The organism is Brachybacterium phenoliresistens (genome assembly GCF_000576425.1).
Taxonomy (GTDB): Bacteria; Actinomycetota; Actinomycetes; order Actinomycetales; family Dermabacteraceae; genus Brachybacterium; species Brachybacterium phenoliresistens.
The window spans coordinates 1-56,144 of the sequence record NZ_KK070006.1; the positions used below are offsets into that span (position 1 = coordinate 1).

Annotated in this window: 49 protein-coding genes and 1 tRNA gene (1 of these 50 running past the window's edge); 32 read left to right on the top strand and 18 right to left on the bottom strand. The window is 74.5% G+C overall.

The window, feature by feature from the left end; translation table 11 throughout:
- Positions 1-174 precede the first annotated feature (174 nt).
- On the bottom strand, positions 175-1,941 hold the full coding sequence (locus BF93_RS16565; protein ID WP_051487118.1) for an alpha/beta hydrolase: 1,767 nt from the start codon (positions 1,939-1,941) through the stop codon (positions 175-177).
- A gap of 65 nt (positions 1,942-2,006) precedes the next feature.
- Between BF93_RS16565 and BF93_RS16570 the strand changes: the two genes are divergently transcribed.
- A complete protein-coding gene (locus BF93_RS16570) occupies positions 2,007-2,945 on the top strand; it encodes a phosphoglycerate dehydrogenase (RefSeq protein ID WP_038374195.1) in 939 nt (312 codons plus the stop codon).
- Between the two features lie 76 nt (positions 2,946-3,021).
- Here the strand turns inward: BF93_RS16570 and mtnN are convergent, their stop codons facing one another.
- Complete coding sequence (mtnN, locus tag BF93_RS16575; RefSeq protein WP_038374196.1) at positions 3,022-3,762, bottom strand: 5'-methylthioadenosine/S-adenosylhomocysteine nucleosidase; 741 nt, start codon at positions 3,760-3,762, stop codon at positions 3,022-3,024.
- 79 nt (positions 3,763-3,841) lie between these two features.
- Here mtnN and BF93_RS16580 point away from each other — a divergent pair, with 79 nt between their 5' ends.
- Positions 3,842-4,735, top strand: a complete 894-nt coding sequence (locus BF93_RS16580; protein WP_038374198.1) for an alpha/beta hydrolase — start codon at positions 3,842-3,844, stop codon at positions 4,733-4,735.
- Positions 4,736-5,059: 324 nt separating this feature from the next.
- Positions 5,060-6,154 carry a hypothetical protein gene (locus tag BF93_RS19145; RefSeq protein ID WP_051487119.1) on the top strand — a complete coding sequence of 365 codons (1,095 nt, stop codon included), beginning with the start codon at positions 5,060-5,062 and terminating at the stop codon, positions 6,152-6,154.
- Between the two features lie 297 nt (positions 6,155-6,451).
- Here BF93_RS19145 and argS read toward each other — a convergent pair whose 3' ends face one another.
- Positions 6,452-8,215, bottom strand: a complete 1,764-nt coding sequence (gene argS / locus BF93_RS16590; protein WP_038374199.1) for an arginine--tRNA ligase — start codon at positions 8,213-8,215, stop codon at positions 6,452-6,454.
- Positions 8,216-8,246: 31 nt separating this feature from the next.
- On the opposite strand from argS, the gene BF93_RS16595 reads away from it, so the two are divergent.
- The 8 genes from BF93_RS16595 to BF93_RS16630 all read left to right on the top strand — a co-directional run bounded on the left by BF93_RS16595 (position 8,247) and on the right by BF93_RS16630 (position 17,113).
- Positions 8,247-8,747 carry a flavin reductase family protein gene (locus BF93_RS16595; RefSeq protein ID WP_038374201.1) on the top strand — a complete coding sequence of 167 codons (501 nt, stop codon included), beginning with the start codon at positions 8,247-8,249 and terminating at the stop codon, positions 8,745-8,747.
- A gap of 101 nt (positions 8,748-8,848) precedes the next feature.
- Complete coding sequence (locus BF93_RS16600; protein ID WP_038374202.1) at positions 8,849-10,582, top strand: DUF7937 domain-containing protein; 1,734 nt, start codon at positions 8,849-8,851, stop codon at positions 10,580-10,582.
- Positions 10,583-10,598: 16 nt separating this feature from the next.
- Positions 10,599-11,882 carry a uracil-xanthine permease family protein gene (locus BF93_RS16605; protein ID WP_038374204.1) on the top strand — a complete coding sequence of 428 codons (1,284 nt, stop codon included), beginning with the start codon at positions 10,599-10,601 and terminating at the stop codon, positions 11,880-11,882.
- Positions 11,879-12,367 carry a GNAT family N-acetyltransferase gene (locus BF93_RS16610; protein WP_051487120.1) on the top strand — a complete coding sequence of 163 codons (489 nt, stop codon included), beginning with the start codon at positions 11,879-11,881 and terminating at the stop codon, positions 12,365-12,367. The genes BF93_RS16605 and BF93_RS16610 overlap by 4 nt, the downstream gene beginning before the upstream one ends.
- Positions 12,368-12,490: 123 nt before the next feature.
- Entirely contained in the window at positions 12,491-13,378 is an 888-nt protein-coding gene (locus tag BF93_RS16615) for an ABC transporter ATP-binding protein (RefSeq protein ID WP_084148651.1), read from the top strand.
- 33 nt (positions 13,379-13,411) lie between these two features.
- Entirely contained in the window at positions 13,412-14,452 is a 1,041-nt protein-coding gene (locus BF93_RS16620) for an iron-siderophore ABC transporter substrate-binding protein (RefSeq protein WP_038374205.1), read from the top strand.
- A complete protein-coding gene (locus BF93_RS16625) occupies positions 14,449-16,524 on the top strand; it encodes an iron ABC transporter permease (RefSeq protein ID WP_051487121.1) in 2,076 nt (691 codons plus the stop codon). The genes BF93_RS16620 and BF93_RS16625 overlap by 4 nt, the downstream gene beginning before the upstream one ends.
- A 25-nt stretch (positions 16,525-16,549) precedes the next feature.
- Entirely contained in the window at positions 16,550-17,113 is a 564-nt protein-coding gene (locus tag BF93_RS16630) for an AAA family ATPase (protein ID WP_038374206.1), read from the top strand.
- On the opposite strand, the gene BF93_RS16635 is transcribed toward BF93_RS16630, so the two are convergent.
- Both BF93_RS16635 and BF93_RS16640 read right to left on the bottom strand, forming a co-directional pair.
- Positions 17,077-18,105 carry an ornithine cyclodeaminase gene (locus BF93_RS16635; RefSeq protein ID WP_038374207.1) on the bottom strand — a complete coding sequence of 343 codons (1,029 nt, stop codon included), beginning with the start codon at positions 18,103-18,105 and terminating at the stop codon, positions 17,077-17,079. The genes BF93_RS16630 and BF93_RS16635 overlap by 37 nt on opposite strands.
- 154 nt (positions 18,106-18,259) lie before the next feature.
- Complete coding sequence (locus tag BF93_RS16640; RefSeq protein ID WP_038374208.1) at positions 18,260-21,049, bottom strand: FAD-binding and (Fe-S)-binding domain-containing protein; 2,790 nt, start codon at positions 21,047-21,049, stop codon at positions 18,260-18,262.
- A gap of 66 nt (positions 21,050-21,115) precedes the next feature.
- On the opposite strand from BF93_RS16640, the gene BF93_RS16645 reads away from it, so the two are divergent.
- Both BF93_RS16645 and BF93_RS19150 read left to right on the top strand, forming a co-directional pair.
- On the top strand, positions 21,116-21,946 hold the full coding sequence (locus BF93_RS16645) for a DUF5926 family protein (RefSeq protein ID WP_038374209.1): 831 nt from the start codon (positions 21,116-21,118) through the stop codon (positions 21,944-21,946).
- The gene (locus BF93_RS19150) at positions 21,943-23,289 is read left to right on the top strand and encodes a glycosyltransferase (protein WP_051487122.1); all 1,347 of its coding nucleotides are present in this window, start codon (positions 21,943-21,945) and stop codon (positions 23,287-23,289) included. Before BF93_RS16645 ends, BF93_RS19150 begins: the two co-directional genes overlap by 4 nt.
- A gap of 76 nt (positions 23,290-23,365) precedes the next feature.
- Here BF93_RS19150 and BF93_RS16655 read toward each other — a convergent pair whose 3' ends face one another.
- The gene (locus BF93_RS16655; protein ID WP_038374210.1) at positions 23,366-23,833 is read right to left on the bottom strand and encodes an Hsp20/alpha crystallin family protein; all 468 of its coding nucleotides are present in this window, start codon (positions 23,831-23,833) and stop codon (positions 23,366-23,368) included.
- A 211-nt stretch (positions 23,834-24,044) separates the two neighbouring features.
- On the opposite strand from BF93_RS16655, the gene BF93_RS16660 reads away from it, so the two are divergent.
- On the top strand, positions 24,045-24,944 hold the full coding sequence (locus BF93_RS16660; protein WP_038374212.1) for a hypothetical protein: 900 nt from the start codon (positions 24,045-24,047) through the stop codon (positions 24,942-24,944).
- Positions 24,941-25,345 (top strand): GntR family transcriptional regulator, encoded by a 405-nt coding sequence (locus BF93_RS16665; protein WP_038374213.1) that lies wholly within the window; start codon positions 24,941-24,943, stop codon positions 25,343-25,345. The genes BF93_RS16660 and BF93_RS16665 overlap by 4 nt, the downstream gene beginning before the upstream one ends.
- Before the next feature lie 45 nt (positions 25,346-25,390).
- Here the strand turns inward: BF93_RS16665 and tyrS are convergent, their stop codons facing one another.
- The 4 genes from tyrS to BF93_RS16685 all read right to left on the bottom strand — a co-directional run bounded on the left by tyrS (position 25,391) and on the right by BF93_RS16685 (position 32,463).
- Entirely contained in the window at positions 25,391-26,674 is a 1,284-nt protein-coding gene (gene tyrS, locus BF93_RS16670; RefSeq protein ID WP_038374215.1) for a tyrosine--tRNA ligase, read from the bottom strand.
- A 438-nt stretch (positions 26,675-27,112) separates the two neighbouring features.
- A complete protein-coding gene (gene adh, locus BF93_RS16675; RefSeq protein WP_038374216.1) occupies positions 27,113-28,636 on the bottom strand; it encodes an aldehyde dehydrogenase in 1,524 nt (507 codons plus the stop codon).
- A gap of 173 nt (positions 28,637-28,809) precedes the next feature.
- Positions 28,810-30,228, bottom strand: coding sequence for a sigma-54-dependent transcriptional regulator family protein (locus BF93_RS16680; RefSeq protein WP_232226477.1), 1,419 nt, complete (start codon positions 30,226-30,228; stop codon positions 28,810-28,812).
- A 132-nt stretch (positions 30,229-30,360) separates the two neighbouring features.
- Positions 30,361-32,463, bottom strand: a complete 2,103-nt coding sequence (locus BF93_RS16685; protein WP_051487123.1) for a hypothetical protein — start codon at positions 32,461-32,463, stop codon at positions 30,361-30,363.
- Between the two features lie 93 nt (positions 32,464-32,556).
- Between BF93_RS16685 and BF93_RS16690 the strand changes: the two genes are divergently transcribed.
- The 4 genes from BF93_RS16690 to pheA all read left to right on the top strand — a co-directional run bounded on the left by BF93_RS16690 (position 32,557) and on the right by pheA (position 36,962).
- On the top strand, positions 32,557-33,468 hold the full coding sequence (locus BF93_RS16690) for a CHAD domain-containing protein (RefSeq protein WP_038374217.1): 912 nt from the start codon (positions 32,557-32,559) through the stop codon (positions 33,466-33,468).
- A complete protein-coding gene (locus BF93_RS16695) occupies positions 33,465-34,976 on the top strand; it encodes an FAD-binding oxidoreductase (RefSeq protein ID WP_084148652.1) in 1,512 nt (503 codons plus the stop codon). The genes BF93_RS16690 and BF93_RS16695 overlap by 4 nt, the downstream gene beginning before the upstream one ends.
- Before the next feature lie 299 nt (positions 34,977-35,275).
- Positions 35,276-35,668 carry a hypothetical protein gene (locus BF93_RS16700; RefSeq protein ID WP_038374218.1) on the top strand — a complete coding sequence of 131 codons (393 nt, stop codon included), beginning with the start codon at positions 35,276-35,278 and terminating at the stop codon, positions 35,666-35,668.
- Positions 35,669-35,996: 328 nt separating this feature from the next.
- Positions 35,997-36,962, top strand: a complete 966-nt coding sequence (gene pheA / locus BF93_RS16705) for a prephenate dehydratase (protein ID WP_038374220.1) — start codon at positions 35,997-35,999, stop codon at positions 36,960-36,962.
- 70 nt (positions 36,963-37,032) lie between these two features.
- Here the strand turns inward: pheA and BF93_RS16710 are convergent, their stop codons facing one another.
- Entirely contained in the window at positions 37,033-38,172 is a 1,140-nt protein-coding gene (locus BF93_RS16710; RefSeq protein WP_038374221.1) for a diacylglycerol/lipid kinase family protein, read from the bottom strand.
- Positions 38,173-38,236: 64 nt separating this feature from the next.
- On the opposite strand from BF93_RS16710, the gene serS reads away from it, so the two are divergent.
- Together serS and BF93_RS16720 are read left to right on the top strand one after the other, a co-directional pair.
- Complete coding sequence (serS, locus tag BF93_RS16715) at positions 38,237-39,499, top strand: serine--tRNA ligase (protein ID WP_038374222.1); 1,263 nt, start codon at positions 38,237-38,239, stop codon at positions 39,497-39,499.
- A 118-nt stretch (positions 39,500-39,617) separates the two neighbouring features.
- Positions 39,618-40,490 carry an HAD family hydrolase gene (locus tag BF93_RS16720; RefSeq protein WP_084148653.1) on the top strand — a complete coding sequence of 291 codons (873 nt, stop codon included), beginning with the start codon at positions 39,618-39,620 and terminating at the stop codon, positions 40,488-40,490.
- Positions 40,491-40,783: 293 nt separating this feature from the next.
- Here the strand turns inward: BF93_RS16720 and BF93_RS16725 are convergent, their stop codons facing one another.
- A complete protein-coding gene (locus BF93_RS16725) occupies positions 40,784-41,722 on the bottom strand; it encodes a zinc-binding dehydrogenase (protein WP_038374258.1) in 939 nt (312 codons plus the stop codon).
- 95 nt (positions 41,723-41,817) lie between these two features.
- The gene (locus BF93_RS16730) at positions 41,818-42,591 is read right to left on the bottom strand and encodes a hypothetical protein (protein WP_038374223.1); all 774 of its coding nucleotides are present in this window, start codon (positions 42,589-42,591) and stop codon (positions 41,818-41,820) included.
- Between the two features lie 197 nt (positions 42,592-42,788).
- Between BF93_RS16730 and BF93_RS16735 the strand changes: the two genes are divergently transcribed.
- From BF93_RS16735 to BF93_RS16745, 3 genes are all read left to right on the top strand, one after another.
- Positions 42,789-43,082 (top strand): hypothetical protein, encoded by a 294-nt coding sequence (locus BF93_RS16735; protein WP_038374225.1) that lies wholly within the window; start codon positions 42,789-42,791, stop codon positions 43,080-43,082.
- Between the two features lie 102 nt (positions 43,083-43,184).
- Positions 43,185-43,272: transfer RNA gene (locus tag BF93_RS16740), tRNA-Ser, on the top strand.
- Between the two features lie 52 nt (positions 43,273-43,324).
- Complete coding sequence (locus tag BF93_RS16745) at positions 43,325-44,131, top strand: ABC transporter ATP-binding protein (RefSeq protein WP_038374226.1); 807 nt, start codon at positions 43,325-43,327, stop codon at positions 44,129-44,131.
- Between the two features lie 19 nt (positions 44,132-44,150).
- On the opposite strand, the gene BF93_RS16750 is transcribed toward BF93_RS16745, so the two are convergent.
- The gene (locus tag BF93_RS16750) at positions 44,151-44,993 is read right to left on the bottom strand and encodes an SDR family NAD(P)-dependent oxidoreductase (protein ID WP_038374227.1); all 843 of its coding nucleotides are present in this window, start codon (positions 44,991-44,993) and stop codon (positions 44,151-44,153) included.
- 49 nt (positions 44,994-45,042) lie between these two features.
- Complete coding sequence (locus BF93_RS16755; RefSeq protein WP_051487124.1) at positions 45,043-45,654, bottom strand: TetR/AcrR family transcriptional regulator; 612 nt, start codon at positions 45,652-45,654, stop codon at positions 45,043-45,045.
- Positions 45,655-45,783: 129 nt separating this feature from the next.
- Between BF93_RS16755 and BF93_RS16760 the strand changes: the two genes are divergently transcribed.
- The gene (locus BF93_RS16760; RefSeq protein ID WP_038374229.1) at positions 45,784-46,617 is read left to right on the top strand and encodes an alpha/beta fold hydrolase; all 834 of its coding nucleotides are present in this window, start codon (positions 45,784-45,786) and stop codon (positions 46,615-46,617) included.
- Between the two features lie 123 nt (positions 46,618-46,740).
- Here the strand turns inward: BF93_RS16760 and BF93_RS16765 are convergent, their stop codons facing one another.
- On the bottom strand, positions 46,741-47,100 hold the full coding sequence (locus BF93_RS16765) for a MazG-like family protein (protein ID WP_051487125.1): 360 nt from the start codon (positions 47,098-47,100) through the stop codon (positions 46,741-46,743).
- A gap of 132 nt (positions 47,101-47,232) precedes the next feature.
- On the opposite strand from BF93_RS16765, the gene BF93_RS16775 reads away from it, so the two are divergent.
- The 4 genes from BF93_RS16775 to BF93_RS16790 all read left to right on the top strand — a co-directional run bounded on the left by BF93_RS16775 (position 47,233) and on the right by BF93_RS16790 (position 51,036).
- Positions 47,233-48,534 carry a M20 metallopeptidase family protein gene (locus tag BF93_RS16775; RefSeq protein ID WP_084148654.1) on the top strand — a complete coding sequence of 434 codons (1,302 nt, stop codon included), beginning with the start codon at positions 47,233-47,235 and terminating at the stop codon, positions 48,532-48,534.
- Between the two features lie 21 nt (positions 48,535-48,555).
- A complete protein-coding gene (locus BF93_RS16780) occupies positions 48,556-49,473 on the top strand; it encodes a PfkB family carbohydrate kinase (RefSeq protein WP_038374230.1) in 918 nt (305 codons plus the stop codon).
- A gap of 82 nt (positions 49,474-49,555) precedes the next feature.
- Positions 49,556-50,440: a Cof-type HAD-IIB family hydrolase gene (locus tag BF93_RS16785; protein WP_232226478.1), complete on the top strand. Its 885-nt coding sequence runs from the start codon at positions 49,556-49,558 to the stop codon at positions 50,438-50,440.
- Positions 50,437-51,036, top strand: a complete 600-nt coding sequence (locus tag BF93_RS16790; protein ID WP_232226479.1) for a GNAT family N-acetyltransferase — start codon at positions 50,437-50,439, stop codon at positions 51,034-51,036. Before BF93_RS16785 ends, BF93_RS16790 begins: the two co-directional genes overlap by 4 nt.
- A 57-nt stretch (positions 51,037-51,093) precedes the next feature.
- On the opposite strand, the gene BF93_RS16795 is transcribed toward BF93_RS16790, so the two are convergent.
- Entirely contained in the window at positions 51,094-51,462 is a 369-nt protein-coding gene (locus tag BF93_RS16795; RefSeq protein ID WP_038374232.1) for a VOC family protein, read from the bottom strand.
- Positions 51,463-51,584: 122 nt separating this feature from the next.
- Between BF93_RS16795 and BF93_RS16800 the strand changes: the two genes are divergently transcribed.
- A complete protein-coding gene (locus BF93_RS16800) occupies positions 51,585-52,295 on the top strand; it encodes a M50 family metallopeptidase (RefSeq protein ID WP_038374233.1) in 711 nt (236 codons plus the stop codon).
- A gap of 180 nt (positions 52,296-52,475) precedes the next feature.
- Here BF93_RS16800 and BF93_RS16805 read toward each other — a convergent pair whose 3' ends face one another.
- Positions 52,476-54,737 (bottom strand): family 78 glycoside hydrolase catalytic domain, encoded by a 2,262-nt coding sequence (locus BF93_RS16805; protein WP_051487126.1) that lies wholly within the window; start codon positions 54,735-54,737, stop codon positions 52,476-52,478.
- Between the two features lie 429 nt (positions 54,738-55,166).
- Here BF93_RS16805 and erm point away from each other — a divergent pair, with 429 nt between their 5' ends.
- Together erm and BF93_RS16815 are read left to right on the top strand one after the other, a co-directional pair.
- On the top strand, positions 55,167-55,937 hold the full coding sequence (gene erm / locus BF93_RS16810; protein ID WP_051487133.1) for a 23S ribosomal RNA methyltransferase Erm: 771 nt from the start codon (positions 55,167-55,169) through the stop codon (positions 55,935-55,937).
- Positions 55,938-56,078: 141 nt separating this feature from the next.
- Positions 56,079-56,144 carry the 5' portion of a biotin transporter BioY gene (locus BF93_RS16815; RefSeq protein WP_038374235.1) on the top strand. The gene runs 552 nt beyond the window's last position, so only the first 66 of its 618 coding nucleotides appear in the window; its start codon is at positions 56,079-56,081; its stop codon lies beyond the right edge, outside the window.

The window sequence follows — 56,144 nt, forward strand, 5'->3', positions numbered from 1 at the left end:
GGTCTCGGGAGATCGAACCGAAGTCGGAGCCCGTCCTAGCAGTACTGGCCTCATCAAACACCTCCATGTCGTGGGGTGTTGCGCTGACCGTTGGAACCCGCCGACGCAGAATGGTACGTCCGCCTGCAATTCCTGGAACGGGCCGGCAGCGTGCCCCCGGGGCCGGCGGTCCGATCAGCCCTGGCCGGCGGTGCCGAGGTCCACGTGCTCGCGGATGGCGGCGATGATCCGCTGATGGTCCACGCCCTCACAGCCCAGGACCCCGGCCCAGATCGGGACCATCTCCTCGTGATAGGCGTGGCCGTGCCCGCCGGGCATCGTGATCGACAGCGGCATATCGGCCGCGACCTGCCAGAACGTGATCCACGGGACCCAGCGCATGGCGGGGGTGACGTCCCGCCCGGCGCGCTCGCGCAGCCACGCGGGCTCCTCCCACAGCAGCGAGGGCTGCCACCACACCACCGGGTCGGAGGCATGCTGGGCGTAGACGATGCGCGGCGACTCCCACGGCACGTAGAGACCGCCGTAGAAGTTGTGCTCGAGCTCGGACGGGGTCGTCACGAAGCGGAAGTGGCGGCCGTGATCGATCACCGGGGCGATCGCCGGGGATCCGGCGCGGCGCGCGGCGGTGAGCTCCCGCCAGATCGGCGTGATGCCGGGAGTGCCCGTCCACACCGCGCCGTCGACGCTGCGCAGCATCTCCGCGGCGTCGCGGAACGCCGCATGGCCCCCGTACGACCCCAGCGACTCCCCGGCCACGTACAGCCGCGGCCGCGCCGCCGGATCCATCCGGTCCAGGCGCTCGCGCACCGCCTGGAACAGCAGGCGGCCCGCCAGCCGCGGGCTGCGACGATCCAGCACATAGCTCAGCGCGCTGGTGTACACCGAGTACTGCAGGGACGCGGTCGCACAGTTGCCGCCGGTGAGGAACTCGATCGCCGAGAGCGACCATTCCTGCAGCCAGCCGGTGCCCGTCCCCGTGAACAGCACCAGCACCTCGCGGTCCCACGCGCCGGTGCGGTCCAGCTCCGCCAGCACGGCCTGGACCGTCTCCGGCAGACCGCGGCTGGAGGACTTGCCCGCGTACACGCGGATCGGCTCGAGCGCCTCGGCGCCCGTGGCATCGGCGATCGCCTCAGGGCGTGCGCCGCCGGCGACGATCTTGCGTCCCGGAGCGCCCAGCGACTCCCACGACTCGAACGAGGCGGGAGAGCCCGAGCGCAGCGCCGAGCGCGGCTGGCGGATCTCGGGGGAGAGCAGGCGGTTGGCCGCCTCCCCGTGCTCGATCGCCTTCTCCAGCAGCTCGCCGCGGATCACCCGGTCGGCCAGCAGCACGACGGTCGCTGCAGCCAGCACCGCCGAGGCCGTGCCCAGGATCCGCGCCGGCAGGTACGGCCTGAGGATCGCCCGGTACATGCGGGCGGTGCCGAGGGCGGCGCGCACGGCCACCAGCGCCCCCAGGGCGAGGGTCAGGCCGCCGACGGCGCCGACCGCCGCGGTGCGCACGTTCTTCGGCTCGCGGCGCACCAGCATGCTGATCTCCCGCTGGCGCAGCACGCCGCGCGTCCAGCTGTAGGCGGTGATGCCCGTCAGCGCCGCCGCCCCGATCAGGCGGGCCCGCCGGTGATGCTCGGGGCCGATGCTGATCTGCAGGCCCAGGGCCTCGGCGATCCGCACCGCCACGCGCTCGGCGACGACGCCGGAGGCATAGCCGTACATCTGCGACAGGCCGATGTTCGCCGACCACATCCACCAGGTGCGCGGCAGCAGGCTGGGGGACGTCGCGATCCAGCTGGCCACGCTCGCGCCGAGGAAGCCGCCGGTGTCCAGGGAGCGGCGGACCTCGTGACGCCGGCTGTACCGGGTCAGGCTGGTGGTGCGGGTCAGGACGGAGGCCATGGAGACCGCGTGGGCGGCCGCGCTGCGCAGGAGCGATCGCATGCTGCGAGGCTATCCGACGTGAGCGCGACCGCACCGGTCAGCAGGGCCCGCGTAGCCTTTCGTCCATGAAGATCATCCTTCCGGACACCATGCCGCTGGCCCCCGAGCTCCCCGAGGGATGGGAGGCGGTCACCGTCGACGCCCGCGCCGAGATCCCCGCCGAGCATCATGACGCCGCCGCCCTCGTGGTCTGGGGCCCCTCGCGACGCCACCTCGCCTCCGCCGCCCGCGACCTGCAGGACCTGCGCCTGATCCAGTCCCTCTCCGCCGGCATCGACGCGATCGAGGCCGCCGGGTTCGGGGACCAGGTGCGCATCGCCACCGGTGCGGGGCTGCACTCCAAGACCGTCTCCGAGCACGCCCTCGCGCTCCTGCTGGCCCTGGTGCGGCGCCTGCCGGAGGCGGCCGATGCCCAGCGCCGCCACACCTGGGACCGTGCGCTGGGCGGCGTGCAGGAGCTGCACCCCGAGGGGCGCGTCACCACGCTGATCGGCGCGCGCGTGCTCGTGTGGGGGTTCGGCCAGATCGGCCAGCACCTCGCGCCGATCCTCGCCGCCCTCGGCGCCGAGGTGCGCGGCGTGGCCCGCAGCGCGGGGGAGCGCGCCGGCTTCCCGGTGATCGCCGAGTCCGCCATCGGCGCGGAGCTGGGCGAGACCGATGTGCTCATCAACATCCTCCCGGCGACCGAGCAGACCCGCCACGCGGTCGATGCGGACGTCCTCGCGGCGCTCCCGGATCGGGCGCTGCTGATCAACGTCGGCCGCGGGGACACCGTCGACCAGGTCGCCCTGAAGGCGGCCCTCGAGTCGGGCGGCATCGGCGGCGCCGGGCTGGACGTGACCAGCCCCGAGCCGCTGCCCGCCGAGGATCCGCTGTGGGACGCGCCGAACCTCATCATCACCCCGCACGGCGCCGGAGGCCGTCCCGTCGGGGCCGATGAGCGGATCGCCCGGAACCTCGCGGCCTTCGTCGCCGGGCAGGAGCTGATCAGCCCCGCCCGCTGAGAGCCGCCCGGGCCGGCTCGCCGGACGGTGAGCCGGGGGCGGGCTCGCCGGACGGTGAGCCGGGGGCGGGCTCCTCTCAGGGACGGGAGGCGATGAGCTCGATCACGGCCCGGGCCGAGGCCTCCGCCACGACGTCCAGCTCCAGGTGGAACTGCTGGCCGGCCGCCGGACCGCACAGGTCGGACACGGCGCGCAGCGCGACGAACGGCGCGCCGAGGACGTCGGCGGTGCGGGCGATCGCCGTGGTCTCCATGTCCGCGGTGAGCGCCCCGGGGAAGCGCTCCCGCATCGGGTCGGCGATGTCGGCGGTGACGAAGGCATCGCCCGAGAGCATGAGCCCGGAGCGCACGGGGGTGTCGCCGGCGGTCCGCTGCGCGGCCTCCAGCGCCGCGGCCACCAGAGCGGGGTCGGCCGCATAGCGCGGCGGGTCGCCGGGCACCTGGCCGGGGGCGTACCCGAAGGCGGTGGCATCGGCCAGGGAGCCGGTGAAGGAGGCGCCGATCACCAGCGAGCCCAGCTCGACATCGGCCCCCAGCCCTCCGCAGGAGCCGCCGTTGACGACCAGGCTCGGGGAGGCCGAGAGGATCGCCCAGGTCGCAGCGGCGCTCGCCGCGGCCATCCCGATGCCGGTGGTGACCACCAGGACCGGCCTGCCGTCGCTCGTGCCGCGTGCCGCGGCGACGCCGCGCGAGAAGGGGACGGGCACGTCCTGGACGTCCTCGAGGAGCGCCAGGACGGGGGCGGCCTCCTCCGGCATGGCGACCAGGACGAGGACGGGTCTCTGGTCGGGGTCGGCGGCGTGGGTGCGGGGACTCATGGCCCCCAGAGTAGGTCCTCAGCGTGCCCCGGGTCGGACCGATAGGCTGGGTGGGCAGTCGAGAGTCGAGGAGCTGGATATGGGTCGGATCCGCGAAGCCGTGATGATCGGTGCGCGCACCGTGCGCCGCCTGCCGATGCCGTCGGGGGTGTACACCACCTCGCTGCGCGAGGCACGGCGCCCGCTGCCGCCCGGCGCGGTCCTCAAGCGGCATGCCGTGGACCCGGAGATGATCGATCGCACCCGGGCCGTGTGGCTGGACCGCCACCGGGCCGACCGCGGGGTCATCGTCCATCTGCACGGCGGCGCCTACGTCTCCGGCCCCTTCGCGGGGGACTGGGAATGGGTCTCCCAGCTGGCCGACGCCCACGAGTGCGCCGCGCTGGTCATCGACTACCGCTTCGCGCCCGACCATGTGCACCCGGTCGCCCTGGACGACGCGGAGGCGGTGATCGCCGCCCTGGGCGGCGACGTCCTCGGCCAGGCCCCGTGGGTTCTGACCGGCCACAACTCCGGCGGCGGCCTGGCGCTGTCGATCGCGCGGCGCCTGCGCGCCCAGGGATCCTCCGTGCTCCCGGCGGGCCTGGTGCTGATGGCGCCGTGGACGGATCTCGAGCTCGCCAACACCGGCGTGACCGAGACCGGAGCCGTCGACCCGGTCCATGAGCGGCGCATGCTGCGCGCCGCCGCCCGCGCCTACGCCGACCGCGCGCCGCTGGACGACCCCGACCTCTCGCCGATCAACGCGGATCTGCACGAGCTGCCGCCGGTGCACCTCTCCGCCGGGACCCGGGACATCTTCCTCACCGACACCCGCATCCTGCGCCTGCAGCTCGAGGAGCTCGACGTCTCCGTGGCCTACCGCGAGGTGGGCGGGCGCATCAGCATGATCCCCTGGCTGCGCCGCAGCGAGGACATGGCCCGCCTGGTCCGCGAGCAGAGCGCCTTCATCGGCCGCGCCCTGACCCGCTGACGCCGGGGCGGGCGGCCCGCCGCCCTCTCGTGGCGCCGCCGAGTGCCGGATGGCGAGCCGAATTCGGCCGGATTTGGCTCGTGATCCGGCACTCGAGCACGGATCACCCGGCACTCGAGCGTCGGTCACCGGTCCTCCGGCACTCGAGCACTGGTCACCGGGCTGCGGGCTGCGGGCTGCGAGCGGTGCGGGTGCGGGCCCGGGGCGGCGGGACGATCCGGTGTCGGTCCCTGCGGGGCACGCGCTGGTCCTCCCCGCGCGGAGATGTCCGCAGCGGGGTCAGGGGCCGTGTGCCCCGGGTCGTCGTCGGCCTAGCGTCGCGGCATGCACCTGGATCTCGACCGGCACGGCGGGGAGCTCAGGTCCCGCCAGGAGTGGCTGGACCTCGGCTTCCACTCCCGTGACCTCGCCGGACCGGACTTCACCGCGCTCCTGAGCGGGTTCCACACGCCCACCGACCGGCCCGCTCCGCTCACCCGCATCGTCCGCACGGTGCAGACGGTCGTGCTGCCGGGCAGCGTGGCGAGCCATGCGACCGCTGCCGTGCTGCTGGGCGTCCCCCTGCCCTGGCGGTACGAGAGAGGCGTCGGGCTCCTCCGTGCCGGGGTCGGCGCACCCCGGCGCATCGGCACGGCCGTGCCCGTCCCCTCCCTCACCCCGGGCGCCTCGCTGCGGGCGGGAGCCCGGCTCCCCGTGGTCCACGTCCGCACCTCCGACGGGAAGGCGCCCCGCTCGCTGACGGGCGTCCGAACCCATCGGATGGAGAAGCGTCCGACCCTGACCATCGGCGGCATCGAGGTGTCCGCCCCTGCCGAGCTGCTGTGCGAGCTCGCGGCGGATCTACCGTGGGGCGATCTCGTCGCGGCGATCGACGCGATCATCGGTCCGCTCGGGGCGAGAGGAGGGGGAGGCCTGCCGGACATCGCCGGGTACGTGGAACGAAGGGGGTCCTTCCGCGGCGCCGCACGGCTGCGCAGAGCGCTCGGCCATGCGCGCGAGATGGTGCGCTCCCCGGGGGAGTCGATCATGCGCCTGCTCGTCGTCGGCGCCGGCTTCCCTCCGCCCGATGCGAACCTGCCGGTCATCGACCCGCAGACGCGGCAGCGGCGCTACCTGGACCTCGCGTGGGAGGCGGCCATGACCGCCCTCGAGTACGACGGCGACGGGCATCGGACCACGAAGCAGCAGTGGCGCCGGGACGAGGCGCGCCGGGACGAGCTCGCCGCCCTGGGCTGGGTGCTCGCCCGGTCCACCGGCGAGGACCTCGCGCATCCACTGCGGATCCTGCTCCGCCTGCGACGCACGCTCGGGGAGCGGGGGCTCGTCGTCCCCTCCGAGCATCAGATCCGGCTGTTCGTCGCGTCATTGCCGAAGGCCGACCTGTCCCTCGCCACCGCTCCGCGGCAGCCGTCGGCCTGAGGGACGGAGCCCGGCCGCCGGGTCGGGGTGCCACCGCCGGGCTGGGCGAGGCCACCGGGCCGGGCGCGCCGGCCGGGTCGGGGTGCCGCCGCCGGGCCGGGCGCGCCCGCCGGGTCGGGGTTCCGCCGCAGGCACTGCCCCGGGCGGCGCCGGCGCGAAGGCCTTCTCGAGTGCCGGTTCACGAGCCAAAAACGGGCTCTCTCGGCTCGTGAACCGGCACTCGCCGCAGGGCCGGGGGCGCCGCGGGGCGGCCCCGTGGGCGCGGCGGACGGGGGCGGCCGCCGCGCCGTGGCGGGGTCACATCTGCTGGGGAGCGTGCACCCCGAGGGCGTCCAGGCCCTCGACGAGGACGGACTCGGTGAGGCGGGCCAGCGCGAGGCGACCGGCGCGGACCTCCTCGTCGTCCTCCTTGAGGATGGGGGAGGCGTCGTAGAAGGCGGTGAACGCCTGCGCCAGGGAGAACAGGTACGCGCACAGGCGGTGCGGCTCGTAGGTCGCGCCGACCTGGGCGAGGACCGGCCCGAAGTCCAGCAGCTGGAGGGCCAGGGCGCGCTCGGCGTCGTTGACCACGTGCGGGACCTCGGCCGGGTGGACGCCCTGGGCCTGCGCCTTGCGGCCGATCGAGCGGATCCGCGCCACCGCGTACTGCAGGTACGGCGCGGTGTTGCCGGTCAGCGCGAGCATGCGGTCCAGGTCGAAGGTGTAGTCGGTGTCGTGCGAGGTCGACAGGTCCGCGTACTTCACGCTGCCGATGCCGATCTGCCAGGCGACCTGCGCCCGCTCGTCCTCGGGCAGGTCCGGGCGCAGCTCGTCGATCACGCCGCGCGCGGAGGTCACGGCCTCCTCGAGCAGGGCCATCAGCCGCAGGGAGGCGCCCGAGCGGGTCCGCAGGATCTTCCCGTCCTCGCCGAGGACGGAGCCGATCTTCACATGCCGCACGTCCACGGCGTCGGTCAGCCAGCCGGCCTCGCGCGCCGCCTCGAACACCATCGCCAGGTGGAGCTCCTGCGAGGTGCCGATGACGTAGGCGATGCGGTCCGCGCGCAGGTCGTCGACCCGGTGGCGGAGCGCCGCGAGGTCGGTGGTCGCGTAGCCGTAGCCGCCTCCCGTCTTGCGGATGATCAGCGGCAGCGGCTTCTCGTCGCGGCCGGTGAAGCCCTCCGGGAAGACGCACAGCGCGCCGTCGGAGATCCGGGCCAGACCATCGGCCTCGAGGTCCTTGCAGACGATCTCGAGGGCCGCGTTGTAGCTGGACTCCCCGGCCAGGTGCTCGTCGGTGAGGGTCACGTCGAGCATGTCGTAGATGCGGTGGAAGTACTGCTTGGACAGGTCCACCAGGCGGGTCCAGATCGCGAGGGTGTCGCCGTCGCCGGACTGCAGGGTGCGCACGCGGGCACGGGCGCGGGAGGCGAAGTCGCTCTCGTCCGCGGCGGGGCCCTCGGCCTCCGCGGCGTCGAACTTCGCGCGCGCCGCCTGGTAGAAGGCGTTGGGGTCGGTCTCCAGCAGGCCGGCCTCGGCGGAGTCCTCGCCCACCTCGAGCAGATGCTCGATGAGCATGCCGAAGGGCGTGCCCCAGTCGCCGATGTGGTTCTGCCGGATCACGGTGTGCCCCAGCTTCTCGAGCGTGCGCACGAGGGCGTCGCCGACGACCGTGGTCCGCAGATGGCCGACGTGCATCTCCTTGGCGACGTTCGGCGCGGAGTAGTCCACGACGACGCGCTCGGCCCGCGCGGGCGCGGGGATGCCGAGGCGGGCATCGGCCGCGAGCTCTGCCGCCTGCGCCGCGACCCAGTCGGTGCGCAGGCGGATGTTCAGGAACCCGGGGCCGGCGATCTCCGGGGTCTCGGCCATGTCCTCGAGATCCACGGCGTCCAGGATCGCCTGGGCGATGTCGCGCGGCTTGCGGCCCAGGCGCTTGGCCAGCCCCATGGCGGCATTGCACTGGAAGTCCGCGAACTGCGAGGGACGGATGATCGGATCCGCGTCGCGGTACTCCTCGCCGAAGGCTGCGGCGAAGGCGGACTGGAACCGATCGGTGAGGGCGATCTCGGGTGCAGGCATGAGGTCAAGCGTAGTCGCCATACTGGAGGACATGAGCACTCCCGTGGGCAGCCCTGTGGACGGCGACGCGTACCGCCGGCTGAGCGATCTGGTCGCCGCCGGTCTCGCCGTGGTCACCACCCGCACCGGCCGCCACGACGTCGCCGCGACCGTCGACTCCTACCTCGACGTCTCCTACGACCCGCCGACGATGCTGGTGGCGCTGTACGCCGGCTCCCGCATCGGCGAGGCCGTCGAGGACGCCGAGCACTTCTGCCTCTCCGTCCTCGCCGAGGAGCAGCACCCGATCGCCGACCGCCTTGGCACCCCCGGCGCCCCCGTGCTGGGCATGCTCGAGGGCATCGCCGTGGATCGCACGGCCGATGGGGACGCGGTGATCCGCGGCGCGCTGGCGCATTTCGCCGTGCGCGTCGAGCACCGCTACGAGGCGGCGACGCATCTGCTGCACGTGGGACCGGTGGTCGAGATGGGCCAGGGCGAGGGCTGGCGCCCCGCCGTCCGGTTCGCCGGGCAGGCCCGCTCCCTGGTGTGAGCCGTCCCGTCCGGCGCGCCGCCCGGGGCAGGGAGGCCCGTCGCTCCTAGACTCGGCATGCATATGCGCACGCGGAGCACAGGAACGGAGGGGAGCCGGCGATGGCGAAGGAGCGGCAGGGCGGGCAGGACGAACGGCGCGGAGGAGACTCCGACTGGCTGTTCGCTCCGGCGGACCCGCACACCCTGCCCACGGATCGACTTCCGGGGCGCGAGGAGTTCGAGCGCTACGCCGCGCCGCTGGTGGCCCGGGAGACCGCCCCCGCCCTGCCGCGACCCGATGCCGAGCGCCGCGGCGCCGACGGCGAAGCGCCGCGCTCCCGCCCCGATGCCGCCGATGCGGCGCGCCGCCGCCCCGACGACGGCCGCGGCCGCGCCGGGGACACCGGCGCCCTGGAGACGGTTGCCGATCCGCAGGCCGCGGCGGCGAGCTACGCCCGCAGCGGCCGCACCCCCAACGCCGCCGACGAGGAGCAGCCGCGGCCCCTGGCCCTGCCGCCCCGCTTCGCCGACCTCGGCATGTTCGACGCCCTGCGGGACATCGTGGCGCTGGTCTGCCTCGTCTCCGCGCTGACGACGGTGTTCACCCTGGGCCGCTTCGCGGTGCTGGACGTGGCCGGCCGCTCCGCGGTGGGCCTCGCCCTCGCGGCGCTGATCGCCGTGCACCTGCTGCGCTGGATCCCGCAGACCCCGCGCCTGCGGCTGATCCGCACCATCCGGGTGGCGGGGCTGGTCCCCGCGCTGCTGGTGGCCCTCGGGGCGATGGTCGCCGACCTGGTCACCTCCCTGCCCGTGCTGTTCGCCCCGCTGCCGGAGGGCCCGCCCGTCGGGATCGGCGTCGGCGTCTCGCTGCTGCTGGTCGGCGTGATCGTGGGCATCGAGCCCCGCGCCCACGAGGGCTACCTGCCGGCGGAGACGGCGCGCGGCCGGGCCCGGGGGCTGCTGCTGGGCATCGGCGGCGCCGCCGCGGCCGGGTTCGTCCTGGCCCTGGTGATGCTGGTGGGCCGGGTGTTCACGACCGGCTGGGCGTTCTCGCTGCTGGAGCTGGCCGACGCCCTCGTCTCCGCCCTGCTGCTGACCATCGTGATCGGCTCGGCGGTGCGGCGCGAACGCTCCTGGTTCGTGTTCTCCGCCGCCGCGGTGGCGGGGATGGTGCTGGGGGCGATCGCCGACAACACGCTGCGCCTCAGCTTCGCCGGGCCGGAGTCCGTGGCCACCGGCTTCGTGTACCTGCCGTTCCTGTTCTGCGCCTTCGCGGTGATGATCTCCCGCTCCTTCGTCCGCACGATGCCGATCTCGTTCCGGCGCGTGGACTGGATCGTCTACGCGGTGCGGGCCTTCGAGTTCAGCGCGATCATGCACGTCGCCGCGGCCGTCTGGAACGTGCTGGCCGCGATCGCCGCGCTGGGCGGGCAGGGCATGGGCGGTCCGGTGCTGCATCTCATGGATGCCGTCATCGCCGCCTGCTTCGTGGTCGTGTCCGTCTTCGCGCGCCGCGCCCTGCTGGAGCGCCCCGCCGACCAGGCGCGGGCGAGCGCCGTGGTCGCCGCGATCGTGCTGGTGGTCGTCGGCTTCCTCGACGTCATCGTGAACTCGCTGGCATCGGGCGCCGGCGCGGGCCTGGCCAGCGGCGGCGTGGCGCTGGCCATCGGGATCGCCGCCGCGCTCATGCTCACGGTGCCCGCCCCGGTGCGCGACGAGTTCGGCGCCCCGGACCTGGCCCGCATGTTCGAGGACTTCCGCCTGCGCGACACCGGCCGCTACACGCTGCTCTCCCGTGTGCCGGACATCGCCGCCGAGCGCGCCCGCAAGAAGACCTTCCCCGCCGGGCGCTGACCCCCCTGGGAGAGACATGTTCCGCTGGAGCCTGCACGGAGACGGACGCACCGTCGCCGCCGATGCGATCGTCGCCCCGGGCGAGCGCCTGACCTGGCCGCGCACCATCGGCATCGGTGCGCAGCACGTGATCGCCATGTTCGGCGCCACCTTCCTGGTGCCGCTGCTGACCGGCTTCCCGACCTCGACCACGCTGCTGTTCAGCGGCATCGGCACGCTGCTGTTCCTGGTGATCACCCGCAACCGGGTCCCCAGCTACCTGGGCTCCTCCTTCGCGTTCATCGCCCCCATCACCGCCGCCACCCAGGCCGACTCGATGGGCGCCGCGCTCGGCGGAGTGCTGGTGACCGGCCTGCTGCTGGCGGCGCTGGGCCTGCTGGTGCAGAAGGTCGGGACCGGGTGGATCGGCCGACTGATGCCGCCGGTGGTGATGGGGTCGATCGTCGCGCTCATCGGCCTGAACCTCGTGCCGACGACCTACCAGAACAACTTCTCGAAGGCGCCGGTCACCGCGACCCTCACCCTCATCGCGATCATCGCCTGCACGGCCCTGTTCCGGGGCATGCTGGGCCGCATCAGCGTGCTCGTCGGCGTGGTCGTCGGGTACCTCATCGCGGTCGCGCGCGGAGAGGTGAGCTTCCAGAAGGTGGCCGACGCCCCGTGGATCGGCCTGCCCGAGTTCCATGCGCCCAGCTTCGACATCGGCCTGATCCCGATCTTCCTGCCCGTGATCGTCGTGCTGCTGGCCGAGAACGTCGGCCACGTGACCAGCGTCGGCACCATGACCGGGAAGAACCTCGACCACATGATCGGCCGCACGCTCACGGCCGACGGCCTGGCCACGGCGCTCTCGGCGACCTTCGGCGGCTCGCCGACGACGACCTACGGCGAGAACATCGGCGTCATGAGCGCCACCCGCGTCTACTCGACCGCCGCCTACTGGGTGGCCGGCATCGTCGCCATCGGCCTGGCGATGTCCCCGAAGATCGGCGAGCTCATCAACACCATCCCGCCGGGCGTGCTCGGCGGGGTGACCTTCGTGCTGTACGGGCTGATCGCGATCGTCGGCTTCCGCATGTGGGTCGACGGCGGGGTCGACTTCTCCCGCCCCAAGAACCAGCTCACCGCCGGCGTCGCGCTGGTCATCGCCATCGCGGATCTGCACTGGCAGCTGGGCGGCTTCTCCTTCACGGGCATCGCGCTGGGCACCGTGGCGGCGCTCGCGATCTACCACGGCATGTCGCAGGTGGGTCGCCTGACCGGCACCGATGCGCGGCCCAGCCCGCTGCAGGGCGCATGAGCGCGGCAGAGGTCGCCCCCGCGGGGCCCGAGCAGCACGGCACCTGGCGCGCGCTGCGCCTGCGAGCCCTGCAGACCGATCCCGAGGCCTTCGGCTCGACCTACGCGCAGGTACTGGCGCGGGACGGGGAGGAGTACTGGCGCGGCGTCCTCGCCTCCCCGGGCCGATGCTTCCTGGCAAGGATCGACGGCGCCGCGATCGGCATGGCGCGGATCCTCCCGGGAGATGCCGAGGACGCTCCCGCCGAGATCATCTCCGTCTGGGTGGACCCGCAGGCCCGCGGAGCCGGCGCCGGGCGGGCCCTGATCGACGCCTGCATCGGCTGGGCGCGCGTGCACCGGGCGGGGACCGCCGTGCGGCTGCACGTGGTCGAGACGAACACCGCGGCCCGGCGGCTGTACGAGGGCTGCGGCTTCACGGTCGTGGGGCGCGAGGGGCACGAGCTCGTGCTCGAGCTGGGACCGCCCCCGCCGTCCGAGGTCTGAGGCCTGCGGCCCGAGGCCCGAGGAGCGTGCCCGGGTGCCCGTCCGCGCGGAGCACCGCGCCCTCCGTCCCATAACGCGCGCACCCGGTTCCGTTATTCGGTGAGGCGAGGCTAAGCTCGCCCCGTGACGACATCACTGATCGGCGAGGACCTGGACCTGCGCTACGGGCGAGCCCCCGTGGTGCACGGCGTCTCGCTGTCCCTGCGTCCGGGCGCCGTGACCGCCCTGCTGGGCCCCAACGGCAGCGGGAAGTCCACGGTGCTGCGGACCCTCGCGCGCCTGCACCCGCTGACCGGCGGCGAGGTGCGGATGGAGGGCGAGGAGGGGCAGCGCAGCACCGCGCTGCTGAGCGCCAAGGAGCTCGCCACCGCGCTGACCCTGTTCTCCCAGTCGCGCACCTGCCCGCAGGGCCTGTCGGTGCGGGAGGTCGTGGCCTTCGGCCGCCACCCGCACCGTCGCCGCTTCGCAGGCCTCGGAGACGCCGACCGCGCCGCCATCGACCGCGCGATGGAGCTGACGGGGATATCCGGCTTCGCCGCTCGCGGGGTGTCCGAGCTGTCCGGCGGCGAGATGCAGCGCGTGTGGCTCGCCTCGTGCCTCGCCCAGGACACCGGGATCGTGCTGCTGGACGAGCCCACCAACCACCTGGACCTGCGCTACCAGATCGAGACCCTCGACCTCGTGCGCGGCCTCGCCGAGGACCACGGCACGGCCATCGGCATCGTCCTGCACGACCTGGACCATGCCGCGCGGATCGCCGATCAGGTGGTTCTGCTGCGCGCCGGCCGCGTGCACGCCGCCGGGTCGGTCCACGAGGTGCTCACCTCGCAGCACCTCAGCGAGGTGTACGAGCTGCCCATCGACGTCGTGCAGGACCCTGTCAGCGGGCGCCTGCGCATCGAGGCGATGGGGCGCCGCACGACCCGCACGGCTCCGCCCGCCGAATCCGTCGCAGCCCTCGCGACCTCCGCGGCTCCGGCCGCGACCCCCGCGGCATCCGCCGCACGCTGACCTCCCCACATCCCTGACCAGGAGAAACCCCCGATGACCCGAACGTCCCGGCGCGCCCTCGCGGCGCTGCTCTCCCTCGCGGCGACCGCCGCCCTCGCCGCCTGCGGCACCACCGAGGTCCCCTCCGCGACGCAGGCGCCCTCCGCGGCCGATGCGATCAGCGCGGACTGCGCCGAGGACACCACCGCCACCTCGACCGACCCGGTGACCCTCACCGATCACGTGGGCCGCACGGTGGCCCTCGACGAGCCGGCCGAGCGCGTGGCCGTCCTCGAATGGCAGCAGACCGAGGACCTCCTGACCCTGTGCATGGCCCCCGTCGCCGTCGCGGACGTCGAGGGCTACAGCACCTGGGTGACCGCCGAGACGCTGCCCGAGGGCACGACCGACGTCGGAACCCGCCAGGAGCCGAACATCGACGCGATCTCCGCCGCGGACCCCGACCTCATCATCGTCGAGGTCAACAGCGCCGACGACGAGATCATCGGCCAGCTCGAGGCGACCGGCATCCCCGTGCTCGCGACCCTCGGCGCCGACGGCACGGACCCCATCGGCCACATGAAGGATCTGTTCCGCCTCATCGGCGAGGCCACCGGCCGCGGCGAGCGGGCCGAGGCCGTCCTCGCCGAGTTCGACGCGCACGTCGAGGAGTCCAAGGCCGAGGTCGCCGGCGCGGACCTGCCCACCACCGACTTCCTCTACTTCGACGGCTGGGTCGAGGGCGGCACCGTGTCGATCCGTCCCTTCGGCTCGGGAGCCCTGTTCACCGCGCTCGGCGAGGAGCTGGGCCTGACCCCCGCATGGACCGAGGAGGTCGACCCGATGTACGGGCTCGGGCAGACCGATATCGAGGGCCTGACCACCGTGGGCGACGCGAACCTCTTCTACACCGCCACCGAGGACCCGGCCGGCGACTACGTCCCCGAGCTCGAGAAGAACGCCCTGTGGACGAACCTGCCCGCGGTGAAGGACGGCCGCGCGCACGCCTTCCCCTCGGGCATCTGGACGTTCGGCGGGCCCCGCTCCTCGGAGCAGGCCATCGACGCCTACACCGAGATCCTCACCGGCTCGTGACCGCGGCGGTCTCCGCCGAGCGCCCCGGTCCGCGCAGCACCCTCGCCGGCCTCGCGGCCCTCGGGGTGCTCGCGGTCGGGGTGCTGCTGGTCGGCGCCTGGCATCTCACCCAGGGCACCTCGGGCATCGGCCTGCGCGACCTGCTGGCCCACCTGGCAGGCGCCCCGGCGCGGGCGGGGGCCGCCGGCGTGGGTGACGTCCTCACGGCCTCCCGGCTGCCGCGCCTGCTCGCGGGGATGGCCGTGGGCCTCGCCCTGGGATGCGCCGGGGCGCTGCTGCAGTCCGTCTCCCGCAACGCCCTCGCCTCCCCGGACACCCTCGCGGTGACCGGCGGCTCCTTCTTCGCCCTCAGCGCCGTCGCGGCCTTCGGGATCGCGGTGCCGCTGTGGGCCTCCGGGGCGGTCGCCTTCCTCGGCGGGCTGCTCGCCGCGGGGCTGGTGCTGGCCCTCGCCGGCGGCGCCGGCTCCTCGACGACCCGGCTGATCCTGGCCGGATCGGCGGTGGCGATGGCCCTGCAGTCCGGCACCTCGATGCTGCTGATCCTCTTCGAGGCGGAGACGACCGGCCTGTACTCCTGGGGCAGCGGCTCCCTCGCCCAGCTGAACCTCACCGCTTCGCTGCGCGCCATGCCGGTGATCGGCCTCGTCGTGATCGGGGCGCTGCTGCTGTCGCGCCGGCTGGACGTGCTGGGCCTGGGCGATGACGCGGCCGCGAGCCTGGGCGTGCCCGTGCGCTCGACCCGGGTCGTCGCGGTGTTCGCCGCCGTGCTGCTGTCCAGCACCGCCGTCACGGTCGCGGGGCCGATCGCCTTCGTGGGCCTGGGCGCGCCGGTGCTGGCCCGCCTGCTGGGCGCCGTCGTGCCCGCCCTGCACCGCCACCTGCTGCTGGTCCCGGCCTCGGGGCTGATCGGCGCGCTGGTCGTGCTCCTGGCCGATGCCTCCGTGCGGGCGCTCCTCGGGGCGCAGAACGCCGCCTCGGTGCCGACCGGCGTGCCCACGGCCATGCTCGGCGCCCTGGTGATCGTGCTGCTGGCCCGGTCCCTGCCCGATTCGGGCCCGGCCCGGCAGCCCCCGCAGGCGCGCACCGCCCTGCGCAGCCTGGCCCGGTTCCTGATCGTCCTGGCGGCGTGCGTCCTCGCCGTCGCGGTGGTGGCCCTGCTGGGACTGCTCGCCGGGACCTTCTGGCTGCGCACCGGCGACATCGACCTGTGGCTGCAGGGCGACGCCCCGGATCTCATCGCCCGGTCCCTCGCGGAGCGGACGCCGCGGATGGGTGCGGCCGTCCTCGCCGGCGCCGCTCTCGCCCTGGCGGGCGCCGTCGTCCAGTCCACCGTCCGCAACCCTCTGGCCGAGCCCGGCCTGCTGGGCATCACCGCCGGCTCCGGGCTGGGCGCGGTGCTCGTGGTGACCCTGCTGGGCGGCGGGCGGACCCCGATGATCGTCCTCGCCGTCCTCGCCGGACTCGCGACCTTCCTCGTCATCGGCCTGCTGGCCTGGCGCGGCGGGCTCGCCCCGGAGCGGTTCGTGCTGGTCGGCATCGGCATGGGGTACGGCCTCAGCGCGCTGACCACCTTCCTGCTCCTGCAGGCGAACCCGTGGGACACCCCGAAGATCCTCACCTGGCTCTCCGGCACCACCTACGGCCGCACCTCCACGGACCTGTGGCCCGTCGGGATCGCCCTGCTGGTCATCGTGCCGCTGATGCTGGCGCTGCACCGCGAGCTGGACCTGCTGGCGATCGACGAGGACTCCCCGCGGATCCTCGGGGTGCGCCTCGAGCGCACCCGCATCCTCGTGCTGGGCCTGGCCGCCGTGCTGGCCGCGATCAGCGTGGTCGCCGTCGGCGCCGTCGGGTTCGTCGGCCTGGTCGCCCCGCATCTCGCCCGTGCCCTCGTCGGCGGCCGCCACCTGCGCACCATCCCGGTGGCGATGCTGCTGGGCGGCGCGCTGGTGGGGCTCGCCGATGCGCTGGGCCGCAGCCTGATCGCCCCCGCGCAGATCCCCGCGGGCCTCATGGTCGCGCTGATCGGCGCCCCGTACTTCGTATGGCTGCTGTGGCGCTCCCGCGCCTGAACGGCTGATCTGCCAGGATCGGGGCATGACATCTGCTCCGCTCGTGATCATCCGCGGCAACTCCGCCTCGGGCAAGTCGACCGTCGCCCGCCGGGTCCAGCGGGAGCAGCCGCGCGATGCCGTCGCGGTGATCGGCCAGGACCACGTGCGCCGCGAGATGCTCTGGGCGCACGAGGCCCCGGACTCCCACACCCCGGGCCTCATCGCGACGATGGCGCGCTACTGCCTGGGCGTCGGGCGGATCACCGTGGTCGAGGGGATCTTCGGCCGCGAGTGGTACGGCGACATGTTCTCCGGGCTGCTGCGCGAGCACTCCGGGCCGTCGCTGGTCTACTACCTCGATGTGAGCCTCGCGGAGACCCAGCGCCGCCACGCCGGCAAGCCGATCGCCGACCTGGTCACCGACGCCGAGCTCGCCTCCTGGTATCGCGTCCACGACGTGCTCGGGGCGCCGGGAGAGGTGGTCTTCGGCGAGGACATGTCCGAGGACGCCATGGTCGCCCGCATCCTCGCGGACCTCGCCCGGCTCCGGGCCGGGGCCGAGGGCGGCGGTCAGCGCACCGGGAGCGGCGCGGTGACCAGGGAGTAGAGGTCCTTGGGATCGTCCGGCTCGGCGACCAGGTCGATGGGGCGGACGAGGTCGGTGCCGAGCGTCGCATCGCGGGCGCAGCGCAGCGCCGAGAAGTCCGCGATCGCGAAGCCGACGGAGTCGAACACGGTCACGTCCTGCGCGCCGGTGCGCCCGGGGGCGGCGCCGGTGAGGACCTGCCACAGCTCGGTGACGGGGAAGTCCGGCGGCATCTGCTGGATCTCGCCCTCGATGCGGGTCTGCGGGGCGTGCTCGACGACCACGTGCGCGCTCGCGAGGATCGCCGGGTCCAGCTCCGTCTTGCCGGGGCAGTCCCCGCCGATGGCGTTGATGTGCACGCCCGGGCGCACCTGCGGCGCGGCGAGCACGGCGGCGCGGCGCTTGTCCGCGGTGCAGGTGGTGATGACATCGGCCCCCTCGAGGGCATCGTCCGCGCCGCGCGCCTCATGGATCCGGAAGCCCAGCGGCTCGAGGTTGCGCCGCAGCTTCGCGGAGGCGGCCGGGTCCACGTCCCAGATGCGCAGATCCGCGATGCCCAGGGCGCCCCGCAGCGCGAGGGCTTGGAACTCCGCCTGGGAGCCCGCGCCGATCATCGCGTGCACCGCGGCGCCCGGGCGGGCCAGGGCCCGCGTGGCCAGGGCCGAGGTCGCCGCCGTGCGCAGGGCCGTCAGCAGGGTCATCTCGGACAGGAAGGTCGGGTAGCCGGTGGCGACGTCGGCGAGCATCCCGAAGGCCGTGACCGTCTGCAGGCCGCGCGCCGGATTGCCGGGATGGCCGTTGACGTACTTGAAGGAATACGACTCGCCGTCCGTGGTCGGCATCAGCTCGATCACGCCGACGGGGGAGTGGCTGGCGATGCGCGGGATCCGCTCGAAGGACTCCCAGCGGCGGAAGTCCTCCTCGAGGCAGGCGGTCATGCGGGTGAGGATCGCCTCCGCCCCCTCCTGGCGGATCCAGCCGACCATCCCCCCGACGTCCAGCAGCTGCGTCATCGTCCTCGCCTCCTCGCGGGTCGCCGACCAGGAAGCCCAGGGTAGCCCCGGACCCCGGGCGGCGCCCTCGTCGCCGGTCCGCTCCCCGTTGGTCCGCTCCCTGCCGCTCCGCTCCCTGACGCCTCGCGCGGGGTCGGCTGCTCCGGGAGGGCGGTCAGGACGTGGCGTGCTCGAGCAGCTCCAGGACGTGGCGGTAGGCCCGCCCCGTCGCGGCCTGCATGCCCAGCTCGCAGGTGCGGTTCGCGGAGACGTACCAGTCCGTCTCGCGGGTCGCGACCTCGGCGGCCTCCGCGGCGGTGGCGGAGGCGGTGAGCTCGGGGTGGAGCAGGCCGCGGTCCCCGGCGTAGGCGCAGCAGCCCCACGCGATCGGCACGACGACCTCCTCGGCGCAGGCCTGCGCGATCGCGACCAGGTCGTCCGTGGCGCCGAGGTGGGTGGTCGAGCAGGTCGGGTGGACGGTCACCGAGGCGACCGGCCGGCGGACCTCCAGGCGCGGCAGCAGGTGACGGCGCACGTACGTCACGGCGTCGACCACCTCGAGCCCCGTCCCCGCCACGGCGTCGAGGACGCCCTCGGTGCAGCTGGCCGCGTCGATCACCACGGGCAGCCGGTGGCGCGCGGCCGCCTCCTCGAGCGCCTCCCGCAGACGGGATCGCATCATGTCCTTCGCCGCGCGCATGCCCTTGGAGGAGAAGGGCGTGCCGCAGCACAGATCCGCGGCGGCATCGGGCACGGCCAGCCGCACCCCGGCGCGCTCGGCGAGGCGGGACAGGGCCGGCCCGGCGCCGATGCCCTCGCCCGCGGCGCCGAACATCGTGTGCACGCAGGACGGCAGGTACACCGCGTCGACCTCGGCACCGGTGCGTCCGCGGCCGCCGCCGCGGCGCACGGATCCTCCGCGCCTCGGCAGCTCCGGACGGTAGTCCGGCACCGCATCGGCCCCCAGCAGGGCCCGGCCCGCGCGGGCGGCGACGCGGGGCAGGGCGGGCGGCAGGGCCCCGGCGACGTCGAGGGCGGCCGATGCGGCCGCGGTCGTCGGTCCCCAGCGCCGGGCCGCCGCACCCCAGAGCGCCCGCTGCGCGGCACCGCCGGCATCGGCCTCGGCATCCTGGGCGCGCAGCCGCCGCACCAGGTCGCCGGTGTCGATGCCGACCGGGCAGGCGGTCCGGCACATGCCATCGGCTGCGCAGGTCTGCAGCCCCTGGTAGTCGTAGGCCGCGCGGATGGCCCGGGCGGTCTCGCGGTCCCCGCGCTGCTCGGCGAGGGCCGCGTCGCGGCGCAGCACGATCCGCTGGCGGGGCGTGAGGGTGAGGTCGCGGCTGGGGCAGACCGGCTCGCAGTAGCCGCACTCCACGCAGCGATCGGCCTCCTCCTCGATCTCGACCACGGGCTGCAGGTCCCGCAGGTGCGCGCCCGGCTCGGCGGTGAGGACGACGCCGGGGTTGAGGATCCCGGCGGGGTCGACCAGCTGCTTGATCTCGCGCATCACCGCGTGCAGGGCCGGGCCGTACTGGCGCTCCACGAACGGGGCCATGGCCCGCCCGGTGCCGTGCTCCGCCTTGAGGTTCCCGCCCTGGTCCAGGACCAGGTCCACCATGTCCTCGGTGAAGGCCTCGAGGCGGCTCGAGGCTGCGCCCAGGTGCTCGTCCAGGAGGAAGTGGAGGTTGCCGTCCTTGGCGTGGCCGAAGATCACCGCGCCGTCGTACCCGTGCCGGGCGAACAGCTGCTGCAGGCCGCGGCAGGTCCCCGCCAGGCGGTCCACCGGCACGACCACGTCCTCCAGCAGCGCCGTCGAGCCGGCGGGCCGCGCCCCGGCGACCGCCGCGTACAGGCCCTTGCGGGTGGTCCACAGGGCCGCGCGGCGGGCGGCATCGGTGGACATGGCGAAGGGGGCAGCTCCCCTCAGCCCCGCAGCCAGCGACTGCGCGGCGGAGACCTGCGCGGCGAGCGCATCGGGGTCATCGGCCCGCACCTCCAGCAGCAGCGCGGCATGGGAGCCGATGTCCAGCCCGGCGATCTCGCCCGGCGCGCCGGGAAGGCGCTGGGCGACCTGCAGGGAGCGGGCGTCCAGCAGCTCGACGGTCGCGAAGCCCGCCGCGACGATCTCCGGCAGCGGCGCGGTGGCCTCCTGGAGGCCGGGCAGCACCAGCAGGCCCGTGGCGGCCTGCGCCGGCACCGCGACGGTGCGCAGCACGGCGGAGGAGATGAAGGCGAGCGTCCCCTCCGAGCCGATCACCAGGTGGGCGAGGCAGTCGGCGGGGGAGTCGAAGTCCAGCAGGGCGTTGATCCCGTAGCCCATCGTGTTCTTCAGGGCGAACCGCTCGCGGATCACCCGCATCGCCTCCGGGTCCTCCCGCACCCGCCGCATCAGCCGCTCCAGCCCTGCGAACAGGGCGGGCTCCGCGGCCCGCAGCGCCGCATCGGCATCGGGGCGGGAGGTGTCCAGCACCGTCCCCGAGGGCAGCACGCAGCGCAGCGACTCCAGGGTCGCGTACGTGTTCTCGCGGGTGCCGGCGGCCATGCCGGAGGAGTTGTTCGCGATCATGCCGCCGATGGTGCAGGCCGACTCCGAGGCAGGATCCGGTCCCAGCCGCCGGCCGTGCCGGGCCAGGTGCGCGTTGACCTGGCGGATCGTCACGCCCGGGCCCACCCGCACCCGCCGCCCCGCGTCGAGGACCTCGACCTGCCGGAAGTGGCGGCGCACATCGGCCAGGATCGCCGCGGACTGCGCCTGCCCGGACAGGCTGGTGCCGCCGGCCCGGAAGGTCAGCGGCCGCCCGGACGCGCGGGCCTGCCGGAGCAGGGCGATGACCTGCGCCTCGTCGGCCGGGACCGTGACGGCCTCCGGGATCAGCAGGTACGGGGAGGCGTCATGGGCGAGGGCGTGCCGGGCGACGACGTCCGTGTCGAGGTCCGGGGCCGCGAGGGGAGCGGGAGGGGCCATGGACCCACCGTAGTGCGCGGGCGTGTGGCGGGCCTGCGCGGCGGCCGCGCTCGGTAGACTGCGGGCATGTCTTCCGCCTCCGCCTCATCGCTGGTCCGCCGCCCCTTCGAGGGGATCCCCGCCGAGCGGGACCTGGTGGCGATGCGCCAGCTGATCCCCGCCGCGACGATCGAGGCCGCCACCACCGCGGAGCACGGATCGGTCCGTGTCATCATCGCGACCATCCTGCCGATGGCCTGGCCCGCGATCCGCCGCTCCGACGGCTCGGTGATCATCGGCCTGCAGGCTACGGTCCCCACCGACGACCTCTCCCGCTCCTTCGGGCAGGCCCTCTCCCAGGCGCTCGAGGCGGAGCCGGGCACCCCGGTGCGCACCGTCTCGCCGAGCGCCGACTCCCCGCGCCTGCAGGACCTGCTGGATCTGGAGGGCGGCTTCCCGATCACCGTCCACGAGTCCTTCGAGTTCTGGGTCGATCCGGGCGCCGAGCGCACCGCCGAGGTCGAGGCCTCCCTCGCCCAGGCGAACGAGTCGATCATGCCGACGGCCCCGGTCGAGGGCCTCGAGCACGCCTACTGGGTCGACGCCGGCGCCAAGGAGCACCTGCGCTGGGTGCTGGACGCCGAGGAGGAGCGGGTCTACGACGCGGTCGCCCGCCTGCACGCCCGCCGGGAGTCGGCGATCGCCGAGGGCACCCGCTACGTCGGCTCCTTCCGCGCCGAGGGCCTCACCGTCCCGGTGTGGGACCTGCCCGACGGCTTCGGCGCCGCCGGCGTCGCGGAGCACGCCGCGGAGTTCCGGGCGCGCTTCCTCACCGCCCTGGAGTCCACCGAGCCCCTCACCGCCCTCGAGCGGCGCGCCCGCGGCGGGATCGTCGCCCGCCAGGTGACGCTGCGATGACGGCCGCGGGGCACGAGGCGGCCGGCCGGCCCGAGTCGGTCGCCGTGGTGATCCCCGCCAAGAACGAGGCGGAGCGGATCGAGGCGACGATCCGCGCCGCCCGCAGCATCGACCATGTCGACCTCGTGGTCGTGGTCGACGACGGCTCGACCGATGCGACCTCGGCCGTCGCCATGGGGGCCGACGCCCTCGTGGTGCGCCACCGCACCAACCAGGGCAAGGCCGCCGCCATGGCCACCGGCGCCCACCTCGTCTCCCTGCGCGAATCGGCCGCCCGCGCCGACGGCGGCGAGGCCTTCGAGGAGGAGCTGCACGCCGAGCCCCGCGTCCCCGGGCACACAGGCCCGCTGCCGGTGATCGGCGCGGACCTCACCCCTCACGCCCTGCTGTTCCTGGACGCCGACATGGGCGAGAGCGCCGCCGGCGCCGCCCCGCTGGTCGAGGCCGTCCTCGAGGACGGGGTGGACATGGCCATCGCGCTGCTGCCCCCGCAGGACGGCGCCGCAGGGATGGGGATGGTGGTCGGCACCGCCCGCCGCGGGATCCGCCGTGCCACCGGCTGGGAGCCCGCCCAGCCGCTGTCGGGCACGCGCTGCCTGACCCGCGACGCCTGGGAGGCGTGCCAGCCCCTGGCCGGGGGCTGGGGCGTGGAGACGTCCCTGACCATCGACGCGCTCGCCGCCGGGTTCCGGGTGGAGGAGGTCCCCTGCGAGCTGCACCATCGGGCCACCGGCTCCGATCTGCGCGGGCAGCTGCACCGCGCCGCCCAGCTGCGCGACGTGCTGCGGGCGCTCGCGAAGCGGCGCCACATCCTCCCCGAGGAGGAGGGCACCGGGCTCGAGCTGGACGAGCATTCCGAGGAGGCCGCCGCCGGAGCGGACCACGCCCAGGACGCGGGCGAGGACGCGGGGACGCCGGCCGCGCGGCCCGTCGAGGACCTGCCGGCCGTGGACGTCTCGGACCTGCCGGCCTCGGGGGAGTTCTCCCCGGAGCAGGCGCGCGCGCTCACCGATCATGATCTGGCCGCGCTGGACCGGGCTCTGCGCGCCCTGCCCCTGCGCGGCCCGCTGCGCCCGGACGACATCGTCTACCTCGCGGACATCGACCTCGAGGCCCTGCGTCGCCGGCTCGAGGCCGCGCCCGTCGAGGAGCCCTTCGAGCCCGACCACGCGGTGATCGTCGCCGCGCACCTGGCCGCGCCCACGCCGCGCATCCCCGCGGACACGGCCCTGCCGCTGGACCCGGGGGAGTACGCCTCCCTGGTCGTGCACACCGCCGTCGAGGCGGAGCAGGACGACACGGGCCGGGACGACGAGGGCCAGGACGACGAGGGCCGGCGCTGAGCGCGGGGTCGAGCGGTCGGTGAGGCCGAGGCGCCCGGGGCGGTGATCCCCGGGCGCCCGACCTCCCCGGCGACGCTCAGGCCGAGGCGGACTCGACCTGCTGGCCGGAGCCGGCCTGCTGCGTCGCGTCGATCTGCTGGGCCGCATCCTCCGTGCGGACCTCGATCCGGCGCGGCTTGGCCTTCTCGCTGACCGGGATCGTCACGCTGAGCACGCCGTTGCTGTAGCTCGCGGAGATCCGCTCGGTGTCCAGGCCCTGGCCCAGGCTGAGCTGGCGCAGGAAGCTGCCACCCGTGCGTTCCCGGGTGATCCACTGCGCCTGGTCATCGGTGGGCAGGGTCCGCTCGGCGCGGATCGTGAGGAGCTGGCCGTCGACGTCCACGTCGACGGAGCCGGGATCGATGCCCGGCAGATCAGCGGTCAGGACGTAGTGGTCCCCGGTGCGGTACAGGTCCATCGGCATCTGCCGTGGGCCGCGGCGCCCGGCATCGAGGAACGTGGTCGCGAAGCGCTCCAGGTCTCGGAGCGGATCATAGGTTGCCATGTCGTCTCCTTCCCATCAGGGCCGCTGCGTGCGGTCCTCCGCGTGACGGGCCGGGGGTGACCCGCCTGGCCATAAATTAGCACTCTCGGTCGGAGAGTGCCAGACCTCGGCCCCGGATCTTCCGAGGAGTTTGTTCTGGTACAAACCTCGCGAGGGCGCTACATTTGTATCGCACAGGCAGTACAAGCTCTCGCGTCCCCCGGAGGCCCCCATGTCCAGCATCGTCCTCGTCCTGCCGCCCCTGATCGGCGCGGCTCTGCTCGTGCTGGTGCTCGCCGTCCTGGCGGGGCGGCTCGGCGCACAGCGCACCGGCACCCACCCCGGGGCGCTCGCCGCGCGCTGGGCGGGGATCCTCGCGGCCGGGGCGCTGCTGGGCGTCGTCCTCGCGCTGACCGGGCGCGGGATCCCCGCCACGGGACGCCTCGCCTACGGAGGGCTGCTCTCGATCACGCCCTGCCTCGTCGCCGCGCTGCTGATCCTCGCCGTCATCCTCGGGGAGCAGACCATGCCCGCGCCGCGCGCCCGGCACCGGTACGGGCTGCTCGCCCACCGGAGCGTGTCGACGATGGTCCCGCGCCTGCCGCTGGTCGCCGTGCTCGGCGTGCTGCTGGTGCTGCTCGTGCACGGCATCTGGGCGACGGCCGCGGCCTCCGGATGCGCCGACGGTCGGTGCCTGGAGCGCTCCGGGGTCGACGCCGAGGGCAACCTCGTCACGAGCGTGAGCTCGCCCTTCCCCGGCGCCTGGTACACCGTGCCCACGGCCCTGGCCCTGGCGGTGCTGCTCCTGCTGGCCGCCCTCGCGATCGTGGTCATCGTGCGCCGCCGGCCCTCGGACGACCCGGCCGATGCCCTGCTCCGCCGCCGATGCGCGACCTCGGTGCTGGGGGCCGTGCTGCTCGCCCTGGGGATGACCCTGGTCGGCCACGCCGGGGCGGCGGTGCTGCGCATCGACGGCCCGGAGTCCCTGATCCCCTGGACCGGCGCGGTGGTCGGGCTCGTGTCCCTTCCCTGGGGAGCGGTGATGCTCGTCTTCCCCGGCCTGGTCGTGCGGGGCGCCGCCGCCCCTGCAGGGCGGGACCGGACCGCCGAGCCTGCGCAGGCCCGCCGATGACCGCCCTCGTCGTCGACCTCGAGGACCCGACGCCTCCGTACGAGCAGATCCGGCGGGCCGTGATCGCCCAGATCGACCGCGGGACGATCGGCACGGGGGATCGCCTGCCCAGTATCAGGACGCTCGCCCGGGACCTCGGCCTCGCCCCGGGCACGGTCGCCCGGGCCTACAAGGAGCTCGAGGCGGAGGGCGTGATCGAGACCCGGCGGGGCGGCGGCACACGGGTGGCCGCCGGGCCGGCAGCCCCCGCCGAGATCCCCCCGCAGCTCCAGGAGATCCTCGACGGCGCCGTGCGGGCCGCCCGCGAGGCGGGGTTCGGGGACGATGCCATCCGCCGCGCCGCCCGCCGATCCCTGGACGGGACCGCGCCGCCTCCCGGCGGGACGGCCCCGCCCCCGTGAGGTGGCGGGCCCGCTCTCCGCGAGCCGGGCGGACTCTCTTCGGGCTCAGCGCGCCGCCCCGCCTCTCTCCGGTCCCGGCACCAGGCGCACCCGGGTCCACGAGCGGCGGCCGGTCCGGAGCAGGGCGCCGTCGGCGACCTCGAGGATCGCCTCCGGGTCGGTGACCACCGCGCCGTCCACCCGCACCGCGCCCTGGGCCAGCAGGCGGCGCGCCGCAGATCGGCTGAGCTCGGGGCGGGCCCGGCCCAGCAGCTCGAGCGCCGGGATCCGCACGCCGCCGGGCCCGGAGCCGGAAAGGGACGCGGCGTCCCGGTCGGCACCCGCGGGGTCCAGCTCCAGATCCGCGATCTCCTCCGGCGCCGCACCGGCGGAGAACACCGCGAGGAACTGGGCGCGGGCCCGGGCGGCGGCATCGGCCCCGTGGTACCGGGAGACGATCGCGGCGGCGAGATCCAGCTTCGCATCGCGCGCGGGGGCGCCCCCGGCCTCGGCCGCGGCGGCGATCTCGGCGACGCGCTCGTCGGGCAGATCCGTGTAGGCGCTCGCCCAGGTGCCCACCAGCGCATCGGGCAGCGACATCACCTTCCCGAGCTTCTCGCCCGGGGCATCGGTGAGGGCGACGTAGTTGCGCAGCGACTTCGACTGCTTCGCCCCGCCGTCCAGCCCCGGGGTGATCACCGTGGTCATCACCGCCTGCGGCCGCCTGCCCAGGCGCTGCTGGTAGTGGCGGCCCATCATCTCGTTGAACAGCTGGTCGGAGCCGACGATGGTGAGGTCGCTGTCCATCGCCACGGAGTCGTAGCCCTGCAGGACGGGGTAGGCCAGCTCGTGCAGCGCGATCTCGCGGCCCTGCGCCACCCGGTCGCGGAACATGTCCCGCGCCATCAACTGGGCGTGGGTGGTGAGGCTGAACAGGCTCAGCATCTCGCTCACCCCCATCGGCCCGTACCACTCGGAGTTGCGCCGCACCTCCAGCAGCTCCGGCTCGGTGCGCAGCACGAGGGAGACCTGCTCGAGGAAGGCCTGCCCGTTGCGCGCGATCTCCTCCTCGCCGAGCACGGGCCGGGTGCGGCTGCGGCCGGTCGGGTCGCCGACGCGGGTGGTGGTGTCCCCCAGCAGGAACACCACGGTGTGGCCGTGATCCTGCAGGTGGCGCATCAGCCACAGGTTCACGGCGTGGCCCAGGTGCAGGTCCGGGGCCGTGAGGTCCACGCCGTACTTGATGCGCAGCCTCTCGCCGGCATCAAGCCGCGCCCTCAGCGACTCCTCGTCGATGATCGTCTCGACGGTGCGCAGCATCGGCCGCAGCACCTCGTCGGCAGGGGACATGTCCGCTCCTTCCTCGGATGGAGGAGTAGCGCATGTGCCAGAGCCCCCGGGGGAAACACGAGAGGCGAGGACACGTGTCCTCGCCTCGAGCTCTGGTCGTCCGTATGCGGGCGTCAGGCACCGCCGGCTGCGACCAGAGCCGGGGGATAGGTGACCGCACGCGAGGACATGGCCGGGAGCGTAGCACGGGGGCGCGCGGGCTCGGGGGCCGACGGCGGCCCGCCCGCGCCGTCGGCGAGCGCATCGGCGAGTGCACCGAGGAGCGCACGGAGGGGCCGGCGGTGTGCACGATCGGTGGCCTGAGAGCCGCGAGCCAGGCGATTGCCTGGCTCGCGGCTCTATGGCGGCCGTTCGTGCACGCGCTCGTGATGGCCCGCTGCGGGCAGAGCAAGAACCCACGAGGTCCGGCGAGCCGCGTCCGGGCGGATCTTCCGCGGATCAGAAGAAGCCCAGCTCCTCGTCCGCGTAGGAGACCAGCAGGTTCTTGGTCTGCTGGTAGTGGTCGAGCATCATGCGGTGGTTCTCGCGGCCGATGCCCGAGGACTTGTACCCGCCGAACGCCGCGTGCGCCGGGTAGGAGTGGTAGTTGTTCACCCACACGCGGCCGGCCTGGATGGCCCGCCCCGCCCGGTAGACGGTGTTCTGGCTGCGGGTCCACACGCCCGCGCCCAGCCCGTACAGGGTGTCGTTGGCGATCGCGATCGCCTCGTCGTAGTCCTGGAAGCGGGTCAGGGCGACCACGGGGCCGAAGATCTCCTCCTGGAAGATCCGCATGGAGTTGGTGCCGGCGAAGACGGTCGGCTTCACGTAGAACCCGCCGGAGAGGTCCCCGCCCAGGTCGTTCGGCTCCCCGCCGGTGAGCACCTCGGCGCCCTCCTTCCGGCCGATGTCGATGTAGGACAGGATCTTCTCGAACTGGTCGTTCGAGGCCTGCGCGCCGATCATCGTGTCGGTGTCCAGCGGGTCGCCCTGCACGGTGGCCTCGACCCGGGCGAGGGCGTCGGCCAGGAAGGAGTCGTAGATCGAGTCCTGCACCAGCGCCCGCGAGGGGCAGGTGCAGACCTCGCCCTGGTTCAGGGAGAACATCGCGAATCCCTCGAGGGCCTTGGAGTAGAAGGCGTCCTTCTCCCGGGCCACGTCCTCGAAGAAGATGTTGGGGCTCTTCCCGCCGAGCTCGAGGGTCACCGGGATGAGGTTCTGCGAGGCGTACTGCATGATCAGGCGCCCCGTGGTGGTCTCGCCGGTGAAGGCGATCTTGGCGATGCGCCGGCTGGAAGCCAGCGGCTTGCCGGCCTCGGTGCCGAAGCCGTTGACGATGTTGACCACGCCGTCGGGCAGCAGGTCGCCGATCAGCTCGAAGAGCACCAGGATCGAGGCGGGGGTCTGCTCGGCCGGCTTGAGCACCACGCAGTTGCCGGCCGCGAGGGCGGGGGCGAGCTTCCAGGTCGCCATGAGGATCGGGAAGTTCCACGGGATGATCTGGCCGACCACGCCGAGGGGCTCCTGGAAGTGGTAGGCGACGGTGCTCTCGTCGATCTGCGATATGCCGCCCTCCTGGGCGCGGATCGCGCCGGCGAAGTAGCGGAAGTGGTCCACCGCCAGCGGCAGGTCGGCGTTGAGGGTCTCCCGCACGGGCTTGCCGTTGTCCCAGGTCTCCGCGACGGCGAGCATCTCGAGGTTCTCCTCGATGCGGTCGGCGATGCGGTTCAGGATCACGGAGCGCTCCGCCACGGAGGTCTTCGTCCAGGTGGCGGCCGCGGCGTGGGCGGCGTCGAGGGCGAGCTCGACGTCCTCGGCGGTGGAGCGGGGGATCTCGGTGAAGACCTGCCCGGTCACGGGCGTGGGGTTCTCGAAGTACTGGCCCTTCACCGGCGGCACCCACTGGCCGCCGATGTAGTTCTCGTAGCGGGGCGAGAAGGCGAGCTTCGCGCCCTCGGTCCCGGGCCGTGCGTACACAGTCATGGCAGCTCCTTCGATGCGGACCGGTGCGTCGCCGCTCATGACGACGCCGTCAGGTCCCGCGACCGTAGCCCCGCGCACGTTGCATCCACGTTGCATCGCAGGTCCGTGCCCGCTCATGGCCGATGGGCCGCCAGCTGATGGGCCGATGCGACGCCGGGCGGCAGCGGTCCGGCTCAACCGGCCTCTCGGCGCAGGGCCTCCAGGCGCACCACGGCGGCCGAGCGCTCGGGCGCATCGGGCGGGGCCAGCGCGAGCACCGTCATGAGGACCTCCGCGTCGCCCGCGCCCTCGGGCCGCTGGGCGTAGCGCCACAGCTGCTCGGCGGAGGCGTGCTCCAGCACCACCTCGCGCACATGCGCGGCCAGCTCCTCGCGGGCCCGCACGACGGCCGGGGCGTCCGATGCGGTCAGCAGCGGGCCCCGGTGGGCGTCCAGCAGCGCGGCGACATCGGCCCTGTCCAGGGCCTGCCGGACCCGGCGGAGGTCGCTGTCGACCTCGCCGAGCAGACGATAGGGGCGCGAGGCGATCCCCGGCCGGGAGCCCTCCGGGAGCGCGCGGCCGTCGGGGCCCGGCCCGCCGGCCCCCAGCAGGCGGCGCAGGCGCACCACCTCGGCACGGACCGTGCCCTCGTGGCGGGGGTCGCCGTGCAGCTGCTCGGCGAGCTCCGCGCCGCGGATCCCGTCGGGGTGCAGGTGCAGCAGGAGCAGCAGCTCGGCGTGGCGCCCGCTGAGCTCGAGGTCCCGCCCGCCGCAGCGCAGCCGGGGCGCACCGGGCCCCATCACCTGCAGCAGCGGCCGATGGTCGGTCCCGGTCCCGTGCCCGGCGCCCTCGTCCTCGACGGCCCCGGCCCCGGTGCGCCCGGGCCGGGAGGCTGCTCCGGGGGCGAGCAGAGCGCGCAGCTCCTCCTGGGCGGCCAGAGCGGTCGAGCGCAGCAGCGGCAGCACGATCGGGGCCACGGCGCCTACGTCCCCGGTCACGTCGATCACGCCGATGACCTCGCCGCTGCGGGGATGCAGCACCGGCACCGCGCTGCAGCTCCACGGGTGGACGGCCTCCACGAAATGCTCGGCGCCCACCACCTGCACGGGGGAGCCCGTGGCCAGCGCCAGGGCCGGGGCGGAGGTGCCCATCGCCTCCTCGGACCAGTCCGCGCCGGGGGCGAAGCCCATGGACTCCGCGCGGGTGCGCACGGCGCTGGGCCCCTCGACCCACAGCAGGCGGCCCTGCGCGTCGCCGAGCGCCACCAGCATGCCGGCCTCGACGGCCGGGGCGATCAGCCGCGAGCGCAGCAGCGGCATGATCGGACCGAAGAGATGCCCGGAGCGGGCGGACTCGAGCTGGGGCGCGGCGAGCACCGGCCGCGACGGGACGGTGGGGTGATCCTGCAGGCGGGACAGGGAGCGGCGCCAGGACTCCAGCACCGCCCGGCGCACCATGCCGGGCCGGTCCTGCCCGGCCGGCAGGTTCCCCTCGCGCAGCTCGGCGTGGGCGCGCAGCAGCTGGGCCTGGTACGCGTCCTCCACCGGGGAGCCGGGGGCGCGCATCATGGGGACCTGCGATGTGGGCAGGGGCCAGCGGTCATCACGTTCCACCTCGTCGTCGTCCGTGTCGCGCCTCCTGCGAAGCTACCGCCCGCGGCCCGTTCCGGCAATCTCCGCGGCGCAGGCCTCGGGCGCCGATGCCCGCGCCCCGCGACTCGCCCCCGCACCGGTCGCCGCCCCGCCTCAGAGGGCGGTGCGCATCGCCCCGTCTCGAGCGGAGGTCGGATCGGGCAGCGCGACGGGCAGCAGCACCAGCCACATGGCCAGCGCTCCCGCCACGAGCACGGCACCGGTGTCGTTGACCGCGAAGCCCAGCCAGGCACCGGCCACGATCGCGACGCGCACCGCCCGGGAGGCGGGGACGGCGTCGTCCAGCGCGGCCAGCCGCTGCAGGCCCGCCCGGCGCGGCATGAGCACCACGACGGAGAGAGCCGCCGCCACGACCACGAGCACGCCCAGGCCCGGGATGCCGACGGTCATCTCCCAGTTCTCGGAGAGCTTGCGCAGGATCACCGCGCCGAGGTCGCCGTCCAGCACGCTGTCGACGAAGCGCCCCAGATGGGTGCGCTGGTCGCTGGGGCGCAGCCAGTCCAGCACGGCCACCGTCCCCACGAGCGCGACCGCCAGGGCGCCCAGCCCCAGCACGTGCCAGGGGCGCAGGCGGATTCCGGAGACGAGCAGCGCGAGCAGCCCGAACATCGGCACCAGGGCCAGCATCGAGCCGAAGTCCGCGCCCATCGACGGGGCCACGCACACCACCGTCACCACCGCGCCGACGGCGAGGACCCTCGCCACCCGGCCGCGCGCCGTGGCCGCCCGGGCGCACAGCCCCAGCAGCAGCACGGTGCTCGCGCCGATGACCAGGCCGAACAGGTGGTTGGAGATCCCGTAGTATCGCCCGCCGATCATCGCCTGGGCGCCCAGCGGGGAGCCCATCTGCAGCCGTGACCCGGTGGCCGACTCCAGCAGGATCCCGCCGGCGACGATCGCCGCGCTCGCCGCGGCCAGACCCATCCGGGAGCGGCGCCAGGGCCCCAGCAGCAGGAGCGCGGCCAGCGGCAGGGCGCCCAGCCAGATCACGCCGATCAGGGCGAGCGTGGGGTGATCGGCGCGCCACCACGGCACGGCCCCGGCGGCGAGGCCGACGGGCGCGGCCAGGGGGGCGCAGGCCGCCAGCGCCCGGCCGACGGCGGCCAGGCGGGGCCTGCGGGCCAGGCGCGGCACCAGCAGGATCACCAGACCGATCGCCCCCATCCCCGCCCAGGAGAGCAGGGCGGGGACCTCCGCCTGCCGCAGCCGGTCCGCGGCCTGGGTGCGGTCCAGCGCCAGGCGCTGCGCGTCGGGTACCGCCTTCATCGCCATCGGCTGGCCGGGGACGGTCGCCGGCGCCGGGAGGCCATGGCTGGCCAGGATGCTGGGGGCCACGTCGGTGAGGATCACGACCCCGCTCTGATGGGTGGATCCGCTGGTCAGAGCCATGCCCGGAGCGCCCGTGTCGAGGGCGACCTGGAGCATGGTGCGCCCGGGGGCCTCGACCGCGCCGGTCTCCACGTCCCGCGGCGCGCTGCCGGGGACGCCGCCGTCGTCGGGGAAGTACCCGGCCGAGACCAGCAGGGTGCGGGGGAGGGAGGCGGTGCAGTCGACGGAGCCGTCGCCGGTGACGTCGCCTCCGGCCGGAGGCACCGTGCCGCCGGCGGCGGTGACCAGTGCCCCGGCACGGGAGTCGAGCTCCGCGATCGCCTGTTCGCGGCCCGGGGCGCCGGTCGCGGGGACGGATCCGAGGTCCAGGACGACCACCGGAGCATCATCGACGGCACCGTCCTCATCGGCCGGGAGCGCGGAGACGGCCTCGGCGATCACGGGCGCGGGGTCCTCGCCCGAGGCGTCGAGGTCGAGCACCCCGCCGGGGAGCTGCGCCAGCAGGTCGGTGGGCGGGTCGGGGATGCCTGCGGCGCGGGGCGCCTCGGCGGCCAGGCCCCGCCAGCCGGTGCGGAGCGTCTCCTCGCCCTGGCGCTGGGTGGAGCGCTCGGTGATGCTGGCCGCGTTCATCGCGCCCAGGCTCGCGCCGTCGGCCAGGCACTGCAGCGCCGGGGTGTCCTCGGCGGTGATGTCCTGCCAGGTCAGGCCGGAGGTGACGAGCACCAGGCGGATCGGAGGGAGCGGGGCGGTGTGCTCGCCCTCGGCCCGCGCCGGGGACGGCTGGCCCAGCACCAGCGCCGCGCCGAGCGCGAGCAGCAGGGCCAGGAGCGCGGCGGGGCGCCGGAGGGATCGGGAGGTCGCATGCACCCCTCGATCCTACGAAGGCGTTCCTGCGCCCCGGATGATGGAGGACGATGGGGGCACCGCCGATGCCGCCGATGCCGATTCCCGGAGCCCGCCATGAGCCCAGCAGAGTCCCCGACCTCGCGAGGCCGGGTCCTGCCGCTCGCGCTGCGCGGACCGGCGGAGGAGATCCTCCGCGGGGACGGACCGGCACGGCGCGGGGAGGACGACGCCGTGCACCGCCTGCGCGTCGCCGCGCGGTCCCTGCGGGCGGTGCTCGCGGCGAGCCGAGAGGCCCTGGAGCCGGAGACGGTGGATCCCGCCGTCACGGCGCTGCGGGGCATCGGCCGCGCCCTGGGCCCCGCCCGGGACGCCGAGGTGCTGCGCGAGCTGTGCGGGCGCCGCCTGACCGAGACCGAGAGGGAGCTCGTCCCGCCGGGGGTCGCCGCACGGCTGAGACGGATGGTCGAGGCGGACGACCGGGCCGCGCAGGCACGAGCCCGGGCGTTCCTCGAGTCCGCCGACCATGCGGCCGCCCGGGGGCTGGTCGCGGCGCTGATCGCGGATCCGCCGATCATCGGCGGCGGCGAGGATGCCGCTACCGTGCTGGGCCGGGGCACGGACCGCCAGGCCCGCCGCCTGCGGCGACGGATCGCGAGGGCCCGCGATCTCGAGGGGACGCCGGAGGAGGCCGAGGCGCTGCACCGGGTGCGCAAGGCCGCCAAGACCCTCCGCTACATCGTCCGGATCCTCGCGGACATCCCGGAGGCGGGCCTCGGGAGGCGCCGCACCGCCTGGGAGGAGCCTGCCTGCGCGATCCAGGACGCCCTCGGGGAGCACCGCGACTCCCACGCCCTCGCGCAGCGCATCCGCCGCGCCGCCGAACAGGCTCGCGCGCGCGGCGAGGACGGCTTCGGCTACGGCGTCCTGGTGGGCGTCGAGGCGGCGCAGCAGCGGTCGGCGCTCGCCGAGTACCACGCACGAGCAGCCTCCTTCGCGGAAGCGCTGCAGGACGGAGACGGACGATGACGGACCCCACGACAGCCGGCCCGGCGGCGCGCCCCGCCGCCCCGCAGGCCGCCCCCGAGGCGATCGACAGCGCCCCCGAGCGCCGGCCCGCGGGGACGGCCGATGCCGCCGCCGACGAGGGAGCCCGGGCCCGGCTCGCGGCAGCGCTCGAGACGCTGCACGGCCAGCTGGACCCCGACGAGCTGATCCTTCCCGGGGACGCGACGGCCGAGCCCTACGACGGGGACCGCCGCCTGCGCGCCGCGGCGGACGCCCGCTTCGCCGTCGCCCGCCCCCGCACCGTGCCCGGGGTGCAGGCGGTGCTGCGCTCCGCCCACGCCGCCGGGGCCGTGGTCGTCCCCCGCGGGGCCGGGTCCGGCCTCTCCGGCGGGGCGGTGCCCGAGGACGGCAGCATCGTCCTGTCCACCGAGCGCCTGCGCGCGATCCGCGAGATCGACCCGCTGGACGAGGTCGCCGTCGTCGAGGCCGGCGTCATCACCGCCGATCTGGACGCGAGCCTGGCCCCGCACGGCTTCTTCTACGCGCCCGATCCGGCGAGCGTCGCCTTCTCCAGCATCGGCGGGAACATCGCCACCAACGCCGGCGGGCTGCACTGCGCCAAGTACGGGGTGACGCGGGAATCGGTGCTGGCCCTCGAGGTGGTCCTCGCCGACGGCACGCTGCTGCGCACGGGGCACCGGTCGCTGAAGGGCGTCACCGGTCTGGATCTCACGCAGCTGATCATCGGCTCCGAGGGGACGCTCGCCGTGGTCGTCGCCGCGACCGTGCGGATCCGCCCCCGGCCCCCGGCGCGGCGCACCGTGCTGGCCCGCTTCCCGGCGGTCACGGCGGCGGCCCGCGCCGTCAACGCCATCTCCCTCAGCCCCGTACGCCCGGCCGCGACCGAGCTCATCGGCCCGCAGGCGCTGCGCGACATCGACGCCGCCAGCGGCTCCCGCCTGGCCCGGGAGGAGGACGCGATCCTGCTCATCGAGCTCGACGGATACGGCATCGAGGAGCAGACGGCAGATCTCACCGCCGCGCTCGCCGCGGAGGCCTCCGACGTCCAGCACCCCGATCCTGCCGAGGCCGAGGTGCTCTGGGAGCTGCGCCGCACCGGCCGCGGCACCGTGATGGCGGGGCAGTGGCGCCTGGGGGAGGACGTGGCCGTGCCCAAGTCCCGCCTGGCCGAGATGTTCGAGCAGGTCGACCGTGTGGGGCGCGAGCACGGGGTGGCGGTGTCCACCCTCGCTCACGCCGGGGACGGCAACCTGCACCCGGCGCTGGTCCTGGACACGCCCCCGGGAGCGGACGGCTCCGTGCTGCCGGCGGCCCTGCACGAGGCGGCCGATGACCTCGTGCGCAGCGCCCTCGCGCTCGGCGGGACCATCAGCGGTGAGCACGGCATCGGCCTGGACAAGCGGGCGTGGCTGGACCTCGAGCTGGGAGCCGACACCCGCAGCCTGCAGCGCCGCATCAAGGACGCCTTCGATCCCCGCGGCATCCTGAACCCCGGCAAGGCGCTCTGAGCTGAGGATCATCGCCGCGAAGGAAAGGTGTCGCCGAGCACGGGGCAGCCGCCCTGGGCGTCGGGTTCTGGTCGTGCTGATCCCCGGCATTCCGTGACGGAACCGTGACGTGAAGCGGTGCGTGCCTCGGGTCTCGCGGGTCGCATACTGAGCCCACTCTCCGGCGTCGGAGGGGCGACGACGTCGCAGAGGGGGGGGAGCGCTCAGTGGGGATGCGGGCACGCGGCCGCGGGCGGACCTTCGTCCCGCCCGCGCAGGATTCCAGGTCGCGGCCACCTTCCGTCGATGCGGACGGGGCCGTGGTGATATGGCGGGCCGACTCGCGGGCGGTGCGGCAGCGCCTCGTCGTGCAGGTCGTCCTGTCCCTCGTGCTGACGTGCGTCCTGATCGTCGTCATCCACGTGGCAGGGATTCCCTCGTCGCCGATCGAGAGCGTCGGCGTCGTGGCGTGCGGAACACTGCTCGCGGTTTCGACGAGCAGCTCGTGGAGAATCCTGGACCGGCTGGCGAGGAGAACGCATCGATCCGCCCTGGTGCGTCGTGGATCGGCGGCACTTCTTGCCAGCTACCTGGTGCAGAGCACGACCGATCAGCTTGTTCTGATGTTCGCTGTGGCAGTCCTCGGGTTCTTGGCCGCAGGTCTCGTCGACCCTCGGGCCGGCTCGCCGGACGAATCGCTGCCCGAGAGGTGAGGGGGAGGGGCATGGGCGGCGCGCCGTGGTTCTGATCGCCTGAGCCTGCGGGCTCGCGCGGGGATGGCGGATCCGACTGCCGGCGTCGGATCGAGTGCGCCCCGTGTTGCTCATGGGTGCGATCGCTGTGGTCGGATCTATGGACTTCTTCTCTTGAGGGCTGCTTCCGCCTCAGGAGGGACCGGCACGGCGATCTCAGACCGCCCCACGGCGCCATCATCGGCAGTCCGGGCCCGCCTGCCCCCACGCGCGGCCGGCGCCCGATGGAGGTCGCCGTCGAAGTGGACCGTCCCACCGCGCCGGCGGGGATGCGGACTACCCTGCGAGCATGCGCTACGGATTCCTCGGCCCCGAGACCACCTTCACCCATCAGGCGCTGCTGCAGGCCCTGGCCCAGCATGCGCCGGAGCCGGGCTTCGCGGGGGACGAGGCCGTGCTGGTGCCGTTCGCGAGCGTCGCCACCGCCGCGACGGACCTGCTCGCCGGGGAGCTCGACGCGCTCATGGCACCGATCGAGAACTCGGTCGAGGGCGGGGTCTCCGGCACCCTCGACGTGCTCGCAGCCACCAGCGACATCACCATCGTCGCCGAGGAGATCGTCCCCATCACCTTCGTGCTCGCCTCCCGCGAGCCGATGGAGCTCGCCGAGGTCACGCAGGTCGCCTCCCACACCCACGCCCAGGCGCAGGTGCAGGGCTGGCTGCGTGCCCACGTGCCCGGCGCCTCCGTGGTCCCGGCCTCCTCGACCGCCGCCGCGGCGAAGGAGCTGGCCGCGGCGCCCGTGGAGGAGGCCCGGGGGCGGGCGGCCATCTGCTCGCCCCTGGCCGCCCAGCACTTCGGGCTCACGGTGCTGGCCGAGGGCATCGAGGACACCCGCGGCGCGCAGACCCGCTTCGTGCTGGTCACCCGGGACGGGCGCATCCCCGCCCGCACCGGCGCGGACAAGACGACGCTGGTCGTGCAGCTGCCCCACAACCGCTCCGGCGCGCTGCTGGAGGCGCTGCACCAGTTCCAGACCCACGGCGTGAACCTCTCGCGCATCGAGTCCCGCCCCACCGGGGACACCCTGGGCCGGTACTCCTTCTCGATCGACATCGAGGGCCATCTCGCGGACCGCCGCGTCGGCGACGCGCTGCGGGGCCTGCGGCGGGTCTGCCCGGTGGTCCACTTCCTGGGCTCCTACCCGCGGGCCGACGGGCTGCGCCCCGCGACCAGCGAGGCGACCTCCGATGCGGCCTACGACGCCGCCCACGAGTGGGTCGTCGCCCTCACCCGGCAGATCAGCGGCCGCTGAGCCGCCGGTCTCCGCGCGGGCATGCCGCGACGACCCGGGCGAGCGCGTCAGGACACGCCGGCGGACCGTGTCACCGCACCCCGGCGCGGATGATCAGGGCGGCGGGCTCGACCGAGGCGATGAGATGCGTGGCATCGGCCTCCGTGTCCCCGTCGAGCTGGACCGGCAGCGGCTTGGAGGAGGCCACCGAGACCGAGCGGGTGAGGTAGCGCTGCATGGTCGAGAGCTTCGGGCCCCGCGCCAGGCGCGGATTGACCACCTGCGTGAGGATCTGGCCGAAGCCCGCGGCCCCGCGCCAGCCGAGGGCCAGCACCTCCAGGCGCCCGTTGTCGATGGTGGCATCGGGCATGAGCACGATCCCGCCGGGCAGCCTCCCGACGTTGCCGATCAGCACCGTGCGGGCCTGCAGCACGTGCTCGGTGCCGTCGGGCAGGGAGACCACCACGTCATGGGAGCGGCCCACCAGCTTGCCGACCCCGGCGACGACGTAGGCGCTCCAGCCGAAGCGCCGCTTCAGGGTCGGATCGGTCGCGCCGACGATCTCCGCATCGGCCCCGAACCCGGAGATGACCAGGAAGATCTGGCGGTGGGCGCGCTCGGCCGACTGCGCGGACATGCCCGACTGCAGCCAGCCCACGTCGATGCGGTGGTCGGTGGCCTCGAGGGCGTGGGCGACCGCGGCCTGCACGTCCTCCAGGGGCACGTCGAGGTTGCGGGCCAGGAGGTTGCCGGTGCCGCCGGGGATGATGCCCATCCGCACCTCGCTGCCGGTCAGGGCCGAGGCGACCTGCCGCACGGTCCCGTCCCCGCCTGCGGCGATCACCAGATCGGCGCCCTCGGCCACGGCCCGGCGCGCCTGCCCCTGCCCGGGATCCTCGAGGGTGGTCTCGAAGAAGCTCAGGTCGACCTTCGTCACGGTGCGCCGCACGGCCTGCTCGACCTGCGCGCGGAAGCGCTCGGGGGACTCGTACTTCGAGGGGTTCATGACCACGGCCACGTGGCGCACGGGAGGCGAGTCCGGGTCCACATCGGGGTCGACGGGGGAGGCGCTGCCGCCGCGCGGCAGGGCCGCCTCGGTACGCATGCGGGCCCGCAGCTGGTGGACCTCGCGGCGCAGGTCCTCCTGCCCCCGCATGACGACGGTCAGCATGATGATGGCCAGCAGGCCGATCAGCAGGGACGCGAGGATGAGCACGCCGGACAGATCCATGGTCGAAGCGTAACCGGGCCCGGCGCGCGCCGGAACCGGCGGCGTGCACGGGTACGCTGGGGGGATGATCGATCTGCGGCTCCTGCGCGAGAACCCCGACGCCGTCCGCGACGCCCAGAAGGCGCGTCGCCGCGACCCTGCGACCGTGGACGCGGTGATCGCCGCGGACTCCCGGTGGCGGGAGGCGACCGGCGCGTTCGAGTCCGCGCGCGCCGAGCAGAAGGCCTTCGGCAAGAAGGTCGCCCAGGCGAAGGGCGAGGAGAAGCAGGCCCTGCTGGCCGAGGTCAAGCAGCTCGCGGCCGATGTGAAGCGCCTCGAGGCGGAGGCCGCCGAGGCCGCCGCCGAGCGCGACCGCGCCCTGCGCGTCATCCCCAACATCGCCGAGGGCGCCCCCGAGGGCCTCGAGGAGGACTTCGTAGTCCGCGAGGTCGTAGGGGAGAACCCCACGATCGACTTCGAGATCAAGGACCACCTCGAGATCGCCGAGGGGCTGAAGGCCATCGACATGGCCCGCGGGGCGAAGGTCTCCGGCACCCGCTTCTACTTCCTCACCGGTGTCGGCGCCCAGCTCGAGCTGGCGATCCTCAACTCCGCCATCGACCAGGCCACGAAGGCCGGCTTCACCCCGATGATCACCCCGACCCTGGTGCTGCCGGAGTCGATGGACGGCACCGGGTACCTCGGCGAGCACGCCGACGAGGTCTACCACCTCGACAAGGACGACGACCTCTACCTCGTGGGCACCAGCGAGGTCGCCCTGGCCAGCTACCACCGCGACGAGATCCTCGACCTCTCGGACGGGCCGATCCGCTACGCCGGCTGGAGCGCCTGCTACCGCCGCGAGGCCGGCAGCTACGGCCGCGACACCCGCGGCATCATCCGCGTCCACCAGTTCCACAAGGTGGAGATGTTCAGCTACTGCCGCATCGAGGACTCCTACGCGGAGCACGAGCGCCTGCTGGACTGGGAGCGGGAGATGATGGCGCGCATCGACGTGCCCTACCGCATCATCGACACCGCCGCCGGGGACCTGGGCACCTCCGCCGCCCGCAAGTTCGACTGCGAGGCCTGGATGCCCAGCCAGCAGACGTACCGCGAGCTCACCTCCACCTCGAACACCACCCAGTTCCAGGCACGGCGCCTGAACATCCGCGAGCGCACCGAGGACGGGCTGCGCCCCGTGGCGACCCTCAACGGGACGCTGGGCACCACCCGCTTCATCGCCGCGATCCTCGAGAACCACCAGCAGGCCGACGGCTCCGTGGTGGTCCCCGAGGGGCTGCGCCCGTACCTCGGCGGCCGCGAGGTCTTCGAGGTCGCCCGCTGACGTGCGCACGCCCAAGGATCTCCTCGCCGCCCTCCGACACGGCATCGCCCGCCGCCGTGGGGCGCGCGGCCATCGGCGGTTCACCCGTGCGCAAGACGCACCGGGGACACTGCCGGGCATGAACACCGCCATCGCCGCCCCCGGCGCGCTCGACGAGATCCGCGCCGCCCTCAACGAGGCGCTCGCGCCCCTGCAGGACGGCACCGTGCTGCTGGGCCTGGACGTCGACGGGACCCTCGTGGACCACGACGGGCACATGTCCGAGCCGGTCCACGCGGCGCTCACCGCCGCCGCCCGCGAGCACCACGTCGTCATCGCCACCGGCCGGTCCATCGGCGCGACCCTGCCGGTGGTGCGCACAGCCGGCGTCGAGCGCGGCTTCGCCGTCTGCTCCAACGGCGCGGTCACCCTCGCCCTGGATCCCGAGGCGGAGGACGGCTACCGGGTGCTGGACGTGCGCACCTTCCGTCCCCAGCAGGCGCTGCGGGCGCTGCGCGAGGTCGCCCCCGGCGCGCACTACGCCGTGGAGATGGCCGACGGCCGCTTCCGCGCCACCCCCGACTTCCAGGACGCCAGCTTCGGCGTCGAGGCCGAGGAGACCGACCTCGACGAGCTGCTGGACCTCGAGGCGGTGCGCGTGGTCGTCCACGTCCCCGACCTCACGCCCCAGGAGTTCAGCCGGATCATCGCCGATGCCGGGGTCCACGGCGTCGAGTACGCGATCGGCTGGACGGCCTGGCTGGACATGGCCGCCCCCGGCGTCTCCAAGGCCAGCGCCCTCGAGCTGGTCCGCGAGCGCCTGGAGATCCCCTCCGAGCGCACGGTCGCCGTCGGCGACGGCTGGAACGACACCGAGATGCTCGCCTGGGCCGGGGTGGGCGTGGCCATGGGGCAGGCGCCCCAGGGCGTCGCCGACATCGCCGACCTCCGCACCGCGGACGTCGCCCACGACGGCGTCGCCCTCGTCCTGCGCGGCGTCACCCCCGCCTGACCTGGCGCTCCCCGGCCGAGCCCGCCCATCCGGCGCCGTCGGGCGGGCCGACTGGGTCGGCTCGGGCTGGCCGGGTCGGGTCGGGTCGGTCGGGTCGGGTCGGGCCGGCTGAGAAGGACGGGCGTTCCCTGGTCGCCGCGTCATCGACCGGAGTGAACCCGTCGCTACGCCATCGACCGGAGTGAACCCGTCGCTTCCTGCGCGGAAAGCGACGGTTTCCGTCCGATCGATGACGTCGGGACGTGGCGGGAGGGAACGAGCCGCCTCGATCAGGTGCGGACGAGCCGCGTCGGTCAGGCGCTGACGTCGAGGACGACCTTGCCCAGGTGACCGCCCTCGTGGAGGACGCGGTGGGCCTCGGCCGCGCGCTCGAAGGGGAAGCGGGCGTGGACGGGGATGCGGACCCGGCCGTCGGCCAGCATCGGCCACACGAGCTCGGCCGTCCGCGCGAGGATCTCCTGCTTCTGGGCGACGGGCCGGGAACGGAGGGTCGTGCCGATGACGCGGGAACGCTTGCCCATGAGGCGGCCGATGGGCAGCTCGCCGGTGGCGCCTCCGAGGGTCCCGATGATCACCAGGCGGCCGTGCTCGCGCAGCATGTCGACGTTGTCCGCGAGGGCGCTGCCTCCGATGACGTCGAGGATCACGTCCGCGCCGCCGGCCTGCGCGACCTCGGAGGGGAGGTCGACCGTGCGGCGGTTCCAGGCGAGGTCGGCGCCGAGCTCGCGCAGGCTGGGAAGCGCCTCGTCCGAGCCGGCGGTGGTGAGCACGCGCGCGCCCAGCTCCCGGGCTATCTGGAGGGCGGCGGTGCCGATGCCGCCGGTGCCGCCGTGGATCAGCACCGTCTCGCCGGGGCGCAGCTGCGCCTCGAGGTCGAGGTTGGAGACGACCGTCGCGCAGACCTCGACGACGGCGGCGGCATCGGCCGCACGCATGCCGGGCGGCAGGGGCAGCAGCTGGCCCTCCGGCACGGCGACCGTCTGCGCGTAGCCGCCCCCGGCGAGCAGCGCGACGACCTCCTCGCCGGTGTCGCGACGGCGCCCGGCGACCTCCAGGCCGGGAAGCTCGGAGGCGCCCGGCGGCGGCGGGTAGTGCCCGGCCGTCTGGGCGAGGTCGGCCCGGTTGACGCCCGCCGCGATCACGTCGACCAGGACCTCGCCGGGGGCGGGAACGGGTTCGGGCAGGTCGACGGGCTCGAGGGTGTTCTCCGCGGAGATCCGGATGGCGCGCATGCGCACCACGGTAGTCCGCGGAGGCACCGGACGAGCGTAGGCACCGGACGGGCGTAGGCACCGGAGGAGCGCAGGCACCGGACGGGCGCGGAGGGTCAGGCGATCCTGCGGATGACGGGCGCCTCGACGGCGATGTCGTTGGCGTACGTCTGGATGCAGGAGTCGCCGAAGGCATTGGTCTGGCGCAGCCGGCCGGTGTTGCTGCTGTCGGTGGCGATCCGGCCGAAGGACCAGGTGAGCTGGAACGTGAAGGTTCCCTGCCTGTCGACGGTGAACCGGAATCCGTACTGGGTGCGGCCCAGGTTCGCGGACACGTAGGCGGCATTCGTGCCGGACCCGGTGGTCGGGTCGACGAAGCCATGGGCTGTCACGCCGGTGCTCATGCCGGAGATCGATCCCAGAGCAACGGTGCTTCCCGTGGACGAGAGGACCGACGGCGTCATGTACGCCGTGACCGGATTGCCGCGGTAGGCGGCCGCGTAGTACCGCAGCTCATAGGTGCCGGGCGCGAAGCAGACCGCGCGGCGATAGGCGAAGGACGCCCCGTTGACCCGGGGGTCGCGTTCTCCGACCTTGGCGTTCGTCACTCCCTGCAGCGACGTGACGTTCCGGCCGTAATAGCAGCGCGAGCCCCCGCTGGGGTTGAAGGACCGGGGTGCCCCGGCGAGCGTCCCGGTCCCGTCGACGAAGTTCGCCGTGCTCAGCACCTCTTCCCACTCCGCATCCCACGGGAGGGTGGCCGTCTGGCCGACGGCGAGATCGACGCTGATGCAGGTGGTGCTGGCGGCATAGGCCGGAGCGGTCATCGACACCGCGACGACCGGGGTCGCCCAGGTCGCCCCGCGCATCAGCGTCCGGCGCGTGGGCATTGCTCGTGTCTGGTCCATGCGGCGGAAGCTACCAATGGGAAACTTGCGGGACGAGGGATATTTTCTGGACAGTCGTTCATGTCACAGCGGGAGGCGGCACGGGACGGTGGCTGTGTGTCCTGCGTCCCATCGCCGTGAGGACCTGTGCCCCCGCGGCGTCCGCAGGGCAGCGTCCGATCACGAGAGAGTCCTCGAGCATGCCCACCACGCCCTCCCTGCCGTCCGTTCCCCGCCCCGAGCACGAGCAGTTCGCCGAGCTCTGGCGGGAGGTGGCGCGGCGAGCCGTCCGGGTGCGCGACCGCGCGCTGTCGGATACGGACGCGGACCCGGAGCGTCTGGAGGCCCTGGACGGCCAGGTGCGCCGCGTGCGCGAGCTCGCCGCCCGGTGGGAGCGCGACCTCCGTGATGCGGGGCCCGAGGAGCCGGTGCACGTCGCCCTCGATCGGTGCCTCGTCGAGCTCCGCCAGGCGCTGGACGGGAACGATCTATGATCGCGCCCCGGGCCGTGCCGCCACGGGAGGTTCCGGGGCGCGTCCGCCCGGGCGAGTCGCGATAGGCTCGTCCGCGGCGCCAAGGAGGGTCGACGGCGCCATGGAGGGTTGACAGAGCGGCCGAATGTGGTGGTCTTGAAAACCACTGTGCGGCAACCCCGTACCGCGGGTTCGAATCCCGCACCCTCCGCGTTCCGGGCCCCGGCAGGCGACTGCCGGGGCTCGTCGTCGAGAGGAGCCGGATGAGCGAGCGGGTGCTGGAGCTGCAGGGTGTGAAGTTCCATCGCGGGGACAAGCAGATCCTCGCGGAGGTCGACCTCGAGGTGCGCGCGGGGGAGCACTGGGCGCTGCTGGGCCCCAACGGGGCCGGCAAGTCGACCCTGCTCAGCTTCTGCGGGGCCCGGGAGTTCCCCAGCCGCGGCACCGTCGACGTGCTGGGCCGGCGGATGGGCCGTGTCGCGATCTCGGAGCTGCACCGCGAGATCGGCCACGTGAACCCGCGACACCCTCTCGATGTCGCCCTGAGCATCCGCCAGGTGGTCCTCACCGGCCTCACCGGCACCATCGATCTGCCGCCGCGCTGGGAGCCGAGCCCCGAGCAGCTGGCCCGCGCCGATCGCCTGGTCGCGGGCATCGGCCTGGCCGATCGCTCCGCCTCCCGCTGGCCGGTCCTGTCGCAGGGGGAGCGGGGCCGGGCGCTGGTGGCCCGCGCCCTGATCGGGCAGCCCCGGCTGCTCCTGCTGGACGAGCCGACCACGGGCCTGGACCTCGCCGCCCGCGAGCAGCTGCTGGACACCCTCGACGCCCTCGCCCACGAGGAGCCGGACGTGGCGACGGTGCTGGTCACCCACCATCTCGAGGAGCTGCCGGAGAGCACCACGCACGCCGTGCTGCTCGCGCACGGGCGGATCCTGGCGGCCGGTCCGGTCGCCGAGGTCCTCACCTCGCAGGCGGTCAGCGCGGCCTTCGCGCATCCCATCGAGGTGCGTCACGACGAGGGCCGATGGAGCGCCCGCGCCCTGCGCCACGGCCGCGGTCTGCGGGCCTGACGGCGCGGGCGCGCGGGCGTCAGGCGTCCAGGCCGACGGCCTCGGCGCTGCGCCGCCACAGCCGGTCGGCGAGGTCCGGGTCCTCCGCGAGGGGATTGACCTTCGTCGTGGGCCGGCGCTGGTCGTAGTAGCGGCCGGAGGTCCAGGTGGTGCCGGGGGTGCCGGTGAGGAACCAGGCGAGGTTCTGCCCGCCCTGCTCGGCGGTGATCATGGTGCGCCGGCCCAGGGCTGAGGCGTAGAACCAGCGCATCGGCCCCGTGGTGCTCGCGCCGAAGCCGGTGGCGACCACGCCGGGGTGGAAGGCGGCGGCGCTCACGCCCTCGCCGTGGACGCGGTCGTGCAGGCCGCGCGTGAACAGGACGTTCGCGAGCTTCGCCGCGCCGTAGGCCTCCAGGGCGCTGCGGTGCGGGGTCCGACCCGCCGTCTCGGGGTCCAGCCGTCGCGGGATCCGATGCGCCATCGACGAGGTGGTGATCACGGCGCCGCGGCGGGCCTGCAGCTGCGGCAGCAGCAGGTTCGTCAGCAGGAACGGGGCGAGATGGTCGACCTGCCAGGTGAGGTCGAGGCCGTCCTCGGAGAGGTCCCGCCGCCCGAAGATCCCGCCGGCGTTGTTGGCCAGCGCGTCGATCCCCGTCCCGTCCACGCGGTCCGCCAGCTGTGCGGCGAGCTCGCGGACCTGCGCCAGGCTCGCGAAGTCGGCGATGAGGTGCTCGGCCCCCGTCTGCCGTGCGACCTCCGCGGTCTTCGCCGGGGAGCGGCCGACGAGGATCAGCCGGTCGCCGCGCCCGGCGAGCAGGCGGGCCGCCGCCGCGCCGATCCCGTCGGAGGCGCCGGTGATCACGATGGTGCGGGAAGGGGTCATCGGGGGCCTCGATCCAGGGTCGTCGTCGGGGGTGATCTGCGCGCCGGGGTCATGGCCGCGCGCCGGCGGTGGCGTCGGAGGCGTCGAGGAGGGTCTCGGCGGCGGCGCGCGCGTGCTCGGCAGGCTCGGCGGTGCCGAGGATCGCCGCGGTCGTCTGCGCGCCCTCGGCGAGCAGGGCCAGCTGCGGGGCGAGCTGCTCCGGCAGCCCTGCCTCCCGGACCAGCTCGGCCATCCGCGCCTGGAAGCCCTCCTTGTGCTCGCGCACGTACTGCGCGATCGACGGGAATCCGGGGCCCATCTCCCCGAAGGCGTTGACGAAGCCGCAGCCGCGGAAGGACTCCTCGGTGAACCACTCGGCCAGGAAGTCGAACACCGCCAGGACCCGGCCGCGGGGCGAGCCGGCCGCGGCGACCGCGGCCTCCACGCCCTGCTCCCAGATCCCGTGGCGGTGGCGCAGGACGGCGAGGATCAGGGACTCCTTGCCGGGGAACAGGGCGTACAGCCGCTTGAGGGAGACGCCCGCCGTGCTGCGCACCTCGTCCATGCCCACCGCGGTGATGCCGCGGGAGTAGTAGAGCGCGTCCGCGGCGCGGACGATCTGCGCGCGCAGCGCCTCGTTCGCCTCCGGCGCCGCGCCTGCGCCGCCTGTCCTCGTCGCCATGCCGGTCCTCTCCTCCACCGCCCGTTCGGGAACTTCTCCGCCGCCCCGCTTGCGCGGGGAACGATCGTTCTCTATTGTAGTCGACAGGAGGGAGAACGACCGTTCTCCCCTGGTCGAGAGGAACGCATCATGGGCACCATCACCGTCGGCACCGAGAACAGCACCCCCGTCGAGCTCTACTACGAGGACCACGGCAGCGGGCGTCCCGTCGTCCTCATCCACGGCTACCCGCTGGACGGATCGTCCTGGGAGAAGCAGACCGCGGCCCTGCTCGAGGCCGGCCACCGCGTGATCACGTACGACCGGCGCGGCTTCGGGCGCAGCGCCAAGGTCACCGAGGGCTACGACTACGACACCTTCGCGGCGGACCTGAAGGCCGTGCTGGAGACGCTGGACCTGCGCGACGTGGTCCTGGTCGGCTTCTCGATGGGCACCGGCGAGGTGGCGCGGTACATCTCCCGCTTCGGATCCGAACGGGTCGCGAAGGCGGTGTTCCTCGGCTCGCTCGAGCCGTTCCTCCTGCGCACGCAGGACAACCCCGAGGGCGTCCCGCAGGAGGTCTTCGACGGGCTGAAGGCCTCCGTCACCGAGGACCGCTACGCCTTCTTCACGGCGTTCTTCCGGGACTTCTTCAACACCGACGACACCCTCGGCAGCCGCCTCAGCCCCGAGGCGCTCGCGGCGAACCAGCAGCTGGCCTACAACGCCTCGCCGTACGCCTCGATCGCGGCGCAGCCGGCCTGGCTCACCGACTTCCGCGAGGACGTGCCCCGGATCGACGTGCCGACCCTCATCGTCCACGGCACGGCGGACAACATCCTGCCGATCGACGCGACCGGACGTCGCTTCGCCCAGCTCCTCCCCGAGGCGGAGTACCACGAGATCGAGGGCGCCCCGCACGGCCTGCTGTGGACGCACCACGCGGAGGTGAACGCGCTGCTGCTCGACTTCCTCGGCCGCTGATCGGACGCCGTCGGGGCGGGCCCGGCCCGCCTCGACGGCCCGCCCGCCTCGACGGCCCGCCCGCCTCGACGGCCCGCGGCGCGGCGAGGAGCTGCCGGCCGCCGCGCGGGTCGCCGGGACGGGTCAGCTCTGCTGTGGATCCGACGGACCGGGGACCTCGAGCCCGGCCCGGCGCAGCGTCGCGGCGACCTTCTCCTCGAGCAGGGGGATCGAGCGCGCATCGTGCCCGCGCAGATGCTCCAGGGCCGCCAGCGCCGTGATCGCCACGTCCAGCAGCTCCGCCTCGACATCGGCGTGCGCATGGGTGACGCCCTTGCGCGGGTTCTGGCCGGTCGCGCCGATGTAGGCGGCGACGACCTCCCCGGCCTCCTCGGTGATCTTCGCCAGGCGCGCCCAGGTGACGGCCTCCGGGTCTCGGTGCGCGCTGCCGCGGTCGATCCAGGCGCTGAGCTCGGCGATGCCGCGGGAGGTGGGGTCGGACATGGGAGGAGCCTATGCCGCCCGAGACCAGGTGCCGCCTGAGACCCGGTGGAGCCCAGCGGCCCGCCGCGCGAGGATGGCAGGATCCACGGGCCGCATGCGGATCGCGGCCGGAACGAGGGCGAGGAGCATCGGATGACGCAGCACGAGCAGCGGCCGGAGCAGGCCGGGGCGGGCATCGGCGCAGGTCCCGGGACGGCATCCGGCCCGGGCGCGGTCGCCGCCGGCGGCGGGCTCCGCGTCCCCGACGGCTTCCTCGAGGACCTCATCGCGCTGCGCCGGCGCCTGCACGCCCACCCCGAGGTGGGGCTGATGCTGCCGCGCACCCAGGAGATGATCCTCGAGGCGATCGCGGACCTGGACCTCGAGATCGCCCTGGGCACCGAGACCACCAGCGTCGTCGGCGTGCTGCGCGGGGGCCGGCCCGGGCCGGCGGTGCTGCTGCGCGGGGACATGGACGGCCTGCCCGTGGTCGAGGCGACCGGCCTGCCCTACGCCGCGGACACCGGCACCATGCACGCCTGCGGCCACGACCTGCACATGGCGGGACTGGTCGGGGCGGCACGCCTCCTCGCGGCGCATCGCGAGGAGCTGCCCGGCAGCGTGATCCTCATGTTCCAGCCGGGGGAGGAGGGCTACGACGGCGCCGGGGTCATGCTGCGCGAGGGCGTGCTCGAGGCCGCGGGGGAGCGGCCCATCGCCGCCTACGGCATCCACGTCAGCGCCGATGCCCCCTCCGGGCAGATCTCCACCCGGGCCGGCACCCTGATGGCGGCGTTCTCCGTGCTCGAGGTGCGCGTGATCGGCCGCGGCGGCCACGGCTCGCGGCCCCATGAGGCCCTCGACCCGATCCCCGCCATGGCGGAGATGATCACCGCCCTGCAGACCCACGTCACCCGTCGCACCAGCGTCTTCGACCCGGTGGTGGTGACGGTCGGCGAGGTCCATGCCGGCAGCGCCCCGAACATCATCCCGGGCGAGGCCCATTTCCGGGCGGGGGTGCGGACCTTCTCCCCGCGCATGGCGACCCGGATGGCCGCGCAGCTGCCGGAGCTCGTGACGGGCATCGGCCGCAGCCACGGGCTCACCGTGGAGGCGACCTTCCGCACCGTGCTGCCGGCGACCATCAACGACGACGCCGAGGCCGGCTTCTTCGCACGCACCGCCCAGGGGATCTTCGGCGCCGAGCGGTACGTCGATCTCGAGAACCCGCGCACCGGCTCGGAGGACTTCTCCCGCGTCCTCGCCGAGGTGCCCGGCGCGTACGGCTTCGTCGGCGCCGCGAAGGACTTCGACCCGGAGGACATGCCCGCCTCCAACCACTCGCCGATGGCCGTGTTCGACGACTCCGTCCTCGCCGACCAGGCCCTGCTGCTGGCGACCCTCGCCCGGGACCGGCTGCGCGCCGCCGCCGGCGAGGGCGACCCCGCGATCTGAGCCGCGAACGGTGGAGGAGCGATGACCACGACCCATGCCCCGGGGCGCGTCTGCGTGCTCGGCAGCGCCAACGTCGACGACGTCCGGGAGGTCGACCGCTTCCCGCGCCCGGGAGAGACCGTCTTCGCGCGCTCGCGCACCCGCGTCCCCGGCGGGAAGGGCCTGAACCAGGCGATCGCCGCCGCCCGAGCAGGCGCCGCCACCGCGCTGCGCGCCCGCATCGGCCGCGACGAGGAGGGGCGGATGCTGCGCGCCGCCGCCGCCGGAGCCGGCGTGGACACCGCCGGGATGCTCGAGGTCCCCGCGGCCACCGGCAGCGCCGCGATCCTCCGCGACGGCGCCGGGGAGAACTCGATCGTCGTGGCCGGCGGTGCCAACGCCGCCTTCACCGAGCTCACTGCCGATGATCTCGCCGCGATCGCCGCCGCCGACGTCCTCCTCCTGCAGGGCGAGGTGCCCGTGGTCGCGCTCGAGCAGGCGGCCGTCCACGCCCGCGACCACGGCACCCGGGTGATCCTCACCCCCGCCCCGGTGCAGGAGTTCGGCGCCGACCTCCTCTCGGCGGTCGACCTGCTGGTGCCCAACGAGCACGAGGCGTGTGCGCTCGCCGGGCTCGAGGACCCGCGGGCCGCGGCCCGGGCGCTGACGGCAACGCGCCGCCGCGTGCTCATCACCCTGGGAGGTCGGGGCGCCGCGCTCGTGGACCCGACGGGGACCGTGCAGGAGATCCCGTCGGTCCCGGTCCGCGCCGTGGACACCACCGGCGCCGGGGACGCCTTCTGCGGAGCGCTGGCCGCACGCTTGGCCGCCGGCGCGGAGCTGCCGGAGGCGGCCCGATGGGCCGCGGCCGCGGCCGCGCTCTCGGTCACCCGGGAGGGCTCGGCGACCTCGCCGGCGCGCGAGGAGGTCGAGCAGCTGCTGGACCGCCCGCCGGTGTGAGCCTCGTCCGCCGGTGCGGCAGCACCGGCGTCGGCCGCGTAGATTCGAGGCAGCCCCGCCCCGACGATCGGAGACCCGCCCCGTGACCACGCAGACCACCGCCCCCGTCCCCGCCTCCTGGCGCGAGATCCCCGAGGGCGCGGTCGACCTGCGGCTCGTCGTCGTCGACATGGACGGCACCCTGCTGCTGCCCAGCGGCGAGGTCCCTGCCGCGTTCTGGCCCGTGCTCGAGCGTCTCGAGGAGCGCGGCATCGCCTTCGTCCCCGCGAGCGGCCGCCAGCTGGCCACCCTCCGCGCCGGCTTCGGGCCCCACGGCGTGACCAGCTTCGTCGCCGAGAACGGGACCGTCGTGGTGCGCGAGGACGAGATCGTCGCGACCACCGCCCTGGAGACCGCCGTCGCCCGCGAGGCGATCCTCGCCGCCCGCGAGGCCGGGGCCGGGCGGCCGCTCGGCATCGTGCGCTGCGGCGTCCACGGCGCCTGCGTCGAGCAGGCCGACGAGGAGTTCCTCCAGGTCGCGGGCCAGTACTACCACCAGCTCACCGTGGTCGAGGACCTCCTGGCCGTCCAGGACGAGGTCATCAAGGTCGCCGTGCACGACGCGATCGACGCCGCCCCGACCGCCGAGGCGGTCTTCGCGCGCTTCGCGCCCGCCCAGCAGGTCGTCGTCTCCGGCAAGCACTGGATCGACGTCATGCCCGCCACGGCCGACAAGGGCCGCGGGGTGCGCGCCCTGCAGGAGGCCCTCGGCGTGACGGCGGCGCAGACCGCCGTGTTCGGCGACTACCTCAACGACCTGCCCATGTTCCCCGTGGCCGAGCACTCCTTCGCCATGGCCGATGCCCATCCCGACGTCGCCGCCGCGGCGCGCTACGGCGCTCCGAGCAATGCCGATGCCGGCGTGGTCCAGGTCCTCGAGCACCTGCTGGGCGACGCGTCGGTCCCCTCCGGCAGAATGCGCGGGTGAGCATTCCCCCTCCGAGCCCCGACCTCCGCCTCCACCGCACCGAGCGTCTGCGCCTGGACGCCCCCGGCCCCGAGGACCTCGAGCCCCTGCACGAGATCTACGCCGATCCCCGGGTATGGACGCACTACCCGAGCCAGCGCTTCACCGATCCCGCGCAGACCGCGGCCATGCTCGACCGCTTCCAGGGGAGCTGGCAGCGCGCCGGGCTTGGACCGTGGATCGTCCGCCGGCACGACGCCGACCCTGCCGACCCCTCCACGGTGCTCGGCAACGGAGGCTGCGACCTGCGCGGGCAGGAGCCGGACGGGCTCTTCTGGAACCTCGGATACCGCCTCACCCCCGCCGTGCAGGGCCTCGGTCTCGCCGGAGAGCTGGCCCGGGCCGCCGTGGATGCGGCACGCGCCCTCCGGCCCGAGCTGCCCGTGATCGCGTACCTCCTCGAGGAGAACCGGGCCTCCCGGCGCGTGGCCGAGAAGACGGGGCTGTGCCTGCGGCATCGGGCTCCCGACGCCGGGAACCCCGATCCGCAGGCCGTGCGCCTGGTGCTGGCGGACCGGGAGCTCACCCCGGCGCAGCTCGCCTCCGCGCTGCACTGATCCGTCCGGGCCCGGGATGCCCGAGATCAGGGGGCTCGAGGTCAGGCGTGCTCGAGGTCAGGGGTGCTCGACATCGTCCCCCACGCAGAAGACGTTCCCCTCGGGATCCTCCATGATCGTCCACGCGAAGCCCTCCATCGCGTGGGTCTCCCGTTCGGTCGCGCCGAGCTCGCGCAGCCGGGCCACCGCGGCCAGGCGGTCCCCGCCGCCCCCGTCCAGATGCAGCCGGTTCTTGCCGGGCGTCGGGTCGGGGACCTGCTGGAAGGCGAGGCGGGGCGTGGTGCCCAGCGCGATGTACTCGCCGTAGTCCTCCACGACGGGCGCGCCGGTGGCCTGCGACCAGAACGTGGAGAGGGCGCGGGCGTCGCGGCAGTCGACGGTGATCATGCCGATCCGATAGGCGGTGGCGGCATCGGTGGTGGTCATGGGTCCTCCTCGGACGACGGGGTCGGTGCGGTCGATGCTCGCAGCCGGAGCGGACAGGACCTGACCGCGAACCCCGCCCGGGGCCTCAGCACCGCCCCAGCGCTGCGTGCCACCATGCCCGGATGGACCTCGAACAGCTCCGGGACGACGTCTGGGACCGGGTCGTGCCCGCGAGCGGGCTGGACGCCGGGTGGTGGGCGCTGCTGGCGCTCGCCGTGGCCCTGGTCGCCGTGGTCGTGCCCGTGATCTGGCTGCGGGCCCGGCTCGCGGTGACGATCGTGCACGAGCTGGGGCATGCCGTGATCGGCATGCTGCTGGGCCGCCGCTTCACGGGCTTCGTGGTGAGCGCGGACATGTCGGGGCACGCGGTGACGGTGGGGCCGCGCCGGGGATTCGGCCGGGTGGCCTCGACCTGGGCCGGGTACCCGGCGCCCGCCGTGGTCGGGGCGCTGCTCGTGCAGCTGGCCTTCGGAGGCTGGGCCGGCGCGGTGCTGCTGGCGGCGCTCGTGGTCCTGGTGCTCAGCGTCGTCTTCGCCCGCAGCGCGCACACCGTCCTCACGGTCCTGGTGACCGCGGCGCTGGTCGCCGCCGTGTGGTGGTGGGGCGGGCCGCTCGGCGCCGCGTGCCTCCTGCTCGGCGCGGGCGTGCTGCTCCTGCTGGGGGCGTGGCGCCACCTGGGCTCGGTGATCGCCACCGGGGGACGGCACGACGATCCGGGGCAGCTCGCCGAGCTCACCGGCGTGCCCGCCTGGCTGTGGAACGGGACGTTCGTCCTCGTGATCGGGGCCTGCACCTTCTGGGGCTGGACGGCCCTGTCCCCGCACCTAATGTGACCGCTCGGCCCCACCGCTTCCCGCTCCCGCACATGCGGCCCCGCCGCTCGCAGCTCCCGCTCATCCCGCCGCGCGGGTCGCAGGTCCTGCGCATTCGGCCGCGCCATCCCGCCGCGCGGGTCGCGGGTCCTGCGCATTCGGCCGCGCCGTCCCGCCGCGCCGCCGGCGGCCCAGCTCCCCTCACCAGTGCCGGGTGTGCTCCCCGGCGCCGAGCGTCTCCTCGAGGCCGGGCAGCCGCAGGCGGACCCGGGCCCCCGCCGGCACGGAGGCGTCCAGGCGGTGCTCCCGGCGGTCCACGGCGACCCGGAAGGTCCCCGCGACGCTGCGCCGCATCAGCTCGACGCGGTCCACGGGCACCGCAGGATCCGGGGCGAGCACCGCCTCGGTCCAGCCGTCCGCTCCGCGGCGCAGACCGGCCACGTGTTCGTGGATCCACGTCTGCGGCGTGCCCATGAAGTAGTGCGAGCAGGAGCGCGGCTGTTCCCACATCTCCATGAAGGTCGAGTTCCCGGCCTCGAGCCAGGCCCGCCACCCCGGCGCCGTCGGATTGGTGAGGACCCGCCAGGCGAGATCGCCGTGCCCCGCCTCGGACAGCGCCCCCAGCAGGTACCGCACGCCGATGTGGCCGCAGTCGTGGTGATCGCCCCGGCGGCCGATCTCCTCGACCAGCCGCGAGACCACCGCTTCCCGGGCCGCGGCGGGGACCACGTCCCAGGCCAGGGCCAGGGCGCTGACCGTCATCCGGAATCCGCCGTCGCGGCCGATGCGGTACTCACCCGCGCCCGCATCGAGGAAGGCCGCGTTGACGGCCCGCTCGAGGGACGCGGCCTGCTCGCGCAGGCGCCGCGCATCGGGGGAGAGGGCATCGGCGGCTGCTGCGGGACGGCGGCGGGCGAGGTCGAGGTCCAGGGCATGGGCCAGCCGTCGCAGCGCCCGGGCCACGAAGAGCGTGCCGGTCAGGCGCCGGTCCTCGGGGGCGGGCCCGGGGGATCCGGGCGTCAGGTAGTCGCCGAGGACCCCGTCGATCAGTCCGTCCGCATCGCGCCGGGCGAGCTCGTGATCCAGGTGGGCGCGGGCCGCCGCGGAATGCTGCGCGACCACGTCCGCATCGCCGTACTCGGTGGCCAGGTGGTCGATGAGGACCGGGAACAGCGTGGTCCACTCCGGGGCCGGGGACAGCTCGGTGTATCCCCAGCCGGGCGTCGGGGCGATCACGGGCAGGGAGCCGTCCGGGCGCTGGGCATCGGCCTGCTGCTGCAGGAACGCCCGCAGCGTGCGGTGGGCGGCGAAGCTCGCGGAGAAGGACTCCAGCGCCACCAGTGCGTCGCCGGTCCAGCCGTTCTTCTCGTGCATCGGCGTGTCGGTGGGGACGTGGTGGAGGTTGTTGGCGAGGGAGGCGCGCATCGCCGCGTCGAAGCGCTCGAGGTACGGCTCGGAGCTGCGGAGGCTGCTCGCGACGGCGAGATCGGCGTGGGCGTGGATCCCGGTGGTCTCGAGCATGTCCAGGTCCCCGGCCAGCACGTCGATCTGCACGTAGCGGAAGCCCTTGTAGCTGAACTGCGGCGCGAAGGAGCGGGCGCCCGATGGCTCCAGCCGCACCTCGTCGCACTGGAAGCGCGGGGTCCAGATGTGCTCGTTGTCGTCATCGACCGTGCCGTCCGGGCGCAGCTTCTCCCCATGGCGGGCGGTGAAGGCCAGCGGCGCGGCCTCGGCGGGGACCTCCGCCCGCAGCGCGTAGCGGCACCAGCCGGCGATCACCCGGCCCATGTCCAGGATCAGCCGGCCCCCGTCGCGCCGCACGACCTGCGGTCGGATCTCGGCGACCTCGACGACCCCTTCCGCCTCGCGCAGCTGCAGGGTCTCAGGGGCTGCGGCCGGCTGCGGCTCGAGCACCGGCAGCCAGGCGGAGTCGTCGAAGCCGGGGCGCGTCCACGCCTCGACGTCGGCGCCGGGCTCGGGGGCGAAGGTCTCGCCCTCGTACACCGAGTCGGCGGTGACGGGGCCGGGCCAGGTGCGCCAGGTGTCGTCGGTCCGGATCACGCGGCGGGTGCCATCGGCCAGCTCGATACTCAGGTGCGCCCATGCACGGACGGGGCCGCGCCACGGCGCCTGCTCCCAGCGCCACACGTTCGGCGTGGTCAGGGCATGGAACCCGCGGCCCAGGGCGATGGCCAGGACGTTCTGCCCCGGGCGCAGCAGGTCGGTGGGATCGGCCTCGCACACGAGCACGCGCCGGCGCGGATCCGTCAGCCCCGGGTCCAGGCGGGTGGGCAGCGCCTCGGCGCCGTTGACCCGGGCGCGGAACACGCCGAGCCCGGTCACCAGCAGCCTCGCGCGCAGCGGGGCGGCCGGCAGCGTGAAGGCGGTGCGCAGCAGGGGGTTCTGGGGGTCCTCGCCGGGAGCGGTGATCCAGCGGGCGAGGTCGGCGTCGATGCCGGTCATGGGGATCCTCCGAGGGCTCCCGCGGGGTCGGGAGCGCTCTGCCATCGTAGCGGCCCCGATGCCGCATCGGCCGGGGTGAAAATCCGTTGCCCGGTCGCCGGGGGATTCCGTACGGTCGTCGCCGTGGGTATCACCGCCAGCATGTTCATCCGGATCCGCCGCCGCTGACGGCGCGGATCCCGGACCCCTTCGACGATCTCGCGCCGCCCCCGGTCCCCGCCGGGCGGTGCCCGTCTGCTGCGCCCGCTCGGCTCCCGCCTCCCCGAGGAGCCCCCGTTGCATCGTCGCCCCCGCCATCCGTCCCGCACCCCCGCGCCGTCCCGCACCCCTGACCCACCCCGCACCCCTGTCGCACCCCGCACGCCTGCGCCGTCCCGCTCCCCGGAACCGTCGCGCGCCCGCCCGCCCCGGGCCCCCGGCGCGCACGAGCTGGGCCAGAACCATCTGCGCGATCGCCGGATCATCGAGCGCATCGTCCGGCGCGTCGAGGAGGTCCCCGGGGACATCGTCGACTGGGGCGCCGGGGACGGGGCCCTCACCCTCGCGCTGCTGCGCCTTCGCCGACCGATCGAGGCCGTCGAGATCGATCCCCGTGCGGCGCAGGCCCTCGCCCGGCGCGCCGCAGCGCAGGGGACCGGATCCGCGGACCGGCTGCGGATCCTCCAGCAGGACCTCCTGCGCCATCGGCCGGCGCCGGGGACGGTCGTCGTGGCCAACCTTCCCTTCCACCTCACCACCGCGGCGCTGCGCCACCTGCTGTCCTCGCGCGGATGGCGGCGGGCGGTGCTCATCACGCAGTGGGAGGTCGCGCGCAAGCGCGCCGGTGTGGGCGGCGCCACCATGATGACCGCCCAGTGGTGGCCCTGGTACGAGGTCCGCCTCGACGGGCGGATCCCGCAGTCGGCCTTCCGCCCGCGCCCCGGCGTGGACGCGGGCCTGCTGGTGGTCGACCGGCGCCGCCGGCCCCTGCTCCCCGCCGCGGAGCAGGGCGAGCACCAGCGGTTCGTCCGCCGGGTCTTCACCGGCCCCGGGCGGGGGATCGCCCAGGTCCTGCAGCGCGCCGGCGGGCTCGGCGAGGTCGCGGCGCGGGAGTTCTGCGCCCGCCACGGGTACGCGCCCAGCGCGCTCCCGCGCGAGGTCGACCCGGCGCACTGGATCGACGCCCGCGCCGCCTCCCGCCCCGGACGACGGGGCCGATGACCCCCGGTGCGGCGGGCGGCGGCCCCGGGGCGGCGGCCGGCGATCCCCGGCGCCGGGTGCTGCCCGGCGGGACCGTGTGGCCGGGGCAGGGCCACCTGTCCTACGCTTGCCGTTCACCGCCCGATCCGCCCGAGGAGTCCGATGTCCGCGATCGCCGTCCCGGCCCGCCGTCCCGTCCTTGCCGACGCCGTCCTGCCGCGCGCCACC

Bases quoted from the DNA above. Each gene is read 5' to 3' on its own strand.
- BF93_RS16750 (WP_038374227.1), bottom strand. From the start codon at position 44,993: ATGACCCCTTCCCGCACCATCGTGATCACCGGCGCCTCCGACGGGATC.
- BF93_RS16775 (WP_084148654.1), top strand. From the start codon at position 47,233: ATGACGCAGCACGAGCAGCGGCCGGAGCAGGCCGGGGCGGGCATCGGC.
- BF93_RS16760 (WP_038374229.1), top strand. From the start codon at position 45,784: ATGGGCACCATCACCGTCGGCACCGAGAACAGCACCCCCGTCGAGCTC.
- BF93_RS16600 (WP_038374202.1), top strand. From the start codon at position 8,849: ATGGCGAAGGAGCGGCAGGGCGGGCAGGACGAACGGCGCGGAGGAGAC.
- BF93_RS19150 (WP_051487122.1), top strand. From the start codon at position 21,943: ATGACGGCCGCGGGGCACGAGGCGGCCGGCCGGCCCGAGTCGGTCGCC.
- BF93_RS16630 (WP_038374206.1), top strand. From the start codon at position 16,550: ATGACATCTGCTCCGCTCGTGATCATCCGCGGCAACTCCGCCTCGGGC.
- BF93_RS16570 (WP_038374195.1), top strand. From the start codon at position 2,007: ATGAAGATCATCCTTCCGGACACCATGCCGCTGGCCCCCGAGCTCCCC.
- BF93_RS16765 (WP_051487125.1), bottom strand. From the start codon at position 47,100: ATGTCCGACCCCACCTCCCGCGGCATCGCCGAGCTCAGCGCCTGGATC.
- mtnN (WP_038374196.1), bottom strand. From the start codon at position 3,762: ATGAGTCCCCGCACCCACGCCGCCGACCCCGACCAGAGACCCGTCCTC.
- BF93_RS16645 (WP_038374209.1), top strand. From the start codon at position 21,116: ATGTCTTCCGCCTCCGCCTCATCGCTGGTCCGCCGCCCCTTCGAGGGG.
- BF93_RS16635 (WP_038374207.1), bottom strand. From the start codon at position 18,105: ATGACGCAGCTGCTGGACGTCGGGGGGATGGTCGGCTGGATCCGCCAG.
- BF93_RS16795 (WP_038374232.1), bottom strand. From the start codon at position 51,462: ATGACCACCACCGATGCCGCCACCGCCTATCGGATCGGCATGATCACC.
- argS (WP_038374199.1), bottom strand. From the start codon at position 8,215: ATGCCTGCACCCGAGATCGCCCTCACCGATCGGTTCCAGTCCGCCTTC.
- adh (WP_038374216.1), bottom strand. From the start codon at position 28,636: ATGACTGTGTACGCACGGCCCGGGACCGAGGGCGCGAAGCTCGCCTTC.
- BF93_RS16595 (WP_038374201.1), top strand. From the start codon at position 8,247: ATGAGCACTCCCGTGGGCAGCCCTGTGGACGGCGACGCGTACCGCCGG.
- BF93_RS16745 (WP_038374226.1), top strand. From the start codon at position 43,325: ATGAGCGAGCGGGTGCTGGAGCTGCAGGGTGTGAAGTTCCATCGCGGG.
- BF93_RS16695 (WP_084148652.1), top strand. From the start codon at position 33,465: ATGACGGACCCCACGACAGCCGGCCCGGCGGCGCGCCCCGCCGCCCCG.
- BF93_RS19145 (WP_051487119.1), top strand. From the start codon at position 5,060: ATGCACCTGGATCTCGACCGGCACGGCGGGGAGCTCAGGTCCCGCCAG.
- BF93_RS16690 (WP_038374217.1), top strand. From the start codon at position 32,557: ATGAGCCCAGCAGAGTCCCCGACCTCGCGAGGCCGGGTCCTGCCGCTC.
- BF93_RS16735 (WP_038374225.1), top strand. From the start codon at position 42,789: ATGCCCACCACGCCCTCCCTGCCGTCCGTTCCCCGCCCCGAGCACGAG.
- BF93_RS16610 (WP_051487120.1), top strand. From the start codon at position 11,879: ATGAGCGCGGCAGAGGTCGCCCCCGCGGGGCCCGAGCAGCACGGCACC.
- serS (WP_038374222.1), top strand. From the start codon at position 38,237: ATGATCGATCTGCGGCTCCTGCGCGAGAACCCCGACGCCGTCCGCGAC.
- BF93_RS16665 (WP_038374213.1), top strand. From the start codon at position 24,941: ATGACCGCCCTCGTCGTCGACCTCGAGGACCCGACGCCTCCGTACGAG.
- BF93_RS16725 (WP_038374258.1), bottom strand. From the start codon at position 41,722: ATGCGCGCCATCCGGATCTCCGCGGAGAACACCCTCGAGCCCGTCGAC.
- tyrS (WP_038374215.1), bottom strand. From the start codon at position 26,674: ATGTCCCCTGCCGACGAGGTGCTGCGGCCGATGCTGCGCACCGTCGAG.
- BF93_RS16720 (WP_084148653.1), top strand. From the start codon at position 39,618: ATGAACACCGCCATCGCCGCCCCCGGCGCGCTCGACGAGATCCGCGCC.
- BF93_RS16620 (WP_038374205.1), top strand. From the start codon at position 13,412: ATGACCCGAACGTCCCGGCGCGCCCTCGCGGCGCTGCTCTCCCTCGCG.
- BF93_RS16805 (WP_051487126.1), bottom strand. From the start codon at position 54,737: ATGACCGGCATCGACGCCGACCTCGCCCGCTGGATCACCGCTCCCGGC.
- pheA (WP_038374220.1), top strand. From the start codon at position 35,997: ATGCGCTACGGATTCCTCGGCCCCGAGACCACCTTCACCCATCAGGCG.
- BF93_RS16710 (WP_038374221.1), bottom strand. From the start codon at position 38,172: ATGGATCTGTCCGGCGTGCTCATCCTCGCGTCCCTGCTGATCGGCCTG.
- BF93_RS16565 (WP_051487118.1), bottom strand. From the start codon at position 1,941: ATGCGATCGCTCCTGCGCAGCGCGGCCGCCCACGCGGTCTCCATGGCC.
- BF93_RS16640 (WP_038374208.1), bottom strand. From the start codon at position 21,049: ATGGCCCCTCCCGCTCCCCTCGCGGCCCCGGACCTCGACACGGACGTC.
- BF93_RS16755 (WP_051487124.1), bottom strand. From the start codon at position 45,654: ATGGCGACGAGGACAGGCGGCGCAGGCGCGGCGCCGGAGGCGAACGAG.
- BF93_RS16730 (WP_038374223.1), bottom strand. From the start codon at position 42,591: ATGCCCACGCGCCGGACGCTGATGCGCGGGGCGACCTGGGCGACCCCG.
- BF93_RS16780 (WP_038374230.1), top strand. From the start codon at position 48,556: ATGACCACGACCCATGCCCCGGGGCGCGTCTGCGTGCTCGGCAGCGCC.
- BF93_RS16800 (WP_038374233.1), top strand. From the start codon at position 51,585: ATGGACCTCGAACAGCTCCGGGACGACGTCTGGGACCGGGTCGTGCCC.
- BF93_RS16605 (WP_038374204.1), top strand. From the start codon at position 10,599: ATGTTCCGCTGGAGCCTGCACGGAGACGGACGCACCGTCGCCGCCGAT.
- BF93_RS16655 (WP_038374210.1), bottom strand. From the start codon at position 23,833: ATGGCAACCTATGATCCGCTCCGAGACCTGGAGCGCTTCGCGACCACG.
- BF93_RS16660 (WP_038374212.1), top strand. From the start codon at position 24,045: ATGTCCAGCATCGTCCTCGTCCTGCCGCCCCTGATCGGCGCGGCTCTG.
- BF93_RS16580 (WP_038374198.1), top strand. From the start codon at position 3,842: ATGGGTCGGATCCGCGAAGCCGTGATGATCGGTGCGCGCACCGTGCGC.